Source organism: Bacillus sp. FJAT-27445, from assembly GCF_001510665.1.
Taxonomy (GTDB): domain Bacteria; phylum Bacillota; class Bacilli; order Bacillales; family Cytobacillaceae; genus Bacillus_D.
The window spans coordinates 687,572-744,995 of the sequence record NZ_LMTI01000001.1; the positions used below are offsets into that span (position 1 = coordinate 687,572).

At 44.6% G+C, this 57,424-nt stretch carries 59 protein-coding genes, 2 pseudogenes and 1 riboswitch; of the genes and pseudogenes, 45 read left to right on the forward strand and 16 right to left on the reverse strand.

The window, feature by feature from the left end; all coding sequences use genetic code 11:
• Positions 1–534 precede the first annotated feature (534 nt).
• The 26 genes from paaA to AR337_RS03540 all read left to right on the forward strand — a co-directional run bounded on the left by paaA (position 535) and on the right by AR337_RS03540 (position 25,800).
• Complete coding sequence (gene paaA, locus AR337_RS03415) at positions 535–1,443, forward strand: 1,2-phenylacetyl-CoA epoxidase subunit PaaA (RefSeq protein ID WP_059170838.1); 909 nt, start codon at positions 535–537, stop codon at positions 1,441–1,443.
• Positions 1,444–1,481: 38 nt separating this feature from the next.
• Positions 1,482–1,856, forward strand: coding sequence for a 1,2-phenylacetyl-CoA epoxidase subunit PaaB (gene paaB / locus AR337_RS03420; protein ID WP_059170596.1), 375 nt, complete (start codon positions 1,482–1,484; stop codon positions 1,854–1,856).
• Positions 1,825–2,646, forward strand: a complete 822-nt coding sequence (gene paaC, locus AR337_RS03425; RefSeq protein ID WP_059170597.1) for a 1,2-phenylacetyl-CoA epoxidase subunit PaaC — start codon at positions 1,825–1,827, stop codon at positions 2,644–2,646. Before paaB ends, paaC begins: the two co-directional genes overlap by 32 nt.
• A gap of 31 nt (positions 2,647–2,677) precedes the next feature.
• On the forward strand, positions 2,678–3,184 hold the full coding sequence (paaD, locus tag AR337_RS03430; RefSeq protein ID WP_253701457.1) for a 1,2-phenylacetyl-CoA epoxidase subunit PaaD: 507 nt from the start codon (positions 2,678–2,680) through the stop codon (positions 3,182–3,184).
• A 69-nt stretch (positions 3,185–3,253) separates the two neighbouring features.
• Positions 3,254–3,562, forward strand: a complete 309-nt coding sequence (locus AR337_RS03435) for an EthD family reductase (RefSeq protein ID WP_059170598.1) — start codon at positions 3,254–3,256, stop codon at positions 3,560–3,562.
• Positions 3,555–4,334 (forward strand): enoyl-CoA hydratase/isomerase family protein, encoded by a 780-nt coding sequence (locus AR337_RS03440; RefSeq protein ID WP_059170599.1) that lies wholly within the window; start codon positions 3,555–3,557, stop codon positions 4,332–4,334. The genes AR337_RS03435 and AR337_RS03440 overlap by 8 nt, the downstream gene beginning before the upstream one ends.
• 14 nt (positions 4,335–4,348) lie before the next feature.
• Positions 4,349–5,122 (forward strand): enoyl-CoA hydratase-related protein, encoded by a 774-nt coding sequence (locus AR337_RS03445; RefSeq protein WP_059170600.1) that lies wholly within the window; start codon positions 4,349–4,351, stop codon positions 5,120–5,122.
• 66 nt (positions 5,123–5,188) lie between these two features.
• Positions 5,189–6,706, forward strand: a complete 1,518-nt coding sequence (locus AR337_RS03450; RefSeq protein WP_059170601.1) for an aldehyde dehydrogenase — start codon at positions 5,189–5,191, stop codon at positions 6,704–6,706.
• Between the two features lie 98 nt (positions 6,707–6,804).
• Positions 6,805–7,665, forward strand: a complete 861-nt coding sequence (locus tag AR337_RS03455) for a 3-hydroxyacyl-CoA dehydrogenase (RefSeq protein WP_059170602.1) — start codon at positions 6,805–6,807, stop codon at positions 7,663–7,665.
• A 21-nt stretch (positions 7,666–7,686) separates the two neighbouring features.
• Positions 7,687–8,904 carry an acetyl-CoA C-acyltransferase gene (locus AR337_RS03460; RefSeq protein WP_059170603.1) on the forward strand — a complete coding sequence of 406 codons (1,218 nt, stop codon included), beginning with the start codon at positions 7,687–7,689 and terminating at the stop codon, positions 8,902–8,904.
• Positions 8,905–9,193: 289 nt separating this feature from the next.
• On the forward strand, positions 9,194–10,069 hold the full coding sequence (gene paaX, locus AR337_RS03465) for a phenylacetic acid degradation operon negative regulatory protein PaaX (RefSeq protein WP_059170604.1): 876 nt from the start codon (positions 9,194–9,196) through the stop codon (positions 10,067–10,069).
• A 44-nt stretch (positions 10,070–10,113) separates the two neighbouring features.
• On the forward strand, positions 10,114–11,067 hold the full coding sequence (locus AR337_RS03470) for a nitronate monooxygenase family protein (RefSeq protein ID WP_059170605.1): 954 nt from the start codon (positions 10,114–10,116) through the stop codon (positions 11,065–11,067).
• Positions 11,068–11,340: 273 nt separating this feature from the next.
• The gene (locus tag AR337_RS03475; protein WP_059170606.1) at positions 11,341–12,345 is read left to right on the forward strand and encodes an ABC transporter substrate-binding protein; all 1,005 of its coding nucleotides are present in this window, start codon (positions 11,341–11,343) and stop codon (positions 12,343–12,345) included.
• A 93-nt stretch (positions 12,346–12,438) separates the two neighbouring features.
• Positions 12,439–13,467: an ABC transporter permease gene (locus AR337_RS03480; RefSeq protein ID WP_059170840.1), complete on the forward strand. Its 1,029-nt coding sequence runs from the start codon at positions 12,439–12,441 to the stop codon at positions 13,465–13,467.
• Positions 13,445–14,239: an ABC transporter ATP-binding protein gene (locus AR337_RS03485; RefSeq protein ID WP_059170607.1), complete on the forward strand. Its 795-nt coding sequence runs from the start codon at positions 13,445–13,447 to the stop codon at positions 14,237–14,239. Before AR337_RS03480 ends, AR337_RS03485 begins: the two co-directional genes overlap by 23 nt.
• Before the next feature lie 49 nt (positions 14,240–14,288).
• Complete coding sequence (locus tag AR337_RS03490) at positions 14,289–14,675, forward strand: thioesterase family protein (protein ID WP_059170608.1); 387 nt, start codon at positions 14,289–14,291, stop codon at positions 14,673–14,675.
• Between the two features lie 218 nt (positions 14,676–14,893).
• On the forward strand, positions 14,894–16,000 hold the full coding sequence (locus AR337_RS03495; protein WP_156424310.1) for an amino acid dehydrogenase: 1,107 nt from the start codon (positions 14,894–14,896) through the stop codon (positions 15,998–16,000).
• 26 nt (positions 16,001–16,026) lie between these two features.
• Entirely contained in the window at positions 16,027–17,094 is a 1,068-nt protein-coding gene (pdhA, locus tag AR337_RS03500) for a pyruvate dehydrogenase (acetyl-transferring) E1 component subunit alpha (protein ID WP_059170610.1), read from the forward strand.
• 32 nt (positions 17,095–17,126) lie between these two features.
• Positions 17,127–18,089 carry an alpha-ketoacid dehydrogenase subunit beta gene (locus tag AR337_RS03505; RefSeq protein WP_059170841.1) on the forward strand — a complete coding sequence of 321 codons (963 nt, stop codon included), beginning with the start codon at positions 17,127–17,129 and terminating at the stop codon, positions 18,087–18,089.
• Between the two features lie 13 nt (positions 18,090–18,102).
• Entirely contained in the window at positions 18,103–19,338 is a 1,236-nt protein-coding gene (locus tag AR337_RS03510; RefSeq protein WP_059170611.1) for a dihydrolipoamide acetyltransferase family protein, read from the forward strand.
• Positions 19,339–20,775: an NAD(P)/FAD-dependent oxidoreductase gene (locus AR337_RS03515; RefSeq protein ID WP_059170612.1), complete on the forward strand. Its 1,437-nt coding sequence runs from the start codon at positions 19,339–19,341 to the stop codon at positions 20,773–20,775.
• 55 nt (positions 20,776–20,830) lie between these two features.
• Positions 20,831–21,946, forward strand: coding sequence for a 4-hydroxyphenylpyruvate dioxygenase (gene hppD / locus AR337_RS03520; protein WP_059170613.1), 1,116 nt, complete (start codon positions 20,831–20,833; stop codon positions 21,944–21,946).
• Positions 21,947–21,985: 39 nt separating this feature from the next.
• A complete protein-coding gene (gene hisC, locus AR337_RS03525; protein WP_059170614.1) occupies positions 21,986–23,116 on the forward strand; it encodes a histidinol-phosphate transaminase in 1,131 nt (376 codons plus the stop codon).
• Positions 23,092–23,721 carry a flavin reductase family protein gene (locus tag AR337_RS03530; RefSeq protein ID WP_059170615.1) on the forward strand — a complete coding sequence of 210 codons (630 nt, stop codon included), beginning with the start codon at positions 23,092–23,094 and terminating at the stop codon, positions 23,719–23,721. The genes hisC and AR337_RS03530 overlap by 25 nt, the downstream gene beginning before the upstream one ends.
• Positions 23,718–24,644 (forward strand): fumarylacetoacetate hydrolase family protein, encoded by a 927-nt coding sequence (locus AR337_RS03535; protein ID WP_059170616.1) that lies wholly within the window; start codon positions 23,718–23,720, stop codon positions 24,642–24,644. Before AR337_RS03530 ends, AR337_RS03535 begins: the two co-directional genes overlap by 4 nt.
• 4 nt (positions 24,645–24,648) lie before the next feature.
• A complete protein-coding gene (locus tag AR337_RS03540; RefSeq protein ID WP_059170617.1) occupies positions 24,649–25,800 on the forward strand; it encodes a homogentisate 1,2-dioxygenase in 1,152 nt (383 codons plus the stop codon).
• An 87-nt stretch (positions 25,801–25,887) separates the two neighbouring features.
• Here the strand turns inward: AR337_RS03540 and AR337_RS03545 are convergent, their stop codons facing one another.
• Entirely contained in the window at positions 25,888–26,745 is an 858-nt protein-coding gene (locus AR337_RS03545; RefSeq protein ID WP_059170618.1) for a DegV family protein, read from the reverse strand.
• A 225-nt stretch (positions 26,746–26,970) separates the two neighbouring features.
• On the opposite strand from AR337_RS03545, the gene AR337_RS03550 reads away from it, so the two are divergent.
• Positions 26,971–27,369: a hypothetical protein gene (locus AR337_RS03550; RefSeq protein ID WP_059170619.1), complete on the forward strand. Its 399-nt coding sequence runs from the start codon at positions 26,971–26,973 to the stop codon at positions 27,367–27,369.
• A gap of 182 nt (positions 27,370–27,551) precedes the next feature.
• Positions 27,552–28,199, forward strand: a complete 648-nt coding sequence (locus tag AR337_RS03555) for a phosphatase PAP2 family protein (protein WP_059170620.1) — start codon at positions 27,552–27,554, stop codon at positions 28,197–28,199.
• Positions 28,200–28,238: 39 nt separating this feature from the next.
• On the opposite strand, the gene AR337_RS23435 is transcribed toward AR337_RS03555, so the two are convergent.
• The gene (locus AR337_RS23435) at positions 28,239–28,433 is read right to left on the reverse strand and encodes a hypothetical protein (protein ID WP_059170621.1); all 195 of its coding nucleotides are present in this window, start codon (positions 28,431–28,433) and stop codon (positions 28,239–28,241) included.
• Here AR337_RS23435 and AR337_RS23695 point away from each other — a divergent pair.
• From AR337_RS23695 to AR337_RS03575, 5 genes and pseudogenes are all read left to right on the forward strand, one after another.
• Positions 28,405–28,526: pseudogene (locus AR337_RS23695) on the forward strand (glutathione-dependent formaldehyde dehydrogenase); the annotation flags it as partial. The gene AR337_RS23435 and the pseudogene AR337_RS23695 sit on opposite strands and share 29 nt — an antisense overlap.
• 118 nt (positions 28,527–28,644) lie before the next feature.
• Positions 28,645–29,397 carry a mechanosensitive ion channel family protein gene (locus tag AR337_RS23995; protein ID WP_367576242.1) on the forward strand — a complete coding sequence of 251 codons (753 nt, stop codon included), beginning with the start codon at positions 28,645–28,647 and terminating at the stop codon, positions 29,395–29,397.
• On the forward strand, positions 29,394–29,699 hold the full coding sequence (locus AR337_RS24000; protein WP_367576243.1) for a hypothetical protein: 306 nt from the start codon (positions 29,394–29,396) through the stop codon (positions 29,697–29,699). The genes AR337_RS23995 and AR337_RS24000 overlap by 4 nt, the downstream gene beginning before the upstream one ends.
• 160 nt (positions 29,700–29,859) lie before the next feature.
• The gene (locus AR337_RS03570) at positions 29,860–30,405 is read left to right on the forward strand and encodes a sigma-70 family RNA polymerase sigma factor (protein ID WP_059170842.1); all 546 of its coding nucleotides are present in this window, start codon (positions 29,860–29,862) and stop codon (positions 30,403–30,405) included.
• Positions 30,395–31,348: a hypothetical protein gene (locus AR337_RS03575; RefSeq protein ID WP_059170622.1), complete on the forward strand. Its 954-nt coding sequence runs from the start codon at positions 30,395–30,397 to the stop codon at positions 31,346–31,348. The genes AR337_RS03570 and AR337_RS03575 overlap by 11 nt, the downstream gene beginning before the upstream one ends.
• A 396-nt stretch (positions 31,349–31,744) precedes the next feature.
• Here AR337_RS03575 and AR337_RS23035 read toward each other — a convergent pair whose 3' ends face one another.
• On the reverse strand, positions 31,745–32,080 hold the full coding sequence (locus AR337_RS23035) for a hypothetical protein (RefSeq protein WP_156424297.1): 336 nt from the start codon (positions 32,078–32,080) through the stop codon (positions 31,745–31,747).
• Positions 32,081–32,197: 117 nt separating this feature from the next.
• Positions 32,198–32,533, reverse strand: coding sequence for a hypothetical protein (locus tag AR337_RS03590; RefSeq protein ID WP_059170625.1), 336 nt, complete (start codon positions 32,531–32,533; stop codon positions 32,198–32,200).
• A 247-nt stretch (positions 32,534–32,780) separates the two neighbouring features.
• Here AR337_RS03590 and AR337_RS03595 point away from each other — a divergent pair, with 247 nt between their 5' ends.
• The gene (locus AR337_RS03595; RefSeq protein ID WP_253701460.1) at positions 32,781–33,179 is read left to right on the forward strand and encodes a VOC family protein; all 399 of its coding nucleotides are present in this window, start codon (positions 32,781–32,783) and stop codon (positions 33,177–33,179) included.
• A gap of 105 nt (positions 33,180–33,284) precedes the next feature.
• On the opposite strand, the gene AR337_RS03600 is transcribed toward AR337_RS03595, so the two are convergent.
• Together AR337_RS03600 and AR337_RS03605 are read right to left on the reverse strand one after the other, a co-directional pair.
• Complete coding sequence (locus AR337_RS03600) at positions 33,285–34,454, reverse strand: MFS transporter (protein WP_059170627.1); 1,170 nt, start codon at positions 34,452–34,454, stop codon at positions 33,285–33,287.
• A 254-nt stretch (positions 34,455–34,708) separates the two neighbouring features.
• Entirely contained in the window at positions 34,709–35,509 is an 801-nt protein-coding gene (locus AR337_RS03605; RefSeq protein WP_059170628.1) for an SGNH/GDSL hydrolase family protein, read from the reverse strand.
• A 152-nt stretch (positions 35,510–35,661) separates the two neighbouring features.
• Here AR337_RS03605 and AR337_RS03610 point away from each other — a divergent pair, with 152 nt between their 5' ends.
• The 3 genes from AR337_RS03610 (at position 35,662) to AR337_RS03620 (ending at position 38,095) form a co-directional block, all read left to right on the forward strand.
• Positions 35,662–36,540, forward strand: coding sequence for an arginase family protein (locus AR337_RS03610; RefSeq protein WP_059170629.1), 879 nt, complete (start codon positions 35,662–35,664; stop codon positions 36,538–36,540).
• A complete protein-coding gene (locus tag AR337_RS03615; RefSeq protein ID WP_059170630.1) occupies positions 36,537–37,085 on the forward strand; it encodes a GNAT family N-acetyltransferase in 549 nt (182 codons plus the stop codon). Before AR337_RS03610 ends, AR337_RS03615 begins: the two co-directional genes overlap by 4 nt.
• A gap of 242 nt (positions 37,086–37,327) precedes the next feature.
• Positions 37,328–38,095: a GNAT family N-acetyltransferase gene (locus tag AR337_RS03620; RefSeq protein ID WP_059170631.1), complete on the forward strand. Its 768-nt coding sequence runs from the start codon at positions 37,328–37,330 to the stop codon at positions 38,093–38,095.
• 594 nt (positions 38,096–38,689) lie between these two features.
• Here the strand turns inward: AR337_RS03620 and AR337_RS03625 are convergent.
• The 6 genes from AR337_RS03625 to AR337_RS03650 form a co-directional block, all read right to left on the reverse strand.
• Positions 38,690–38,893 (reverse strand): hypothetical protein, encoded by a 204-nt coding sequence (locus AR337_RS03625; protein ID WP_156424298.1) that lies wholly within the window; start codon positions 38,891–38,893, stop codon positions 38,690–38,692.
• Between the two features lie 309 nt (positions 38,894–39,202).
• On the reverse strand, positions 39,203–40,843 hold the full coding sequence (locus tag AR337_RS03630) for an ABC transporter permease (RefSeq protein ID WP_059170633.1): 1,641 nt from the start codon (positions 40,841–40,843) through the stop codon (positions 39,203–39,205).
• Positions 40,836–41,597 (reverse strand): phosphonate ABC transporter ATP-binding protein, encoded by a 762-nt coding sequence (locus AR337_RS03635; RefSeq protein WP_059170634.1) that lies wholly within the window; start codon positions 41,595–41,597, stop codon positions 40,836–40,838. The genes AR337_RS03630 and AR337_RS03635 overlap by 8 nt, the downstream gene beginning before the upstream one ends.
• A gap of 14 nt (positions 41,598–41,611) precedes the next feature.
• Positions 41,612–42,502 (reverse strand): putative selenate ABC transporter substrate-binding protein, encoded by an 891-nt coding sequence (locus AR337_RS03640; protein WP_059170635.1) that lies wholly within the window; start codon positions 42,500–42,502, stop codon positions 41,612–41,614.
• A 478-nt stretch (positions 42,503–42,980) separates the two neighbouring features.
• The gene (locus AR337_RS03645; protein ID WP_059170636.1) at positions 42,981–44,534 is read right to left on the reverse strand and encodes an ABC-F family ATP-binding cassette domain-containing protein; all 1,554 of its coding nucleotides are present in this window, start codon (positions 44,532–44,534) and stop codon (positions 42,981–42,983) included.
• A gap of 517 nt (positions 44,535–45,051) precedes the next feature.
• Entirely contained in the window at positions 45,052–45,648 is a 597-nt protein-coding gene (locus AR337_RS03650; protein WP_059170637.1) for a xanthine phosphoribosyltransferase, read from the reverse strand.
• 115 nt (positions 45,649–45,763) lie between these two features.
• Positions 45,764–45,865, reverse strand: a riboswitch (purine riboswitch).
• A 290-nt stretch (positions 45,866–46,155) separates the two neighbouring features.
• Between AR337_RS03650 and AR337_RS03655 the strand changes: the two genes are divergently transcribed.
• Positions 46,156–47,349 carry a glycine C-acetyltransferase gene (locus AR337_RS03655; RefSeq protein WP_059170638.1) on the forward strand — a complete coding sequence of 398 codons (1,194 nt, stop codon included), beginning with the start codon at positions 46,156–46,158 and terminating at the stop codon, positions 47,347–47,349.
• A 54-nt stretch (positions 47,350–47,403) separates the two neighbouring features.
• Positions 47,404–48,351, forward strand: coding sequence for an L-threonine 3-dehydrogenase (locus AR337_RS03660; protein WP_059170639.1), 948 nt, complete (start codon positions 47,404–47,406; stop codon positions 48,349–48,351).
• Between the two features lie 41 nt (positions 48,352–48,392).
• Here AR337_RS03660 and selD read toward each other — a convergent pair whose 3' ends face one another.
• The gene (selD, locus tag AR337_RS03665; protein WP_253701498.1) at positions 48,393–49,454 is read right to left on the reverse strand and encodes a selenide, water dikinase SelD; all 1,062 of its coding nucleotides are present in this window, start codon (positions 49,452–49,454) and stop codon (positions 48,393–48,395) included.
• Positions 49,455–49,630: 176 nt separating this feature from the next.
• On the opposite strand from selD, the pseudogene AR337_RS24005 reads away from it, so the two are divergent.
• Positions 49,631–49,816, forward strand: a pseudogene (locus AR337_RS24005) (Rdx family protein); the annotation flags it as partial.
• 126 nt (positions 49,817–49,942) lie between these two features.
• Positions 49,943–51,349 carry an L-seryl-tRNA(Sec) selenium transferase gene (gene selA / locus AR337_RS03670; RefSeq protein ID WP_059170641.1) on the forward strand — a complete coding sequence of 469 codons (1,407 nt, stop codon included), beginning with the start codon at positions 49,943–49,945 and terminating at the stop codon, positions 51,347–51,349.
• 74 nt (positions 51,350–51,423) lie between these two features.
• Here the strand turns inward: selA and AR337_RS22565 are convergent, their stop codons facing one another.
• Positions 51,424–51,558 (reverse strand): small acid-soluble spore protein P, encoded by a 135-nt coding sequence (locus AR337_RS22565; RefSeq protein ID WP_082686818.1) that lies wholly within the window; start codon positions 51,556–51,558, stop codon positions 51,424–51,426.
• A gap of 146 nt (positions 51,559–51,704) precedes the next feature.
• Between AR337_RS22565 and AR337_RS03675 the strand changes: the two genes are divergently transcribed.
• Positions 51,705–51,965, forward strand: a complete 261-nt coding sequence (locus AR337_RS03675) for a hypothetical protein (RefSeq protein WP_059170642.1) — start codon at positions 51,705–51,707, stop codon at positions 51,963–51,965.
• A gap of 136 nt (positions 51,966–52,101) precedes the next feature.
• Here the strand turns inward: AR337_RS03675 and sspO are convergent, their stop codons facing one another.
• Complete coding sequence (sspO, locus tag AR337_RS03680) at positions 52,102–52,251, reverse strand: small acid-soluble spore protein O (RefSeq protein WP_059170643.1); 150 nt, start codon at positions 52,249–52,251, stop codon at positions 52,102–52,104.
• 293 nt (positions 52,252–52,544) lie between these two features.
• Between sspO and acnA the strand changes: the two genes are divergently transcribed.
• Positions 52,545–55,271 (forward strand): aconitate hydratase AcnA, encoded by a 2,727-nt coding sequence (gene acnA / locus AR337_RS03685; protein ID WP_172797494.1) that lies wholly within the window; start codon positions 52,545–52,547, stop codon positions 55,269–55,271.
• A gap of 53 nt (positions 55,272–55,324) precedes the next feature.
• Here the strand turns inward: acnA and AR337_RS03690 are convergent, their stop codons facing one another.
• Complete coding sequence (locus tag AR337_RS03690) at positions 55,325–56,350, reverse strand: NAD-dependent epimerase/dehydratase family protein (RefSeq protein WP_059170645.1); 1,026 nt, start codon at positions 56,348–56,350, stop codon at positions 55,325–55,327.
• Between the two features lie 212 nt (positions 56,351–56,562).
• On the opposite strand from AR337_RS03690, the gene AR337_RS03695 reads away from it, so the two are divergent.
• Positions 56,563–57,090, forward strand: a complete 528-nt coding sequence (locus tag AR337_RS03695; RefSeq protein ID WP_059170646.1) for a redoxin domain-containing protein — start codon at positions 56,563–56,565, stop codon at positions 57,088–57,090.
• A gap of 143 nt (positions 57,091–57,233) precedes the next feature.
• On the forward strand, positions 57,234–57,365 hold the full coding sequence (locus AR337_RS03700; protein WP_059170647.1) for an FbpB family small basic protein: 132 nt from the start codon (positions 57,234–57,236) through the stop codon (positions 57,363–57,365).
• Positions 57,366–57,424 lie beyond the last annotated feature (59 nt).

Genomic DNA, 57,424 nt, shown 5'->3' on the forward strand with positions numbered 1-57,424 from the left:
AGCACTGTCTTTTGAATTAGGCAATATAGCGATTTAATAAATTTTAAAAAATTTAAATATTTTTTCCACCACCCCCACAAAAGTTGTCCATGGGTACGTATCCTATTGCAAAACCCACAGGGAGGTGCGACATGGAACTTGTCTCTATTGATATTGACCAATTGCTTGAATCAAATCCTAGCCCATGCGGCAGTGAGTTGGAAATTGTCCATGTTGAACTCGATGCCTTCCTCGAAAAGAATTGAAGTTTTAATTTAATTTGTTTCTCACCCTCTTTCTATATATTGACGCCCTTCGCATTTCGCGAAGGGTATTTTTTTTGGGGATCTAATGAAGAAACGCCCTTTTTAAGGAAATTAACCAATATTCAGAATAATTATTTGACTTTTCACTACCAAGAAGTTATTTTTGAAATAAATATATAACACAATATAACATCTGCGGTAAAAACCCGTTATATAATATTTGAAGACTGGAGGGTATAAATTGGCAAACCAAAATCACTTGTCTGATGATGTTAAACTAAAACGCTTTATGGAACGAATTCAAAATGGTGAAAAAATTGAGGCGGACGACTGGATGCCGGAAGAATACAGGAAGACCCTCATTAAGCTGATTTCAATGCATGGAATTAGCGAAATCATGGGTGCGCTGCCTGAGAAGGAATGGGTTCCAAAGGCCCCATCCTTGAAAAGGAAGCTAGGCATCATGGCCAAGGTACAGGACGAAATGGGGCACGGCCAGCTCCTGCTTCGGGTTGCAGAGGATTTGATGAAGCCTTATGGGAAGAATAGGGAGTCGATCATGGAAGACCTCTTCAGCGGTGACCTTAAATTCCATAATGTTTTTCATATGGAAGCTCCAACATGGGCGGATGCGGGGCTGATCGGATGGCTTGTTGACGGAGCAGCGATCATCACCCAAACAAATATGCTTGATGCCTCGTATGGCCCATATGCCAGGGCGCTGAAACGAATATGCGCCGAAGAAGTTTTCCATGCACAACACGGCGAGTCCATCATCATCGCGCTCGCGGAGGGAACAGAAGCCCAGAAGGCGATGATCCAGGATTCCCTCGACCGCTGGTGGGATTCACTTCTCATGTTCTTCGGGCCGGGAGATTCCTCGACTACAGGGACATCCAAGCAGGATATCACGATTAAATACAAAATCCGTACGAAAACAAATGAGCAATTGCGCCAGGATTTCTTTACAAAATATATCCCGAGGGTGCTGTCGCTCGGACTCAAGCTCCCTGACGAAACGATGAATTTTGATGAAGCTTCCGGCCAGTGGATATACCGTCAGCCAGACTGGAGCAAATTCAAAGAAATAATTAAAAATAAAGGGCCGAAATCAGAAGAGCGGCTGCGCCTAAGAAAAATCTCATACGAAACGAACGCTTGGGTCCGCGAAGCACTGGGAGCTCCGGTCGTTTCGTAAAATTGCTCTACTAATGGAGGAAGGAAGGAGGGGCGCTTTTGGCGGAGAATAATTTTTACCAGGAATTTGAAGTGTTCAGTAAACGATCAGACACCTCGCCGATACAATACCAATTTTCGCTTTTGGCTCCAAACGAGGAGCTTGCGCTGGTGATGGCCCAGGAAAACTTTATGCGCCGCGAGCCTGTGGCGGATATATGGGTCGTGAAACGCTCAGCCATCCGTAAAATGACTTCTGAGGAAAAGGAAACATTGAAACGGCTTGATAACAAGGATTACAGGAATACAAAGGGATACGGCTATTTGAAAAAGAAATGGCGCCAGTATGAACAGGAAATGCTCGACGAAAAGGAAATTATGTCATGGGGAGGCGGAGGTGCGAATGCCAATCAAGACACCAGTAATGGCGGCTGAAAGGGAAGGGTACAGGGAAGCGCTTATTGAACTGCTTTTCCAGCTGGCCGACGATGACTTTATGGTCGCCTACAGGGGCTCCGAGTGGCTTGGCCTTGCCCCTCATATAGAAGAAGACGTTGCCTTTGCTTCAATTAGCCAGGATACAATGGGCCATGCGGCTATTTTTTACAAGCTGCTTGAGGATTTGGGAGCAGGGGATATCGACGAATTGGCCCATGGGAGGCCTGCAGATGAGCGCAGAAATGCGGTTTTGCTTGAATTGGTTAATGGGCCAGGAACTTATTTGATGGAACCGCACTATGACTGGGCTTTTGCGGTAGTCCGCCATTATTTCTATACCGTTGCCAAGAGAATCAAAATGGCTTCTTTAATGAAATCCACCTATATCCCGCTGGCAGAAGCGGCAGCACGGGTGAATGTAGAATTGTACTATCACCAGCTCCATTGGAAAACTTGGTTCACCCAGCTGATGTCAGTTGGCGGTGAGGCAAGGGAGCGGATGGAAGGCGCAATAGCCAAGACGTTTAGCTGTTTTGGCGATGTTTTTTACCAAGGACTCAAGGAGATTGACATTGTCTCTCATGGAATAATTGCCGGAAGCCTTGATCTCCGGGAACAATGGGTCGCAGCGATTACGCCTGTTTTTTCCGATTTGGGAGCGTCGGTGCCCGAGCAATTTAGCATGCCGGAAGGAAGCGGCCGTAACGGAGAGCATACGAAGGACTTGGACGATGCACTTTCAGTCCTTGGCGAAGTATACAGATTTGATCCTGCGGCAGGCTGGTAGCATTAAAAATCAGGCAAAAGGAATGACTGCTGTGGAAGCATATAAACCTCAGGATGAACTGCCGAGGGAAGTTGTTTTGAAAGCGCTTTATTCAGTGATAGATCCGGAAATTCCCTCGGTATCCATTGTCGACCTTGGCATGTTGCAGGGAATTGAGTTCGAAGGCACAAGGGTGGAGGTTTCGCTAATGCCAACTTTCCTTGGGTGCCCGGCACTCGACATAATAAAATCAAATACGATAAAAGCCCTTGAGGAACTCGGCGCCTTTACGGAAATTAGCGTGACATTCGTGTATAGCCAGGTTTGGACGACCGACCGGATTTCCGAGGAGGGTCGCCGCCGGCTGAAGGAATACGGGATTGCCCCGCCGCCCAAACAAAAGGAAGAGGGAGGCTGGGAAGTGGACTGCCCGTTTTGCGGTTCGGCTTATACAACGTTGGACAATATTTTCGGCCCAACCGCCTGCAGAAGCATCCTTTACTGCCGGTCGTGCAAAAACCCGTTTGAGGCGATGAAGCCGATTTCGACCTTGATGTAATAGCTATTAATTGAATAGGGGGCACAAACCACTTGGATTTGCCCTATTAAAAATAAGGGAGAGAAGAAAATGATAAAAATGATCGCGCTTTACAAGCATCCGGAGAACAAGGAAGCATTTGATGAGCATTATTTTAAAACACACGGCCCTCTTACCGCGAAAATCCCTGGCCTTCGGAAAATGGAAGTTACCCGTATTACAGGCAGCCCAATGGGCGGGGAGGGTAAATATTATTTAATGTGTGAAATGTATTACGATGACATGGCTTCTTTTAAAGCCGCTATGAAGAGCGATGAAGCAAGGGCTTCCGGAAAGGATGTCATGAGCTTTGCAGGCGACCTAGTCACGATGATGATCGGCGAGGAAGTTAATGAGTAACGAAAGGCGTTTTATTGAAACGAGAACCGATGGCCCAGTTGCTTTTATCGAGCTAAATCGGCCTGAAGTCCTTAATGCCTTAAACCGTGGGATGGTGGCTGAAATCCTTGAAGCCATGGAGGATTTCGACAGGGCGGAAGATATCAGGGTGATTGTACTAAGCGGCAAAGGCCGTTGTTTTGCTGCTGGAGCAGATATTGATGAGATGGCAGAGGTGGAATCAATCGATATGGAGCTCCTCAATCAATTCACCGACTGGGACCGCCTATCGTGGATTAAAAAACCTATTATTGGCGCGGTACACGGCTTCGCACTTGGCGGAGCATTCGAGCTTGCCCTCTGCTGCGACCTACTTTTTGCAGCCGAGGATGCAGAATTTGGATTTCCAGAAGTCCTTCTTGGCGTCATGCCTGGCGCGGGTGGGACCGTACGACTAACGAAGCTGGCCGGGAAAACAAAAGCAATGGAATGGCTATTTACTGGCAAGCGAATTCCAGCAAAAGAAGCCCGCGATTTCGGAATTGTGAACCAGGTTTTTGCAAGAGAAACGCTTATGGAAGAAACGAATAGATATGCGCGTGAGCTGGCAACGATGCCGCCGCTTTCAGTTCGCTTCATTAAAGAATCCGTATTGAAAGCAATTGATGCATCCATTTATGAGGGCATGCAGTTCGAACGGAAAAACTTCTCCCTTTTGTTTTCATCCATGGACCAAAAAGAAGGCATGAAGGCGTTTATTGAAAAAAGGAAAGCCCAATTTAAAGGCAGGTAGGGAGGTTACATAGCTTGTTTGAAACCGTCATTTATGAAGTGCGCGGCCATACAGCCTGGATTACCCTGAACCGGCCCGAAAAACTGAATGCATTCACCGCCCGGCTGAACAAGGATGTCGCCGCGGCCGTCCGTACCGCTTCAAAGGGTGGTTCTGTTCGGGCAATTGTCATTACTGGAGCAGGCAGGGCGTTTTGTTCGGGGCAGGATCTAGGGGACGTAGAAGAAACAACGGATTACGGGGATGTACTCAGAAATCGGTATAACCCGATGGTGATGGAAATAGAAAAATGTGAAAAACCAATTGTTGCTGCTGTTAACGGGGTAGCCGCCGGAGCCGGGATGAGCCTTGCATTAGCGTGTGATTTCAGGATACTTTCCGAAAAAGCGAGCTTTATTCAGGCGTTTATTCACGTCGGGCTCGTACCGGATGCTGGAAATCTGTACTACTTGCCGCGCCTGGTCGGCCATGCAAAAGCGCTGGAATTGGCAGTGCTCGGAGAAAAAGTCAGCGCCGAAGAAGCTTTGAGACTTGGCCTTGCCACAAAAGTTGTCCCGGAAAATCAATTTTCAAATGAAACGAACGCATTTGCGGATCGGCTTTCAGCCATGCCGACAAAAGCGATTGGCCTGATCAAAAGAAACCTGAAGGCCAGTTGGGAAGCTGGGATTGAACAGTTCCTTGACAGGGATGCCCAAAGCCAGCGAATCGCAAGCCTGACAGAGGACCATCAGGAAGGTGTCAAGTCTTTCCTGGAAAAAAGAAAGCCCGTCTTTAAAGGAAAATAACATGGTTTGTGTTTTCTATTCGAATTGAATCTATTATTCTACTGAAACTGTAAAGGAGCTGGAAGAATGTCGACAGTGAAAGAGCAAAAGCTAGAGCCACTTTCAATGAAACGTGAACTCTACCACTTGATTATCAATGGCGAGCGGGCTGACAGCCAATCCGGTGAGACATACGCGACGGCCAATCCCGCGACAGGAGAGGAAATTGCCCGAATTGCAAAAGCATCGATTGAAGATGCGGAGCGCGCAATCCAAGCAGCCCGGAGTGCCTTTGATAACGGTAAGTGGCGCCGTTCCCCGGTGAACAAACGATCCAGGACCCTTAACAAAATCGCCTCGATTATGCGGGCAAGATTTAATGAATTGGTAGAGTTGGAGATTCTCGATACAGGGAAATCGCTATCGGCTGCCCAAGGCCAGGTTATGCAGGCAATCGAGGATTTTGAATTTTATGCAGGTGCGATTATCAGCCACCGAGGGTCAGTCAATAGCATGCCGGGTGCATTCCAAAATATTACTGAAAAGGAACCAGTCGGCGTCTGCGCGCAAATCATCCCCTGGAATTACCCGTTAATGATGGCAGCCTGGAAAATCGCACCAGCGATTGCAGTAGGATGTTCAGTAATCTTAAAGCCAGCTTCCCTAACGCCATTAACGGCGATTGTGCTTGGGGAAATCTGTATAGAAGCGGGCGTGCCAGCGGGCGTCGTGAATATTATTCCTGGGGCAGGCTCGGAGGTCGGTAATTATCTCGTTGAGCACCCAAAGGTCGACAAGGTTGCCTTTACGGGCTCGACTCCGATTGGCAAGGATATTATGGCCAAGGCTTCCCAAACGTTAAAACGTGTGACTCTTGAACTTGGCGGAAAATCCCCAAACATCGTATTCGATGATGCAGACATTGACGCTGCGGTCGATGGGTCGCTCTTTGGTATTTTCTACAATAGCGGCCAATCATGCGAAGCCCGTTCGCGCCTGTATGTCCATGAAAATATTTACGATGAGTTCATGGAAAAATTCATCGCAAAAACGAAAAAGCTTAAGCTTGGAAATCCTTTTGAAAGCGAGACCCATGTCGGTGCGATCATCAGCCGTTCCCAGCTCGAGGTGATTGACGGCTATGTGAAGTCTGCTCTTGATGAGGGGGCTGTTGCTGAAACGGGAGGAAAGGAAGCTGTAGTTGAAGGATATGAACAGGGCTACTGGTATGAGCCAACCATTCTCACAAATGTCAATCATGGCATGAAAGCTGTACAGGAAGAAATTTTCGGACCCGTCGTTGTAGCCATGAAATTTTCCGATGAAAAAGAGGCAATCAGGCTGGCAAACGATAGCGATTATGGCCTAGGCTCTGCAATTTGGACGAAGGATTATGGAAGGGCAACCAGGGTATCCAAGCAAATTCAGGCGGGAATCGTCATGGTCAACTGCCCGTTCTCGGCATTCCCTGGTACTCCGTTCGGCGGCTATAAACAGTCGGGCTTTGGAAGGGAACTCTGTATTGAAACACTGGATTTGTATACTGAAACCAAGAGCATAATTTCCTACTACGGTCCAAAGCCGTTAAACCCGCTGGGCGTTTAAGGCTGATGAACCAATGTGGTAAAAGATAAAGCCGGGCACCTTGAAAAAGGTGCTTATCACTATTTTATTAGAACACGAGTGGGAGGCAGGCGGTGCGTATGGAAAATATTGTCGTAATAGGTTCAGGGGTAATGGGCCGGGGAATTGCATATGTAAGCGCGGCTGGAGGATTCAAAGTAACACTTATCGATATCAGGCAGGAACAGCTTGATACCGCGAGAGCCGAAATCCTCTCTATTTTCGAAGGAGCCAAAAGCCGCGGCAAGCTTACCGAAACAGAAATGAGGGAAGGAATCGGCAAGCTTTCCTATTCAACTGAACTGGAAGAAGCCGCCAAGTCCGCAGACCTTATTATTGAGGCTGTCCCCGAGGTTTTGGCAATTAAAAAGGACATTTTTGAAAGAATCGACAGGTATGCACCAGCAGGATGTTATTTTGCGACGAATACTTCAACAATGAGCCCGACTGAAATAGGTTCTTTTACAAAAAGGCCCGATAAAGTCATTGCCATGCATTTTTTTAATCCAGTCCACAAAATGAAACTTGTTGAAATTGTCCGCGGGCTTGAGACAAGTGATGATACGGCGGAGCAAATTAGGCAATCTGCCGAAAGGATGGGAAAAGAAACCGTTGTCGTAAATGAATTTCCAGGCTTTGTAACAAGCAGGATTAGCGCGCTGGTTGGAAATGAAGCCTTTTATATGCTTCAGGAAGGTGTCGGCACTCCGGAAGAAATCGATAAGGCCATCCGGCTTGGCCTGAATTATCCGATGGGTCCGTTCGAGCTTGGGGATCTCGTTGGCCTCGATACGAGATTGAACAACTTGAAATACCTTCACGAAAAGCTTGGCGAAAAATATCGTCCCGCCCCGCTTCTCGAGCAATATGTTAAGGCGGGCCGCCTTGGACGGAAGAGTGGCAGGGGCGTATATGACTATACCAAGAGGACGGAGTCTTAATTTAGTTGGAGGTTATCGGTTTTGAAAAAAAGGGAAGCAGTTATTGTTGATGCGGTTAGGACCCCAATTGGAAAGTATAACGGGGCATTGAAGCATGTGAGGCCAGATGATCTTGGCGCAATTGCCATAAAGGCTCTTATGGATAGGAATCCGGCAGTAAATGCACAGGATATTGAAGAAGTCGTTTTTGGAAATGCCAACCAGGCTGGTGAAGACAACCGCAATGTTGCCAGGATGTCGGCATTATTGGCAGGGCTTCCGGTAGAAGTGGGTGGTACAACTATCAATAGGCTGTGCGGGTCTGGCCTGGATGCTGTCAATTATGCAGCGAGGGCCATTTTGGTGGGTGAGGGGGATATTTTCATAGCGGGCGGTACGGAAAGCATGACCCGCGCTCCACTCGTGATGGCAAAACCGGCGGCCGGATTCCCAAGGGGAAATATGGAGCTTTTTGATACAACGATTGGATGGCGATTTATTAACAAGAAGCTTGAGGAAAAATACGGGACGGACTCCATGCCGGAAACAGCGGAAAATGTGGCCCAAGACTATTCAATCACCAGGCAGGACCAGGATGAGTTTGCCTTCAACAGCCAAATGAAGGCAATGGAAGCAATGGAAAAAGGGCTTTTTTCGGATGAGCTTGTACCTGTCCGTTACCTTGACAAAAAAGGGAATGAAATCATTGTTGACCGGGATGAACATCCAAGGAGCGATACGACAATCGAAAAGCTCGGCAAGTTGAAACCCTTGTTTCCAAATGGAACTGTAACCGCTGGGAACGCATCGGGAGTGAACGATGGCGCTGCCGCCCTTTTGCTGATGAGCGCGGAAAAGGCGGAATCCCTCGGTTTAAAGCCCCTCGCAAAATATGTCGTCTCCGCAACAGCAGGCCTTGAGCCAAGGGTGATGGGGCTTGGGCCAATCGAAGCTTCAAGGAAGACGCTGCTAAGAGCAGGGCTTCATCCTGAAGATATCGGTCTTTGCGAACTGAACGAAGCCTTTGCTTCACAATCGCTTGCCTGTATAAAAGAGATGGGCATCGCCCCAGAGAAAATCAATGTAAACGGAGGAGCAATCGCATTCGGGCATCCTCTTGGAGCAAGCGGCGCAAGAATCCTGACAACACTTGTTCATGAAATGAAACGGCGCGGAACACGTTACGGCCTGGCAACAATGTGCGTGGGGGTAGGCCAGGGGATTGCGACAATTGTCGAATCCACCGAACACGAAAATTGACTTGTAAGTAAAAATCGGAAACAATCGTAGTGGGAAAGTATAAAGTGGAAGCGCCTCGTTTAGCCCCGACCAGATTAAGACGGAGCCCGAAGGACGGGCCTGCCCTCCGGAGGGAACCGGCTTAAGACCTCGAGGGGCTAGGCGCTCCTCGAAAAAGCTACCGCTTTTTCTTCGTGCGAGGATTATGCTTCCGAAGCTTACTCTTGTGGAGCTAGATTGAAAATATCTACTTGTTTTAGAATAGTAATAATTTTAACTTCCTAAGCATCGTGAGAAGGTGAGCAGAACTGTGAATACGAGATCAATGATTTTTACATTGTACGGTGATTACATTTCCCACTACGGGAACAAAATTTGGGTTGGTAGCCTCATTAGGCTTCTCGAGGAGTTTGGCCATAATAGCCAGTCTGTCCGGGCCGCCATTTCAAGAATGAATAAACAGGGCTGGGTCCAGGCGGAAAAAGCAGGGAACAAAAGCTATTATTCACTAACGCCGCGTGGGATCAAGCGGATAGAAGAAGCGGCCAGAAGGATTTTTAAATTGAAGCCCGAGGCCTGGGACGGCAAATGGCGGATTCTCATGTACTCGATTCCTGAGGAAATCCGCAACGTTCGCGATGAGCTTCGTAAAGAGCTGGTTTGGAGCGGATTTGGCACTCTTTCCAACAGTTCATGGATTTCCGCCAATCCACTGGAAAATGAAGTATATGACCTGATCGATAAATACAAGATAGAGGATTATGTGGATTTTTTTGTAGCCGAGTATAACGGGCCGAAGGAAAATATCCGGCTCGTTGAAAAATGCTGGGACCTTGAAGAAATCAATCACAGGTATCAGGAATTCATCCAGGATTACAGCCAGAAGTACATTATTGGCAAAAATAAAATTCTGAAGGGCCAGATGACAGACGCGGATTGCTTTGTGGAGAGGACAAGGCTAGTGCACGAATACCGCAAATTCCTGTTCATTGACCCTGGCCTGCCTGAGGAACTGCTTCCCGATAAATGGCTGGGCAGCCATGCTGCTTCCCTATTCGCAGATTATTACAAGGAGCTTGCAGAGCCTGCATCACGCTTTTTTGAAGATGTTTTTAAAGAGGGGAACCAACTTGAAGAACGCGAAAAAGATTATGATGTACTGGAGCATCCGTATATCATCGAATAGAACGCAAAATGCTATAACGCTTTCTTCACGGAAGGATGGAATTTGTGAATAAGCTTACAAAAATGCTGAATATCAAGTATCCAATTATCCAGGGAGGCATGGGCAATATAAGCAATGCCCCATTGGCAGCAGCGGTGTCGGAAGCGGGTGGCCTAGGAACAATTGGCGCCGGTACGATGGATCCAGAAGAAGTGGAAAGGATCATCGTTGAAACAAAATTAAGGACGAGACAACCATTCGCTGTCAATGTTCCCTTGGGAGTTTCACCTTATAGCAAGGAAATCCTCTCCCTTATCATTAAACATAAAGTTCCTGTTGCATCTTTATCCGCCGGCAATCCAGCACCGTTTATTCCGAAGCTTCACATGGAAGGAGTCAAGGTACTTGCGGTAGTAGCGTCCGTAAAGCATGCAAAAAAAGCGGAAGAAGCGGGTGCGGATGCTTTGGTAGCGGAAGGCTATGAAGCTGCGGGAATCAATTCCCCCTATGAAACCACAACGATGGCGCTTATTCCTCAGGTAACTGGGGCTGTGGCAATCCCTGTTATTGCAGCAGGCGGAATTGCGGACGGGAAGGGCCTTGCGGCGGCTCTATCGCTAGGGGCAAGCGGTGTGCAGATGGGGACACGATTTATTGCTGTAAAAGAAGCGCCTTTCCATGCTTTATACAAACAATTGGTCACGAAAGCGGATGACACTTCAACCGTAATCGTTGGAAGGGCTTTAGGTAGAATTCGGAGGCTTTTGGACACTCCGTATGCCCAAAAACTACTGGATGCCGAACAAAAAGGAATCAGCCTTGAAGAATTTATGGAGAAGACAACAGAATACTATCATAAAACGGGTGCAATGGATGGAAATATTCAAGAAGGATTTTTGAATGCCGGGCAAATCGCAGGTTTAATCACGGATATCCCATCCACATCGGACCTTTTAGTAAATATGATGGAAGAAGCTAAAGTGGCACTAGAAGCAGCCAAAACAAGACTTTTCAGCTAAAAAACATGATAGATATATTTCAACACTTTACCGGGTTGAAGCGTTAATTTTGCAAGAGACTAAAATTGTCTCTTGCTTTTTTTATTTTATAGCAATATAATTTTCAATAATATTCAATTTTTAGAATATTGTTTGACTTAGAAAGATTTAGAATGTTAGTATAACGGTATAAATACGGTGGTGATAGTAATTATCATATAAACATCACAAGAACGTTTACATACAGATTTTCATCCAGTTATGGGTGGTAATTAAAAAATAGGGGGAATTTTTATGAAAAAGCACGTAAAAACCATTTCGATCGCCCTTGCCGCGATGATGATGCTCGCGGCATGCGGTAGCAAGGAAGAAACAGGCGGCAAGACAGGTAATGGAGGAGAAAAAGAAAAAGAGTACAAAGTGGGAATTTCCCAATTTGCTCCCCATCCATCGCTTGACGCTGCAACGGAAGGTTTCAAAAAAGCATTAGAAGACAAAGGGCTGAAGGTAAGCTTTTCTGAGAAGAACGCACAAGGTGATCAAAACAATACCCGCACAATCGCGGAAAACTTTGTTGGCGACAAGGTTGACATGATTTTTGCAAACGCAACTCCAAGCGCTATGGCAGCTCTTAGTGTAACAAAAGATATTCCAATCCTTTTTACATCTGTAACAGACCCTGTTGGCGCAGGCCTTGTAAAATCATTTGATGAGCCTGGCGATAATATTACAGGCACGACTGACAACCATCCGGATGCCACAAAGAAAACAATCGATTTCATTACCACTGAAGTTGGTGCAAAGAAAATCGGTATTGTCTACAATTCCGGTGAACAGAACTCTGTCGTACAGGTAGATGCTGTCGAAAAACTCGCTAAAGACAATGGCGGTTCATTGGTAAAGGTTTCTGTTTCGACAACCGCAGAAGTAAAGCAGGCGGCTGAATCCCTTGTTGGGCGGGTGGACGCTATTTACATCCCAACAGACAATACCGTTGTTTCCGCGCTTGACTCTGTCATTTCTGTCGCCAACAGCAAAAAAATCCCTCTTTTCGTTGGGGAGCTTGATTCAATGAAAAAAGGCGCTGTTGCCGCAAGCGGATTCAGCTATTATGACCTTGGCTATGAAACTGGCCTTATGGCTGTCGAAATTTTGACTGGCGCAAAAAAAGCTTCTGAAATCCCAGTCGCTTTGCCGCAAAGCCTTGCCCTTATGATTAATAAGAAGGCCGCTGAGGCACAAGGCCTTGAAGTGAAGGAAGAATGGAAAGAAAATGGGGAGTTCTACGAAGGAGAATAATCCGTGATATGACCAGTTTAAGCTAGAGCCGAATATGGCGGGTGCTGTTTATGTGCTGCCCCGCCAGCCGGCTGGACAGGAAGGATGATGTATGTGTTTACGGCAATATTCGGATCATTTGAATCAGGTATCATTTACGCAATTATGGCGCTTGGTGTCTATTTATCCTTCAGGATCCTTGATTTTCCCGACTTGACGGTTGATGGAAGCTTTGTAACAGGCGCAGCAATTGCGGCAACAATGATTGTGAATGGCTACAATCCGTTCATTGCAACTGTTGCAGCCCTAATTGCGGGTTTTGCCGCGGGCTGTTTAACAGGCATCCTCCATACAGCCGGGAAAATAAACGCGCTGCTTTCAGGGATTCTTGTCATGATTGCCCTGTATTCTATTAATCTGCGAATTATGGGCAGGTCAAATGTGACCCTCCTTAACCAGGAAACTTCGCTTTCCACAGTCAGCAGTTTGTCGGAAAAGCTCGGCATCGATTCCTTTTTTAACAATCTTCTCGTTTCAATAGGCCTCGGGGACAGCCTTCCATCAACTTGGGGCATCCTTTTGTTCATGATTGTTGTGACCTTGATAATCAAAGTGTTTACAGACTGGTTCCTGAAAACGGAAATAGGCCTCGCGGTTCGCGCAACCGGAGACAACAAACGGATGATTAGTAGCTTTTCAGCAAATACAAACCTGCTTATTATCCTGGCACTAGGAATCTCAAATTCCATGGTCGCCTTTTCCGGGGCGATGATTGCCCAGCAGTCGGGATTCGCCGATGTGGGAATGGGAATCGGGATGATCATTATCGGTCTGGCCTCGGTCATTATTGGAGAAGCGCTCTTTGGAGCCAAAACAATTGTCCGTGCAACACTTGCGGTTGTCGGCGGGGCAATTATTTACAGGATTGTCGTTACACTCGCATTGCGGGTTGATTTCCTCGATCCGGGTGACATGAAACTGATTACCGCCCTGATTGTCATTATTTCACTCATTACCCCTAAGCTATTGGGAGGGGCAAAGGAAAAAAAACGGAAAGCAAAAAAGAGAGCGGAAAGGCAAACGCTCATGAAAACAATCCAGGCAAGAAAGGGGGATGCCCATGCTTCGCTTAAATCAGATTAACAAAGTATTCAACGAAGGGACCCCCGATGAAAAAATCGCTATCGACCATATCAATCTTGAGCTTAAAAGAGGGGACTTCGTCACAGTCATCGGCAGTAACGGAGCTGGGAAATCTACCCTAATGAATATCATTTCCGGGGCGTTGACGCCTGATATCGGGGAAATTTACCTGGATGAGAAAAATGTCACCTCTATGACGGAATATAATCGTTCAAAGCTCATCGGCCGTGTTTTTCAGGACCCAATGGCCGGTACGGCGCCAAGCATGACGATTGAAGAAAATCTGGCAATGGCCTATTCACGGAATAAGACCAGGACATTCAGGCAAGGGGTTACGAGAAAACGAAGGGAATTGTTCAAAGAAGTGCTTGAGTCCCTTCATCTAGGGCTTGAAAACAGGCTGACCGCAAAAGTCGGGCTGCTTTCAGGAGGGGAAAGGCAGGCACTTTCCCTTTTAATGGCCACCTTTACAGAGCCTTGCGTCCTTCTTCTTGATGAACATACTGCCGCGCTTGACCCTTCGAGAGCAGAACTGATTACAAACCTGACAAAACAAATTATCAATCAATATGGATTGACCACTCTGATGGTCACGCATAATATGCAGCAGGCGATTGACCTTGGCAATAGGCTGATTATGATGGATAAAGGCCAGATTATCCTTGAAGTAAATGAGGAGGATAAGGAAAAGCTTACGATTGAAGCCCTTCTTGAGGAATTCCAGCGGATCCGCGGCACCCAGATGGCTAGCGACCGCGCATTGTTGTCATAAGCACGTATATCATTCTTTTTTTAAAATAAAGAATTAGGGAGAGCTAAACATGAAGCCCGGCATGCGGATTGGACAGCAGGAAACCATTCAGCTGGTGGTGACGAAGGAAATGTTCGCGGAGTTTGGCGGCCAGGTTGTCCATCCCGCCTATTCGACCGCCTGGATGGTCTACCATATGGAGTGGGCTTCAAGGAAGATCATCCTGCCGTTTCTTGAGGAAAATGAAGAGGGCATGGGTGCCTCGGTCAATGTAAAACATATTGCTCCCGCCCTTGAAGGCGAAAAGATTACTGTTACAGCTTCGCTCGCATCAATTAACGGAAAGGACATTATTACAAGTGTTGAAGCGCACGGGCCTGACGGGATTGTTGGTACCGGGGAAGTAAAACAGGTAATTTTGCCAAAAATGAAAATAAGCAGTATTCTAAAATCATAGACTATTAGCGCAACATCGGCTTGACGAAGAAACAGCCTGGGTACAGGTTTGTTTCTTTCTTGCTTTTTAGGGATTTCGTTTGCTTTAAAGCGGTGAAGCGGTTCGTCTACACAACAAAACCGGCGTTTTGAAACACTACCTATGTTAACTTTTCCTAAGAACCGAAAGGGGAGCTAAAAATGAAAGCGTTGCCATTTGCGGGAGGAGACACAAATTCCATGGACATTTTTACAAAAATCGGTGAACACGAGCAAATTGTCTTTTGCAATGATGAATCTACCGGCTTAAAAGCCATTATCGCGATTCATAGCACCAAGCTGGGCCCAGCTTTGGGAGGCTGCAGGATGAGGCCTTACTCCAGTACGGAGGAAGCACTCGAGGATGTTCTTCGCCTGTCAAAAGGTATGACCTATAAGTGCGCGGCTGCGGATGTTGATTTTGGAGGGGGCAAGGCAGTCATTATTGGTGACCCAATGAAGGATAAAAGCCCGGAATTATTCAGGGCATTCGGCCAATTCGTGGATTCGCTGAATGGGCGTTTTTATACCGGAACGGATATGGGAACGACCCCCGAGGATTTTGTCCATGCGATGAAGGAAACGAACTGTATCGTCGGCGTTGGAGAGGCTTACGGAGGAAGCGGCGATTCTTCCATTCCGACCGCCCAGGGAGTGCTTTATGGAATTCAGGCGACAAATAAAGTCATTTGGGGTACAGATCAGCTTTCAGGAAAAAGCTATGCAATCCAGGGGTTGGGGAAAGTCGGATATAAGGTTGCCGAACGCCTCCTTGAAGAAGGGGCAGATCTTTATGTAACCGATATTAATGAGGAAGCTGTAAACCGCCTGTCCGAATATGCAAAGTCGCTTGGCTGCGCCATCAAGGCAGTAGGCAGCGATGAAATTTACTCCCAGGAAGCAGATGTATTCGTACCGTGCGCGCTCGGAGGAATCATAAATGATGAAACCATTCCCGAGCTCAAGTGCCTGGCTGTCGCCGGATCCGCGAACAACCAATTGGCTGAGATGCGGCATGGACAAATGCTTCAGGCAAAAGGAATTGTTTACGCGCCGGATTATATCGTTAACGCAGGCGGGCTAATCCAGGTTGCCGATGAATTGTATACCCCGAACAAAGAGCGGGTCATGCAAAAAACGAAAGCAATCTATGACTCCCTGCTGGATATTTATCGGCATGCCACGGAAGACGGGGTTACAACAGTCGAAGCGGCGAACCGATTCTGTGAATCTAGAATTGAAGCAAGGGTAAGGAGAAACAGCTTTTTCTCCCATCATAAGCGCCCGAAGTGGGCTGTTCGTTCCTAAATTTCCTGACAGGGAGGGCGATAGCAGTGAAAACTAAATTTCCATTGATTCAAATCATGGACGAACAAGGCAATGTGGCAGAGCCTTCCGAGAGGGAAAAAATTAGCCAGGACCTTGCCTTAACGTTCTATAAACAAATGATCCGGATTCGGCTGTTCGACAGGAAGGCAGTGAGCCTGCAGCGCCAAGGAAGAATTGGTACTTATGCTCCTTTCGAGGGCCAGGAAGCAGCCCAGGTTGGGAGCGCGCTTGCCTTGAAGGAGGATGATTGGCTTTTTCCTACATACCGGGACCATGGAGCCGCTTTTGTTTTTGGACACTCACTCCGCAATATCCTTTTATTTTGGAACGGCAGGAACGAGGGCTGTGTACCTCCGGACGGCAAAAAAATATTTCCGCCGGGCATTCCAATCGCAACCCAAATCCCTCATGCCGCAGGTGCCGCGCTTGCGGAAAAAATGAAAGGCTCTTCGTGCGCAGCCATTGCTTACTTTGGAGATGGGGCCACGTCAGAAGGAGATTTCCACGAGGGTTTAAATTTTGCCAGTGTCATGAAAGCGCCTGTCGTGTTTTTTAATCAAAATAATGGCTATGCGATTTCCGTCCCTATTGAAAAGCAAATGAATTCTGAAACAATAGCGCAAAAGGCGATAGCCTATGGTATCCCGGGTGTCCGAGTGGATGGGAACGATGTGTTCGCTGTTTATTCTGAAACTTTGAAAGCGCTTGCGCGGGCAAGAAAAGGCGAAGGACCGACTTTGATTGAAGCGGTTACGTGGAGGTATGGCGCACATACAACAGCTGATGACCCTACAAAATACAGGGACCAGTCCGAAAGCCATGCAAAACGGGAAACAATCGACCCAATCCTCCGTCTGGAGCGTTTTCTTAAAAATGAAGGTGTTTTCAATGATAAACTGATGAAGGCTTTTGAAGAAGATGCAGCCGCGGAAATTGACAAAGCGGTCGAGGAAATGGAACATTATCCTCCCGCAAACCCGGCGGATATTTTCGATTACGTTTTCGAAAAATCCGTCTGGCCAATCGAAAAACAAAAACGTGACTATCTTCAGCTGATCGGTGGTGGAATGTAGTGGATATTGCAACGAAAACAAGGACGTTGACGATGGTCCAGGCCATTAATGAAGCCCTTTCCGTCATGCTTGAAAACCATAGCGAGGTCATCCTTCTCGGGGAGGACATCGGGAAGAATGGCGGGGTTTTCCGTGTAACGGACGGCCTTCAGGAAAAATTTGGCGACATGAGGGTAATGGATACGCCCCTTGCGGAAGCTGGGTTCATTGGTGCGGCGATCGGCATGGCCGCGGCAGGTTTTAGGCCAGTCGCTGAAATCCAATTTCTTGGATTCATTTATCCCGCATATGAACAAATTATGACCCATGCGTCCAGGCTTAGAATGAGGACATTCGGCCACTTCACCGTTCCGATGGTCATTCGCGCCCCTTATGGAGCCGGAGTGCGTGCGCCGGAAATCCATTGCGACAGTACAGAAGCACTGTTCACCCATATGCCAGGCATCAAGGTCGTCTGCCCATCTTCGGCTCATGACGCAAAAGGCCTGCTGATCGCATCAATCCTCGATCCCGACCCGGTCCTTTTCCTTGAGCCGATGCATCTGTACCGCTCGGTGAAGGATGAAGTTCCCGAGGGAGTATACGAAATTGAACTTGGGAAAGGAAAACGGCTCATGGACGGCGGAGATGTAAGCGTCCTAACGTGGGGAGCGATGGTGCCTGTTGCCATGAAGGCTGCCCGGGCCATGGCTGAAAAAGGAATCTCCTGCGATGTAATCGATATGAGGACCTTGTATCCGCTTGATAAGGATATCATTGCGGAATCGGTCCAGAAAACCGGCAGAACTGTCATCGTCCATGAGGCACACGAGACAGGGGGAGTCGGAAACGATATCCTGGCTATTATTAATGATACTTCTTTTCTTTATCAAAAGGCGCCTGCAGAAAGGGTAACGGGCTTTGACACACCGGTCCCATACTTTGGATTTGAAAACCACTACCTGCCAACACCTAAACGGGTTGAAGCTGCAATAGAAAAAGTGATGGGATTTTAGGGAGGTGAAAAGTATGGAGGTAAAGCTCCATGATATAGGGGAAGGCATGGCAGAAGCAGGCATTAATTGCTTTCTCGTAAAGCCAGGTGATTTTGTGAAGGCGGATGACCCACTCATCGAGGTTCAGACAGATAAAATGGTTGCCGAGATTCCTTCACCGGCCTCTGGTATTGTAAAGGAGTTCCGGGTAGCTCCCGGGGAAACAGTCCCCGTTGGCACGACATTGCTCATCCTGGAATCGGCGGGAAAAACGACCCCGATAGAACCGACTCGAGAAGATAAAAGGGAGTCAAAATCTCCTTCTGATGAACCAGCTTCGCTCATAAGCGGGATTTACAGGCAGGTTCACAAAAGAATTTTGGCTTCGCCTTATACGAGGAAATTAGCAAGGGACAATTCCGTCAACATTGAAGACATTGCCGGGTCAGGGCCTGCCGGACGGATTCTAGATGAAGATGTATTCCGGTACATTGAACAAAGTAAATCTGATTCCTCACAAGGTATACAGGCAGAAACCCAGCATCAGGCGAAAATTGAACCACGTTCTCCTGAACAGAACATTACGATACCGTTCAGGGGCAGGCGAAAACAAATTGCAAAAAACCTTCTTTATTCCATCCAGACTATACCTCATTGCACCCATTTTGAAGAAATTGATGTGACCAGCCTTATTGAATTCCGGAATGAATTAAAAGCTGCAGGTAAGCCAATTTCAGCAACTGCATTCTTCATTAAGGCACTCTCCGTTTGCTTAAAGGAATATCCTATTTTCAACGCTGTGCTCGATGAGCAAAAAGAAGAAATCCGGCTTTTGGAAGGCCATCACGTTGGAATCGCGGTCGATACAGAGGATGGCCTAATTGTTCCGGTCATCAGAAATATCCAGCATAAATCACTTCCGACTATAAACCGTGAAATGAAAGAATTGACTGAAAAAGCACTGAATAACAAACTTACTGTTGCTGACATCCAGGGGGGAACCTTCACTATTAGCAATGTTGGGCCACTTGGCGGAAGCATTGGCGCTACGCCGATCATCCAGCATCCGCAGGTGGCGCTCGTTTCCTTCCATAAAACAAAAAAAATGCCTGTCGTGAACGACAAGGATGAAATCGTCATCCGTTCAATGATGAATCTATCGATGTCTTTTGACCATAGGGTGGCAGATGGCGCAACCGCAGTCAAATTTACGAACCGCTTTTCCGACTATATCCAAAATCCAAAAATGCTTCTATTGGAGCTGATTTAGATGGTCGTAGGCGAAATGGCGATTCAGGCCGACTTGATTGTCATCGGCGGGGGTCCAGGCGGCTACCATGCTGCAATACGGGCTGCCCAGCTAGGCAGACAGGTCTTACTTATTGAAAAAGCGGATTTGGGCGGGATTTGCCTAAATAAAGGCTGCATTCCATCCAAAGTTTTATCGGAAGCGGCGGCAAGGCTGGAGGATTGCCGTAAAAACAGCCTTTTTGGAATAGGCACTGGCGAGGCGGACCTGCAGTTTTCCAAATTAATAGAACATCAGAAGAAGACCATTGATGGTCTTCGGGCGGGGATTGAAGCGCTCTGCAAAACTAATAAGGTCCAAATTATTACGGGTAAAGCGTTTTTCCTCTCAGACACAAGGATTGGCGTGGAGGATGGCGATAAATATGAAATCTATGAATTTAAGCATGCCATACTTGCAGCGGGGGCAAAGCCCGTTAAAAATAGCAATTATCAGGAGGGGGGAAGGATTCTCAATCAATTGGCGATTTCATTTCTGAATGAGGTTCCTAGGCATCTGGTGATTGAGGGTTCAAATTCCATCCAGCTTGAAATGGCGATGGCTTATAAGTCGCTGGGAGCTGACATTACTATCCTTTTGCCAGGGGAATCACTGTCGTTTGATTCTGCAATCTCCAAAGAACTGGCCAGGATTTTAAAGAAAGAAAAAATAACGGCCATAAAAGCTTGCCAAGTTCGGGAGGTTGTTGAATCAAAAGAAGGAGTGTCTATCGCAATTACAACAACAGGCGAAGAAAAGATGCTTCAGGCAACGCATTTCTTTTACGAAGGAAAACAGCGACCAGAATCAGCAGGGCTTGGGATAGATCGGATTGGCGTTAAGCTTGATAAGGAAGGATTCATCCTGACGGACAGCCAATGCCAAACTTCGGTTACGGGCATTTATGCAATAGGTGATATTACGGGAGGGCCATTCCTTGCTTCCAAAGCAATTAAACAGGGAAAAGCCGCTGCTGAAGCTGCATGCGGGCTGAAAGCTTTCACTGATTTTCGCTTTCTACCATCCGTTACATTTACAAGGCCGCCGATTGCAACTGCAGGATTGACCGAGGAGCAGGCCCTTGCTGAAAAGTTCGATATAAAAACAAGCCAATTCCCATTTGCCTCCAACGGTTTTTCTAGTATTACAGGTAAAAGGGACGGTTTTGCAAAAATTGTATCGGAACGGGAAAGTGACGTGATACTCGGGGTGCATATCATCGGTGAAGGTGCCCACGAACTAATAGTTGGCGGGGTTCTTGGTCTCGAATTGGGGGCGCGTGAGGAGGATATCCATTTTCCAGCCTATCCGCATCCAGGATTTGGCGAGGCCTTGCTTGAGGCTGCGGAAGGGCTTGGCGGGAAAGCTGTCCATATGAAACCGCAAAAGGAAAAGAAAAACCAAGTACTTAATGCTTAGCAGCCGGATTACATTTCTGGCAAAACAATATCAATTTATAATAGGAGGGTTATTCATGCAAGATCAAACATTAAAGGTAAATGAGTTGACAGAAGACTTTTTTCCAGTAAGGGATGTTGACTATCTTGAAATCTATACCGGTAACGCAAAGCAGGCATCCTACTTTTTCTGCCATGCATTCGGTTTTAGGACAGTAGCCTACTCCGGCCTTGAAACCGGGAACCGGGAAACTGTTTCCTACGTACTTCAGCAACGGAATATCAGGCTGGTGCTTACCAGTTCGCTTGTTGAAAACAGTGAAGTTTCTTCTTTTATAAAAAAGCATGGGGACGGCGTAAAAGATGTAGCGCTCCTTGTTGACGATGTTGAAAAAGCATTCTCAGCCGCGGTGGACCGTGGTGCAATTGCATTGATGGCTCCGACCGATTACAGCGATGAACAAGGAACCGTCAAAAAAGCAATCATTGGCACGTATGGGGATACAATCCATACACTTGTGGAGAGACAGGGATATAAGGGGCCATTCATGCCGGGCTACGAAGCCTATACATTGTTCGATCAAGTGCCGGATACAGGATTGATTGGCATTGACCATGTTGTCGGCAACGTAGAAAGCATGAATGAGTGGGTGGAGTATTATGAAAAGGTAATGGGGTTCAAGGAAATGAAGCATTTCTCCGATGAGGACATTTCAACGGAGTATTCCGCGCTCATGTCAAAGGTCATGCATAACGGAGGAAGGATTAAGTTCCCGATCAACGAACCAGCTGAAGGGAAGCGAAAGTCCCAAATCCAGGAATACCTTGATTTTTACAACGGGCCGGGAGTCCAGCATCTGGCCATCCTAACAGAGGACATTATCTCTACAGTCACCGCCCTGAAAGACAATGGTGTGGAATTCCTGTCCACTCCAGATACGTATTATGAAGAACTTTCCGCAAGGGTCGGGCAAATCGATGAGGAAATTTCCAAGCTAAAAGAATTGAGCATTTTGGTCGACCGTGACGATGAGGGCTATCTGCTACAGATTTTCACAAAGCCAATTGTTGACAGGCCTACCTTGTTCATTGAAGTTATCCAGCGAAAAGGGGCAAGGGGATTCGGTGAAGGTAATTTCAAGGCCCTCTTTGAATCAATTGAGCGCGAGCAGGCACGGCGCGGAAACCTATAATGACAAACAAATAGACACAACACGAAAGTGGGAATGGGTATGGCAACAATCAAAGCAAGGGATGAACTGGCTTCAGTCATCCCTTACCCACTGGGACCTCCTCCAGAAAATTTACAAGAGGAGCTGGGGTTTCCCAGGATTATCAGAATGGGAGATAACGAGAATCCATATGGGGCATCGCCGTTTGCCCTTGAAGCCGTGAAAAAAGAACTTGATTCTATCAACCGCTACCCTGATGGGACATATTCAAGGCTGTATAAGTCGCTAAGTAGCTTCCACGGGCTATCCGAAGGCTATTTCACAGTGGGCAATGGCTCTGATGAAGTTATTCGCCTTATTACAAGGGCTTTTATTAGCCGCGGTGATGAGGCTGTCATGGCATCCTGTACATTTCCACGCTACAAGACGAATGTTCTGATTGAAGGCGGGATACCGGTTGAAGTGCCGCTTGTTGACGGAATTCACGATCTTGATGGTATGCTGTCCAGTGTTTCGGCACGGACGAAAATGGTATTTGTCTGCAATCCAAACAACCCGACCGGGACAATTGTTGACAAGGACGCCTTAGCGCAATTTATCTCGGCTGTTCCAGAAAATGTCCTTATCGTGGTTGATGAGGCATATGTCGAATATGTCCGTCCTGGCGCAATGAATGATGCCAAGTCAATTCTTGAAAAACACCGGAATGTCGTAATTTTGAGGACTTTTTCAAAAATCCACGGGTTGGCAGGTCTTCGGATCGGTTATGGGATGATGTGCCCCGGCATATCCGAAAACTTGGCCAAAGTCAGGGACGTTTTCAACGTAAATAGGGCGGGAGCGGCCGCGGCTGCTGCCTCGCTTGGAGATGTTTGCTTTATTGCGGAATCAGCTGAAAAAAATAAACTAGAGCGTGAGTATGTAACCAAGAGGTTAGAGGAAATAGGCTACCAATCCCTTCCTTCAGAAGCTAACTTCCTATTTGTCCCTTTAAATGAGCCCGGTGGATTAATAGAGTTAACTTTAGCGGGGCAGGGAATTTTCGTAAAAGCCATATCGGCACCCGGATATCCAGGCGCGTTTCGGGCCGCTCTTGGAACGAGGGAAGAAAACGACCGATTCCTTGGGGCCATCCGGTCTTTCCAGACGGAAGGGGTGATGAAAATATGGACTTTACTCCGGGAAACATGAACTGGCGTGATGGATACAAGCTTTTGATTGGTTCGATTTTGCCAAGGCCGATCGCATTTGTCTCTACTTTAAGCAAGGATGGCATCGCAAATGCAGCTCCTTTCAGTTTCTTTACTGTTGTCAGCGCCGATCCGATGCTGGTTTGCTTTTCGCCGATGAGGCGAGGGAGCGATGGGGCCAAGAAGGATACACTTAGGAATATAGAGGATACTGGACAATTTGTCATCAATATAGTCAGCGAAGGAATAGCGAGCCAAATGAACCAATGCGCCACGGAGTTTCCACCGGATGTTGATGAGTTCGAGGTATCAGGGCTTTCGAGGATGCCTTCCGCGAAAGTTAAGCCGCCGAGGATAAAGGAATCAAAGGTCCATTTGGAATGCGAGCTGCACGAGGTCCACCATTATGGGGACCAGCCGGGTTCTGGGAGCCTAGTCATCGGAAAAGTGATCCATATCCATGCAGAAGACACTTTGATTGAAAATGGCAGGGTACTTGCGGAAGAACTGCTCCCAATCGGCCGGATGGCTGGGAATCTCTATACAAGGCCGCTTGCTTCCACTTTCGAAATTAAAAGGATAACAAAGCCTGGTGATCAGCAATGAAGTTCATTACTTTTCAAAAGGAAAATGGCAGGGCAGCCGCAGGGTGGATTATGGATGGCACATATGCTGTCGATATGAACGAAGCTTCAAGAGGGGCTCTGCCAGCTTCAATCCTGGAATTCCTGCTGGACACGGAAACACATCTTGAAAAAGCAGCATCTCTTGTTCTAGGCACGTCATCATTTGGCGTTTATCCACTGGACACGGTCAAGCTGCTGCCACCGCTTCCGCTGCCAAAAAGCTTCCGTGATTTTTATGCCTTCGAGCAGCACGTTAAAACGGCAAGAAGGAACAGGGGCCTGGATATGATACAAGAATGGTATGAGTTTCCCGTTTTCTATTTTTCGAACCACCTGGCAATCAGAGGAACGGAAGCGGAAATTGAGAGGCCCCCCGGGTGCATGAAACTGGATTATGAGCTTGAAATCGCCTGCATTATTGGCAAGGAAGGCAGCAACATCAAAGCGGAGGATGCGGAAGATATTATTTTCGGCTACTGCATTCTTAACGACTGGAGCGCGCGCGATTTTCAGCAAAAGGAAATGAAGGTTGGCCTTGGCCCGGCAAAGGGGAAGGATTTTGCGACTTCGATAGGGCCGTGGATCTTAACAGCTGATGAACTCGATGGGTTAAGGTCTGAGAAAGGCTTTAATCTTACGATGACCGCGAAAGTAAATGGCGAGACCTTATCCAGAGGAAACGTTAGGGACATTTATTATTCCTTCGGTGAGATGATTGAACGGGCATCGTCGGGAACAACCCTCTATCCAGGCGAATTGATTGGATCGGGCACTGTTGGCACTGGGTGCATTCTTGAGCTTGGGGAAGAGTGCCACCGCTGGCTTGAACCAGGAGATGTCGTTGAACTTGAAATAGAAAAGCTTGGTGTTTTGAAAAATACGATTGTTGGGGAAGAGGGGTGAGCAAATGTTTTACCGGCAGATGGGGAGAATTCCACCCAAAAGGCATACTGTTTTCAGAAAAGAAGACGGTTCTTTATACAGGGAGCAAGTAATGGGTACAAAAGGGTTCTCAGGTACCCAGTCGATCCTTTACCATGAACATATGCCGACAGAGGTTGTCAGGGCGGAAAAAATCATTCCATTCCTTCCTGAATATGAAGAACAAGGTTCTCTTCGGCACAGGCATTTTTATACGCCGGAAATAAAAAGGGCCGGCAATGCCCTCGACGCTAGGGAATATTTAATGGGGAACAGCGATTTACTAATTGGGACGGCAAACGTGGATAAGGCGATGGACAGCTATTACCGCAATGGCGACGGTGATGAAATGCTGTTTATCCACCACGGAACAGGAAAGCTTGAAACAATGTTCGGATCACTTTCCTACCGGGAAGGGGACTATCTGGTCATTCCAATCGGCACGATTTACCGGCTTACGCCAGACTCGGAAACAAAAATCCTGTTCATTGAATCGTTTTCACAATTGACGACACCTAGGCGTTACCGGAATGAATACGGCCAGTTGCTGGAACACAGCCCGTTTTGCGAGCGTGATTTAAGAGGACCCGAGAAACTGGAAACCTTTTCGGAAAAAGGGGAATTTGAGGTCCTGACCAAAACGATAGGCTACATCCATCAGCATATCCTTGGCCATCATCCGTTCGATGTCGTTGGCTGGGATGGATATTTGTATCCTTGGGCTTTCAATATTGAGGATTTCGAACCAATTACCGGACGGATTCATCAGCCGCCGCCCGTCCACCAGACTTTCGAAGGGCACAATTTCGTTGTCTGCTCATTCGTTCCAAGGCTTTATGATTACCATCCGGAAGCAATTCCGGCACCATACTTCCACAGCAACGTCAACAGCGACGAAATGCTGTATTACGTCGAAGGCAATTTCATGAGCCGGAAAGGGATAAAGGAAGGGTCAATAAGCCTGCATCCAAGCGGAATCCCGCACGGACCGCATCCTGGCAAGACGGAAGCAAGCATCGGCAAAAAAGAAACGCTTGAGCTTGCCGTGATGATCGACACATTCCGCCCGCTAAAGATTTTCAAGCCGGCAGTGGAGATTGAAGACAAGGCATACATGTATTCGTGGACAGGAGGATGATTTCACAATCACAAAAAGGAGGACCGGCATATCCAGCCGATTCCTCCTTTTTTATCTTTAGCTTTATTTTTCAAAAAATTAAACCTTTTATTGCTGCTCATTATGCCAAATGATCGCGACGGTTCCTTCACCAGCATGGACGGCGATTGTCGAACTGATTTCTCCAATCGATGTTTTCAAGCCAGGATAGGCGGCTTTCAGCAGTGTTTCCATTTCTCTTGCTCTTTCGGGAACATTCCCATGCATGATCCAAACTTCCTCGACCCTGTTTTCATTAAATACGTCACCGAAAAGCTCAACAAGCCTGGCAGAGGCTTTCTTTTCGGAACGGACTTTTTCAAATAGCTCGAACTCCCCGTTTCCATTAATCCGGATAATTGGTTTGATTTTCAAGATACTCCCAAGCAAGTATTGGGTGCCGGACATTCTGCCGCCTTTGAAAAATTGCTCAAGGCTTCCAAGCAGAATATAGTTCTGCGAATTATTAGCCTCTTCGGCTAAAACCGCCGCTATGTCGGCCGCTCCCAAACCGGAACTGTCAAGCTCAATTCCTTTTTCGATTAACGCTGTAATCGCGTAGGACATTGATTTAGAATCAATTGCCTCAACAGGAAATCCTGCCAGCCTCGCTCCTGCTATGCAACTGGAGAGTGTCCCGCTAAGCTTCGACGAAACGTGGACGGCAATTGCTCCTTCATATTCCTCTTTTAGTTTCTCGAAAAGCTGCGCAAACTTTCCGGGTGAAGGCTGTGAAGTTTTTGGGACTGTCTTTTCATTATTAATGCGCTGGTATAATTGTTCAGTATCAAGCCCTATTCCATCTTCAAATGCCTCGCTGCCAAAAATGATTTCAAGTGGAACGACATAGACATCCGGATTCGACTTTAAACCCTCTGTCAAAAAAGCGGTACTATCTGTTACCCATGCAAGCTTCTTTTTTTTCATATTATAGTGATTTCCTTTGCGGGTTTAGTTTTTTAACCTTAAATATAATATTACCATTTAAACAATAATAAGGTAATAAGTATATTATTCTATGAATACTATTTTTGATAGAGAAGAGCCTATGTTCCGCCATAAATTACGTTGTTGTCTTTAAAGTGGATAATAAGAGAGAATATAGGGTATATTGATTCGGGAGCAAGTTTGTTAAAAAGGAGGATATTTGGGATGCAATCATTTGTTGTAAGTTTCCATCAAGAGGATAAGGTTGACTCAATGCAAATTCAGAAACTGAATGAAGAGGATTATACAAGGGCGACAGTGGGCGGTACCCGCCATTTGTTTGAAGTGGATACAAACATCGGTTTTTTTATATTTTTTGATGCCGAGGATAAGGACGGCACTGTGTCCCATCTTATCCTTCACTATGAAGAGGAAAATGAGGATCCAAGCGCATGTTACTCATTCGCAATGAAGGATTTTTATGAATTCATGGCACTTTATCTGAATGACCTGGAATTCAATGAAGAAACGGATGATGATGAAGAGGAGGCGTATGGTCCAATTCATCATTTGGCCCATCTGCTTTACCATATTGTTGAAGAAGGGCAATCGCTGGAGGGGTAAAGCAGATTAAAGGAAAGCAGCCAGTTGTGCTGCTTTTCTACGTTTCAAGGTAACATTTCTTATTAAAAAGTGGAAAATTACAACATTCGAGGATAAAATATGTTATAATTAAGTGGCATTATTTACATCTTTTTAGGGTAAAAAGGCATAAATATCAACGTGGGGGGAGCCTTGCAATTTCAATGAACACATATTTAAAGAAAACTCCATATTTGTTATTCTTGCTTGTTATGCCCTTGTTAGGTATCGTTTACCAGTTCTTAAACAACAATCCACAAGAGGCAGTCCATATTTCCACTGCTGCCGATGGCCTTATTCCATTTTTGCCAATCTTCATAATTCCGTACATCTTTTGGTATATTTATGTTTTTATGTATCTCGTCTATTTCTGTTTCAAGGATACGAAAGTATATTTAAAAACGCTAATCTTGATTGTGGTTGGGGAAGTCATTTGTTTTTTGATTTATTTCTTTTTCCAGACAGTCGTCCCTAGGCCGCAGCTCCAGGGAGATGGGCTACTCATCCAAATGGTTGGATTCATCTATGCAAATGACCAGCCATATAATTGTTTCCCTAGCATACATGTGCTGACAACGTTTGCGGTTATGCTGGGTTCCCGCCATATTCGGAACAAGCATCCACTTAATACAATGTTTATCCATATTGCGGGTTCGCTTATCATTATTTCGACCCTATTTGTTAAACAGCATGTGGTACCGGATATGATTGCTTCAATGTTTCTAGTTTCGTTTCTCTACGGCATCCTATTCGAGCTATACAGTGTACCGGTTACCGAAAAGCAAAATACAGTATTTGTGAAAAATAAATAGAATAAGTAAGGAAGGCAGCAATTCTGCAGCCTTTCTTTTTTATTGTCTTTGAGCTAGCTCTTCAGCTGTTTGAGCAGCAGTAAGGTCTACCTCGAATTGCCTGCCAAGGTCATCCAGATGATAATAGCCCTTTGCAACCATATACAATGTAATCTCTGTGTGGGTCTTTATTGCATCCGCAAGCTGGACTTTAAGGGCGGCCGATGGCAAGGTAGATCCAGGCGATGTTGTCACGCACATATCCCGCTCGATGAGGCAAAAAGAGGCTACGAAGTATTTGATACCAAAACCGACAATTGCATTAAAGTTGTTTTAAAGCCACATTAAGAGGACAGCGGCCTGGTTTTCAGGCCGCTTTTTTTATGGCCACCGATCCAGGTTTATTTAAGCGTGTCGACAGGTATATTCCACTATAAGGCGCCTTTTATGTAATCGGGTGGGATCAATGGATGAACTATTAAATTTTTTTAATGAAATAACAGCTAAACGCGCTGTAACTTTTTTAATCGATACAGCATTTATTTTAGGCGGGAGTTGGCTGTTAAAAGGTTTGGCCAGGCTGGTTGCATTGAATAAACCGGAACTGAAAAAGCGTTTCCTGCCTGCTGCCAGTTCACTGTTGAATTGGATTACCTTTTACGGCATCATTCTCTTATTTTTGTTCCGTTTTTCAAAAACGAAATGGCTTTTTAGCCCCCTTTATTCAAAGGATGGAGTAAAGGTCACATTTTTCCTCATCATTGTCGCGTTTATTATTGTGACACTGGCCAGCAGGATCATTAAACTTCTCACAAAATATGTACTTACAAATGTGTATGAGCATTACAATGTTGACAAGGGCCTTGGCTATACGATCAATCAAATTATTTATTATACGGTGATGATTTCCGCACTTGCTTTTAGCTTCACGATTGTTGGACTTAATCTGACAGCTCTTGGTGCCATTTTCGGAGTACTCGGAATTGGAATCGGGTTTGGCATGCGTAACGTTGCGGGTAACTTTGTCTCGGGGATTATCATTCTGTTTGAACGGCCAATTGAAGTAGGAGAAATCATTGAGGTTAATGGAAAAGTTGGCAGTGTAGAGAAAATAAGCCTTAGGTCAACTCTTGTCCGGACTGCGAAGGAAGGAACATTAATCATTCCAAATCAATATTTTATCGAACAAATATTAAAAACCGTACAGGTGCCGAAATGAGAGCGGAAGTTAAAGTTAGTGTGAGTTATGGAGCAGATTCTAAAATGGTGCATCGCCTCCTTGAAGAAGCTGTTGATCAAATAAAGGAAGAGTGCGAAGGAATTCTGCAGTCTCCTAAGATGGAAATCCGTTTTATCGATTTCAGGAATAATGCAATGGAATTCTTTGTCGAGTTGCCAGTTACCAATTTTGAAATAAAAGAAAAGGTTGAAAGTGAATTGCGCCATTCAATTGCACGCCTCTTTAACAAGCATGAAATAAAAATGCCTGCGATTGTCACTGAGGCCGAGAAGAAAAACTAATTTTGTTGGTAAATCCACGAATTACAGAAAGGGGTTTTAAATAAACGATATACTTTATATAAGGTAAGTCATCCTGTTGAATAGACAGGATGTTTTTTTTATGAAAAAATGGAAAAGTTTAAAGCCAAATGATTGTATTGTCCGTCTAATAGATGAAAGAATGTTGAAGGAGGTGGCTCGGTTGTTAAATTTAATTAAGAAAGCACAAAAAGGAAATGAGAAAGCATTTTTAAAATTATTCCAGCAATATGAACAAGACATTTATAGAACAGCATTTGTATATGTAAAAAATAAAAGTGATGCTCTTGATGTTGTTCAAGAGACAGCATTTCGTTCTTTTAAAGCAATTAAAAATCTTAAAGAACCTACATACTTTAAAACCTGGTTGATAAGAATTTCCATTAGTTGTGCTATTGATTTACTTCGAAAGCAAAAAAATGTAGTTCAAATGAAGCCGGAATATGAGAAATTCATATTTGTAGATGTTAATGAAGATATTGATTTGGAAATGACAGTTCAAGACCTAATCGAACGATTAAACGCAGATGAGAAAAGTGTTATCATTTTAAGATTTTATGAAGATTTGACTATTAAAGAGGTTTCAGAATCCCTTGATATACCTTTGGGTACTGCAAAGACAGTTTTATACAGGGCTTTAAATAAGCTCCGAAAAGAATTGAAAGGGGATGGTGTATATGGGCAATAAGATTAAGCAAGAAATGAATAAAATTGAAATACCTAAAGAGTTGAGTGAAAGAAGTAAAATGGGAATTTCTCAAGCAAAAAATGAATCACAAAATAATAGGAAAAGATATAATGCAAAAGGAATTGCTATTGCTGTTGCTTTACTTGTATCTATTTATTTATTCACATTAATTAAGTACGATTTTGCTCCAAATAATACTGTTAACAGTCAAAATACACCCGTTGTTATGGAGGATGGTGGAGTTAAAATCCCTGCCATTCAATTACCTAAAGAAAATGTGAAAGCTGATATGATCGGTTTAATTGTTTACAACGGAAAGATTTATACTCAAACAAGGACAGAAATAGATGCGGAAAATGCAAAATCTATTGTTGGAGAGAAACTTGGAACTACGAAAGGGAATATTGATGAATGGAGCAAGCAAGAGGCCTATGATGAAGAATTTGCGTCAACAATAGGAATAGTAGATGTTTATTCTGTCGAAGGTTACGATCGTGATTTTAGAATAATGACTTATGGAGAGTGGGATGGAAAGCCTTACGCTGAGTTTTATGAGAACCTTAATGGAATAACGATAAATAGTGGTAATGATGTATTTGGTAAGTTAAAAATGGTAGGGAACGCAACCACTGCAAAATATAGGACATTCAGCGATTGGGATAATAACGTTGATAATTTTTACATTATTGCGGATATGAAAGCATTAAATGATTTTGTTGAAGAACTCAATAAAACAAAACCTTTCCCTCGTGAAGGAAATTCAGACCCAATTAGCAATTCTCGAAACAACGAAGAATTCAAGGAGTTAACCATTCAGTTAAATGATGGAACTAAAGTTAGTCTGACTCTTCTTAAAGAGAATTATATCTATTACGGATATATGGGTGCATATTTCAAAATGGATGATGACGTGTTTTCAACAATATGGAGTCAACTTCAGTAATAAAATTTGTATTAAAACGCTCAATTTTGTGAGCGTTTTTTACATGCGATTTTAATGCTAAATTTGATGTTGGTTTATGGTGTTATTTTATGAGCAAATTTCTATCCCAAAACGGAACCCGTGAGTGCAATCTTGCCGGTTTTTTATATTAATATAGTTTCTTAAGAGGAGTAGGAAATGGAAGAATTTGAAGAGGCTTTGTAAAGTTGCGCGGCTTCGGAAAGCGTCTGCAGCTTGGGATTTTATCATAGAATCACCTTTTGCCAGCAACTATACCGAATAGCTTAGGGAAACCGCTCTTCCCAAATAGAAAGCACTATGGGAATCTACATATTCCAGCTGGTGCCGGCAGCATACTACTCATACCTTGCATCCAGATTTGAAAAGGAAGGAAGTTTAACTAGAACTATGACGTTCATGGCTGTTCTTGGCTTTTGGGCTAAGTTCCCTATGACGATTAAAATAGAAGGCAAGGTGCATGCATGCCAGAGTAGTCCCACCTAGAAAAACACCGTTTCCTAATACGCCGAATGCCCGGCTCATTTCACTTGGGGCTGTCAAAATCCACCAAAGGCTTGAAGCGCCAATAATTGCGAAGCTCAAGAAGAATGTTTCAAGCACAATTTTTCCTGGCGATGCTTCCGCTTTAGACCTCATAACTACGTGAATAAGTGAGCAAATTAATGCGGCCGCCAATAAGCTGAAATAGGCGATCAATCTCATTTTGTCCATTACCTCCTTTATCTTCTAACATGTTAATTATACCAGTATAATCCTGTTCAAGAATATATTTTTTATTAAGAAAACCTTGCAGCAAGATTGACTTGAAGCTATCCAGATGAGGGGAAATCATGGCGCCTGCCTGAATGAGTAGTCACGGTATCTAATCTCTTCAATCCTCGTTCCCGGAATCCGTTCAACAACCTTTCCATTCATATCCTTCCTAACTTCATATTCTTTGTAAGTTTCAATGATATAACCATTGCTTTTCCGTTTTCCGACAAGTTCCATTTCATATTCAACCAAATTGCGGGATACTGGTTGGGTAAATACGGGGGCTTGGAGCGGCCCATCTGTTTCATAATAATAGGCATTATTCATTATTGAAAAAGGCGAGTCAAGATAGGCGGCCGATGCAATTAGAATTCCCAAACATAAAATATGGAAACGATTCACTTTATCCATTTCATACACCTCGATCAATTTAGGGTTGTACCAATATATGCATTTGGTGATGATTTATCCCTTAAAAAATAAGCGGAAGGCCATCAATTTCTGCGCTTTAAACAAGTTGACAATATACTAAGTTTGCGAAACGGATTTTATTTTTAGCCAAGAAGGAAAGATTATTAATAGCATTGAATTTATATAAAGATGGGTGATTACTGTATCTCTTATAAAGAGGGGGTTAGATATGTCGAGAGAAATATGGTTGAACCTTCCAGTGCGAGAGCCAGAACGTGCTAAGGCGTTTTATACGCAGCTCGGTTTTCGATTAAATGAGCGATATACGAGTCAAGACGGTTCATTTAGCTTAATCGTCGGGGAGAATGAGGTTGTTTTGATGATTTTCCCGGAATCCACGTTCAGCGGTTTTGTCGGCAATCCGGTTGGGTATGCATGGCAGGGCACTGAAGTGTTATTCTCTCTGGGGGCGAATTCCAGGGAAGATGTTGATGCGCTTGCCTTAAAAGCGGAACATGCAGGCGGCACTGTGTTCAGCAAGCCGGGTGAAAAGGACGGCTGGATGTACGGCTTTGGTTTTGCAGATCCAGACGGCCACCGATGGAACGCGTTGTATATGGATTATACTAAAATCCCACAAGGCTGAAACGAACAGGTGATGACCTAAAATAAAGTATAAGAAAAAATGCTCAGACCATTTATTTAGGTTCTGAGCATCTTGGGTTGTTGTTACGGTTGTAGCATTGCTAATTTATGAAAGGGAGACATGCTTAATCCGCCCATGATAAACACGGTAAAGGCCAAGAGCGACCAACGATAGAATTGCGCCAGAAATGTATGGAAGGCCGGCGGCGACTGAAAATAACAGGCCTCCTAGCGGCGGGCCTACAATCCTTCCAAGTGAATCAAAGGATGAAAGGAGTCCGGTAACATTTCCATGACCGGTTTTTACTGTTTTGGTTAAAATCGATGAAACACTTGGCCTGATAACCCCGTTCCCAATCCCAAAAATCGTCAAGAAAATTGCGGCGGTGGCAAAACTATTTATGAAGAGTATGAGGGAAAAACCGATTGCGGAAACAATGATACCTCCCTGGATGACCTTTCCTTCACCGAACTTTTTGGTAAGCTTTCCAATTAGGCCGCCTTGCACAAAAGCGCCAGCCAGACCCATGATCATAAAAATATACCCCAGGCTCGTTGAATCCAGTCCCGCCCTTTTGGCCGCAAAATAGGCGAAGGTCGCTTCTAGCCCAGCAAGAGATAAAGAAATGAAAAATTGCAAGAAGAATAGAATACCTGATGTGCCGCGTAACGCGACATGGAAGGGAGCTTTTTGTTCCTTATTCGCTTTCCTGCTTTCCTTCGTCGATGATTCCTTAAGTAATAGTGCTACAAGTATCAATGTTACTATGGAAGAACTGCCTGCAAGTACAAACGGAAGACTAAGGCTGTTCTGGGAAAATACCCCCCCAATGGCCGGTCCAAATACAAATCCCAGACCTACAGCAGCACCAATGACTCCCATACCTTTGCTCCTGTTTTCAGGAGTTGTTATATCGGCAACATAAGCCATGACAGTCGGCATATTAGCCGCGGACAAGAGGCCGCCGATAATCCTTGCAGCGAAAAGCATCCATAGTGATCCGGCAAACGCCATAAGAAAAAAGGAGATCGCGAGTCCGGTAATCCCTGCGAGCATGACTGGCTTTCTTCCTATTTTGTCTGAAATCCTTCCCCAAACAGGGGCGAAAATGAGCTGCATAACAGAATAGACGGCCATTAGTAGGCCAAGCTCCGCCGGGCTGGCACCGAGCTTTTCCGCATAGAAGGGCATTACCGGGATGATGATCCCAAAACCCACCATTACTAGAAACATGACAAGAAATAATATCGGCAATGCCTTTTTTGTTTCAACCATCGTGTTCACTCCTAGACCAATTCCAACTCTAACTACCATGTCAAAATCCATTCAATGGGATAAGATAATCTTATATTTTATAGGGAAAATGTCAACTTTAAGGTTTTCAGCCCGTATAGGGAAGAATAAAATGTCTTTTCAACTGGATACAGGAATCTGCAAGTAATTGATAGCAGTTTAATAGCAATCGCTAGCACTAAAAAAGGCTATCTGCTTTACGATTGCAGACAGCCTCTTGTTATTGGCTTTTCGGGTTATTTTGATTCCTTTAACTTTATTCTTTTGTCATCCATTTTGACAATTTGTTCTTCCGCCAATTTGGCCAGTACTTCCTGCCCCTTTATCGTTGGGTGAATATCCCCTGGCAGTATGTACTCTGCCTGTTTTCCATTAAATGCTTCAAAGGAATCGGCTATTAAAATAGAAGAGTCGGCTTTTGCTTGCGGAAGAATAACCTTTTGGTTTACTGGCCCCAAAAGAGTATTACCTGCAACATAGAATGAATCAAACAAAGGAATACCAGTATACCCAAACGGATTATAAAGTGTATACAAAATTACCGGCGCATCTGTCTTTGCCCTGATATTTGCCAAAATGCTGTTCATGTTAATCGCAAGCTTGGCAGTTTCAATTTCAATCTTTTGGATTAATTCAGAGGTGATAAATATCGGCTGGCCGGACCTGGCAAGCGCTGCAATACCTGTAGCCTGAAGAAGATCGTTGCTACCAATATTAAGCGTAATAACATCGGCTTTTCGAATTGCGTCTCCAAAAGCAGGATCCCTTTCCATTTCAGCAAGCAACTGGGAGGACGTCCAGCCTGACTGGCTAAGGTTTGTCACCTTATGGTCCCGTTCACCGATCAGATTAGGGAAAGCATAATCGGATGGTTTAGATCTGTCAGTGTCAAGGTTCAATCCAAACGTGATTGAATCACCTAATGAAACGATTTTTAACTTCTTCCCGCCTACATTTTTAGCCGAAACAGCTGGCGCAAAAAGAGCGCCAATTAGGAGAATGAATACCAACATACTCTTGAATTTTGCCTGCTTCATCGTTTTCCTCCTTTATAATAGAATTCAACCCTAATTTTATTCCGACTATTCTGAAAATAACAGAATTTTCATCCGTCATTAAATGCAAAAAATTTGTTTGAATTTGGAACTTTCATCTATTATCTTTTATGATGATAAAAGGGGGGATAACTGTGAAAATAATTGTTTCCGGCATTCCGAGTTCTGCTGGGGCTTTAATAAAAGGAACAGAGCTTGCACCAGTGGCAATTCGCCAGGGAAGTGTAGTGAGAACACTGCGCGAACAGGGATATTTGGTTGAAGATAGAGGAGATTTGTTAAAAGATAAGGAATTGCCTAGGCATAATATTGCACCTGTCCGCAACTGGCCCGCCCCCAGGCTTGTATGGGAAGAAATTGTCGAGGAAACGGAAAGCCTTTTTAACAAAGATGCTTTTTCACTTATCCTAGGCGGGGATTGCAGCCTTGTAGTTGGAACCTTCACAGCATTCCGGAAAATATTTGGTGATAATACATACCTGGTCGTCATCGATGGACATCTTGATACAGTCGCGCCGGATGGAAACAGCTGCATTGGCGCGGCAGGTATGGGTCTTTGGTTTCTCACACAGGACAAAAAAATATGGTGGACAGAGGATCCAATTGCGCCAGGCCGGATCAAAGCGATAGGCACCCATTCAGCGGGAGAACCCCTTGGAATCGAAATAACGCCCTATGAAGACCTGCAAACTGGATCGGTTAATGAAAAACTAGCTCTTTTATTAGAAGATATTCCTATAGATGCAAGCATCCTTGTACATTTTGATGTCGATGTCCTCCATGAGCGCATTATGCCTGCAGCCTATTCGCCAAGCCAAATAGGATTGGATTTGCCTATGGCGTTCGAGTTGTTCTCTTTCATATTGAAGGATCAGCGGGTGAAAGGGATAGAGATAACAGAATTCGCTGCTAATAAGGAAGGGGCATCCATAAGCACAGAAACAATTACTAATTTAATTGTTGCGGGATTAAAGGTTAAGGCGCAACTATCTGTAAATGGGGAACAGCCATGATAAGCGGGGGAAAAGTTACAATAAAACCACTTTCAGAATACGACCTGCCTATTTTATGGGATTGCATTTACGGGGAAGAGGATCCTGAATGGAAGAAATGGGATGCCCCATACTATCCGTTGAAAAAAAGGGATAAAGACGAATACATTATCAGTATGAAAATCCTGCTTCAGGAAGGGTTAGATACAAGATGGGCCATTTGGGCGGAGGAAAAGCTAATCGGCTGCGTCTCCTGTTACTGGGAGCATAAGCCATCAAACTGGCTTGAAGCGGGCATCGTCATTTATGATCCTGCGTTCTGGAACGGCGGATATGGAACTGAAGCATTTAAGCTGTGGATTGAACATCTATTTACCCACTATCCCATCCACAGAATCGGCTTTACAACCTGGTCCGGGAACGAAAGGATGGTCAGGGTTGGCGAAAAGCTCGGAATGAAGATGGAGGCGTGTGTAAGGAAATGCAGGCTTTATAACGGTACATACTATGACTCCATCAAAATGGGAATGCTGAAGGAAGAATTGGAACTAGATAAAATGAAATAAAAAAGCCATTGATATCAAAAAACGGGTTCGGTTTTCAAGTACAAAAACTAAATTCGCACATAAATTAGCAGTCCAATTCGCAACTGAATTGGACTGTATTTTTTTGTTGATAGTTCATGGTTTTCTGTGCATTTAATGGTGTTTTAGCACTCGAATTCGCACCCGTTTTATCAAGCTGCCAAAAGTTATGTTAACGAGTGTGAATTCGTTTGCTAATTGCTATGCGAATTGGTGTGCTGAAAATGATAAGCAGGTTTTTGGATATTTATGTTAAAGTGATAATAGAGCTTATTCAACATAAGGTGCAGTTTCAACAAGGAATTTTAGAAAAAGGGGAAATTGTTATGGAAATCATTGATTATCAGAAAGAATATGAAGAGGGTTGGTTGCGTTGCAGAGTGTTAGCTTACTTACATACATCAATGTATGAAGATGTGGTAACACAAAAGCCCACTTTTGGGGATCGGCCATCGATTGAACTATTAGCGATTGAAAATAATGAGGTAATTGGCATATTAGATATGGTGTTAGATAGTACACAGCAAAAAACAACAATATTAGGAAACGACTTAGGTGCATTTTTACAAGTAATTGCTGTTCATCCAGATTATCAATCTAAAAAAATTGGACAGAGACTATTTAACACTGCTTTAGAACGACTTAGTAAAACCAATATTTCCTTTATAGAGTTATATACACGGGACGATGTACAAGCGAACAATTTTTATCAAAAACTTGGGTTTGAAAAACGATTAGAATACTATGACGTATTTGGCGTTGAAAATGGCCTACGTCGCCCCGTTTCCTCGATGGAATACATAAATGGTAGGGTGAAAGCGAAATATGAGAACGGTGATGATTGTGATTATGTACTAATAGATGGTGTATATGAAGTCTATAATTTGGAGTCTCTAAAAAACTTTGATTATGATAGGTGTTATCCAGCAAGAGGATATTATAAAAAGATAAAAACGAAAATCAAGCACTCTTATTCAACTTTAGGATGCTAATTTACTTACCAAAACACCTACTATTTCTTTTGGGAATTAATACGTGAATATCACTGTTTGTACTTCAAAACCGAACCCGTTATTTCGCAATTCAGCTGCTTTTTTTTGAAGATTTTTATTCAGTAATTAATAAACCATTCCTTTTATAGTAAGTAGTTGTAACCGTCAGATAACTTTGAACACTTTTTGCTAATTTAAAGTGAACACTTTGCTGGAAATTAGAACATGCACCTTGTCACTTTACATGGAGCCTCTGCGGGGAGGATTATGAGCCACAATGCCAGCTACATTCATGAATCTGGCTCAGCCGAAGTAGGCTATCATGCCCGCCTCTCCAAATAAAGTGCACGTCTCTACTGGAAAATAGTGTTCAGTCTTATTCAGCATTTTGTGGTAAGAAAGTGTTCATTTCTACTCAGCGGTTACAGTAGTTCCGATAATATGGAGAAAAACTGAAAAATCATAACAAATAAATCCCTAATTCACAGGGGAATTATACACCAAATAACAAATAAAAACGCTCAGAGTTATAGCCCTCAGACCGTTTTTATTGTTACATTCTTTCTGTTAAAGCTTCCGTTTCCTGTTATGTCATTATTTATTAAATTTTTTGTACTCATCAATATAGAAAGCTACATTACCACAATTTGGACATACAGCTGCTTTGGTCTTTGCAGAAACACTATTGAAAAATCCTTTAAGCTTTTGACTAATCGTAATTCCAGATAAGTCATATTCAACATTTACTTTACAATCTTTTATCATTTCAGTTTGGCATTGATGGCAATTTCTTTCCATTATAAAATCCCCATTTCGCTTCATAATCTATATTCCTATTTTAACATATAGTTAAAATTTTCCCTTTGCCCTATGATGTTTAAAGTCAATTAACAATATGTGTTAATTAGCAATAACGCATAAATTTATACGGTCATTCCAATTCATATGCGAATTCAAATGTTAATTCGAGTGTAAAATGGATAAAACCCTGATATATCAAAAAAAAGAGACACCAATTCAGTTACGAATTGTGTCTCCAACTATATTGTTTTTAGTGTTTTTGTACCTCTGAACCGAACCCGTCAATATCAAATCAACGGCTTTTTATTATTTTACTGATTTTCTAGCTGTTTCCGAAACAAGGTCGGCAAGAACGACCAGAAGCATGTAGCATAAAAGCAGTAGTGTAAGATCTGAGTAATGGAAAAAGCTCATGCTCAGTTTGAATTGCTGTCCAAGCCCACCTGCACCAACAAAGCCTACAACAATCGTTGTTCTCATAATAACTTCCCAACGGTACAGGATATAGGTCAGGAACTTGGGCATAACGGAAGGGAGAACCCCGTAAAACAGGCATTGCCATTTCGTAGCGCCGGCACTAGCAAGATTCCTGACTGGCCTGGCGTCCATATCTTCTATTACCTCAGCCCAAAGCTTCCCGAGGATGCCAAAATTGTGCAATGCGAGTGCGATTGCGCCTGGCAGGAGGCCCGGTTTTAATATAAACACAATTAACATGGCCCAGACAAGCTCCGGTACAGCCCTCGAAAAAATATACGAGAGGCGGACAAGTCCAAATAGAATCCAATTATACCAGTTCTTTGATGCTGTAAGGCTTCCATCAGCTATATTCCTTGCAGCGGGAATCACCGTTAGAAAAGCTGCGATTGTAGCGAAGCCGATTGCCATAATGCTCATTTCCAGCGTTTCGAGTGTGAGCTTGAGTGCATTGTCCCAGCTTGAAGCCTGTGCAAATGCAGGTGCTTCTTCGCCAACACCGAGCATCCCTCCGAAAAATTTCACCGCATACTCTGCATTCTCATTAGTTAAAAGGGAGGACAAGCTTGCTCCTTCCCAGGCATATATATAGCCCCAGGAAATGAAAATGAGCAGGAGGGCAAACAGGGCAGAGGACCTGCCGCTTACCAAAATTCGTTTTTTTCCTTTTTCAAGCAAAGCCCCGCGTACAAGGCTGCTCCAGCCATCAACAAAAATGACCAGCACGATTAAAAAGAACACATATGTCCATACTTCATTGTATTTAAGGTCCGCTAGGGATAATTGTATCTGGTAACCGAGTCCGCCTAGCCCGACAAAGCTCATGATGGCCGAGGAGCGGATTGCACATTCATACCTATACATCGTATAGCTGACAAAATCCGCCCGAACAAGGGGGAGATACCCATAAAACAAAACCTGCAGCCTTGAAGCCCCGGTGGTTTTTAGAGCAACAATCGGCTGTTCAGGGACATCATTGAGCATATCCGCAAATATCCTGCCCAGGATGCCGCCATATGGAATGGCGAGGGCAAAAATAGCTGCAAAAGGGGACAGCCCTATTGCGGCAACAAAAAGCCATGCCCAAACTAGCTCATGTATCGAACGGGTAAACCCAAGGATTCCCCTAAAAAACAGCTTTGAAAAGAATTTTGATCCTCTTCCATTCAACAAAACCCCGGAAGCAAGTATTCCTGCGACAAAAGCATATATGAAAGCGAGAGCCATGCCTGCGGTAGCATAGGCGAGAGTCAGCCATGATGCTTTAAGTCCAATCGCAAGTATATCCGGCGAAAGGGAGGGGGAAACGAGCCCTTTCAGAATCTCGATGATCATAACCCCGCCGCCTGCATGGATTAGTTCAGGGCTCCACTTAACTGAAAAAAGGCTCCAGGCAAACACTATGAATAAAATGGCTGTCAGTGTAAGGCGTTTATGCCTGGCAAACGGGCTTTTAATTCCCTTACTCATTTTCAGGCAGCCCCTTTAGCTTATATAAATCACGTAAGAGGGAATCCGTTACTTGATCAGTCGGGAGGTCGAAAAAAACGAGGCCATCCTTTATAGCGATAATACGGGTAAAATACTTCCGCGCATACTCAACCGAGTGCAGGCTAGCAAGCAGTGTCTGGTTTTCTTCGGTAACGATTGAAGAAAGGATTGCCAATACATCCTCCGCGCGGGCAGGGTCAAGAGAGGCTACTGGTTCATCCGCTAGGACGATTTCGGGCTTCTGGACCAGAAGCCGAGCCAGCGCCACCCTTTGCTGCTCACCGCCTGAAAGGCTTGATGTTTCTTCATACAGTTTATCCTCCAAACCGACTCGGCTTAAAGCGTCCAATGCCAAGGCTTTATCGCGGGGGAAAAGGAGGGACAGGAGAGATTTTACCAAACCCCAATCGGACAGTCTGCCAGCAAGAACATTATGGATAACCGGCAATTGTCCAACGAGATCGAACTGTTGGCGGATGACGCCTACCTTCTTGGCAAAGGATTTCCCGCTTTTATACTCAGCCCTTGGTTTCCCAGAAATAATCCATTCGCCGCCATCAGGCTCGATAATACCGGCAATTGTGTTAAGAAGGGTAGTTTTGCCCGCGCCGCTTGGGCCTATTAGTGCTACTTTCTCTCCTTTTGACACAATAAAAGAAAGGGAAGAAAGTGCTGATTTCTCCCCAAAAAATTTCGTTATATTTTTTGCCTCTAAAACCTTGGTTCGCACCATTTATCTCACACCTGTTACTTAATAATCTTCAATTCTTTCGCGACTTCCTCAATCGCTTCGTAATTCTCGTTTTTCGTCTCGATAAATTTATCAGTCGCAAACATGTTCAGCCCTGACAGTTGCTCGGGCGTCATGGACAGAAGGGCCGCTTTTACCTTATCCTTCGTATCCTTGTCCACTTTGTTAATGGTCCAATGATAGTCAAAATAAGTTGGTGTTGTATAAAATACGCGAACTTTATTCGTATCAACCTTTTTCTCTTTTACGGCTGTTTCCCATACCGCTTCGTTCAGCGCTCCAGCTTTGAAAGCGCCGGATTCAACGAGTTTATAGGTTGTATCATGGGAACCCGAAAAATTCGGTTGCCCATCAAAATCCTTTACAGGATCAATACCCTCTTTTATTAAAAAGTAGCGAGGCATTAAATGCCCGGAAGTCGAGCTTTCACTCCCAAACGTGAACGATTTTCCCTTAATGTCTGCAAGTGAGTTGATACCGGAATCGGTTTGCGTGATGAATACAGAATGGAACTCAGCATCCCGCGGCCTTTGTGCAATTGCTTCGGCTTCAGGCACAAGGTTCCTTGCCTGTACTCCTGTCAAACCTCCAAAAAAGGCCAGCTTGATTTCACCGCGCTGAAATGCAGTCACAAGCGCCGCATAATCGACAGAAGGGACAAATTCGACTTTCAGACCAGTTTCTTCAGAAAGATGTTTTGCAACAGCATCCATGCTGGTTTTCATTTCAGTAGCGCTTTGGTCAGGTATCGCACCAATTTTAAAAACTTCATCGCTTTTTTTTGATTCCTTGTTATCGTCTGATTTTGACGTTCCATCTTTATTTCCGCACGCCGCCAATGCGAGAATTAGCAAGGCAGAAATGAATAGCACCAACCATTTTTTCATAAAAGTTTCCTCCAGTGTTCTCCTAGTAGTTTAACTGTTGTTAATTTTATAGGAAAAGGGGGAAATAACAATGGATTTAACAATATAGCCACGATACAAATTATAGATAGAACACTTCCTCACCTATCGAAAAAACCGATGAAGACACTTTCATACAAGTTTTGCATCTGAAACTGTCTTCATTGAAGGAATGAAGACAGTCTCAAGCAGAAATTGCCTTCAAAACTGTCTTCATTGAACGGATGAAGACACTTTCTAGCAGGTTTTTCCTTCAAAACTGTCCTCATCAACGGTATGAAGACACTTTCAAGCAGGTTTTACCTTCAATACTGTCCTCATCGAGGGTATGAAGACAGTTTCAAGCAGGTTTTGCTTTCAAAACTGTCTTCATCGATAAGAAGAATCAACTTCCATTAGAATGCCCAATAAAGTAAACAGTGCCCCGGTTCAAATAAAACCGGGGCACGATCTTTTAAAATTATTTAACCTGGGTTGACCATTCCTCAACATTCCAGACACGCGTTATCCAGCCTTCATAGAAATCTGGCTCGTGGCAAACAAGGACGATGGTTCCTTTGTAATTTTTCAGTGCGCGCTGAAGCTCTTCTTTTGCCGTTACATCAAGGTGGTTCGTCGGCTCATCGAAGAGGATCCAGTTGCTTTCGTACATCATCAATTTACACAAGCGGACCTTTGCTTGCTCTCCGCCGCTCAGTTGGCTTAACGGGCGGGAAATATGTTCATTTTTCAAACCGCAGCGAGCAAGTGCGGCCCGGACCTGATGCTGGTCGAGGCTTGGGAATTCGTTCCACACATCATCGATAGGAGTGATATCCATTGCCTTCACTTCCTGCTCAAAGTAAGAAGGGAAGAGGAAATCCCCATGTTCGACTTTGCCTCCAAGCGGCTGGATTTTTCCGAGCATCGTCTTTAAGAGTGTCGATTTACCGACGCCGTTGCAACCTATAATCGCAATTTTTTCTCCCTTTTCAATCACCATATCCATTTTAGGCAAAAGAGGGTGGGAGTAGCCGATTTCAAGGTCCTTCGCTTCGAAAACAAAGCGGCTACTGCTCCGCGATTCCTTGAATTCAAAGGTCGGCTTTATCGCCGACTCAGGGCGGTCGATCCGCTCAAGGCGGTCAAGCTGCTTCTGGCGGCTTTTAGCTCGTCCGGTCGTCGAGTAGCGCGCCTTATTTTTCGCAATGAAATCTTCCTGCTTTTTAATAAATTCCTTTTGCTTTTCATACGCATTGATATGCTGGTTTTTATTGATTTCCGCAAGCTCAAGGAATTTCTCATAAGTAGCTGTATAACGGGACAGCTTTGAAAATTCCAGATGGAAAATTGTATTTGAAACCGAGTTCATAAACTCCGTATCATGGGAAATGAGCAGGAATGCATAAGGGTATTCCTTTAAATATCCGGACAGCCAGCGGATGTGCTCAACATCAAGATAGTTTGTCGGCTCATCGAGGAGGAGGACCTTTGGCTGCTCAAGCAATAGCTTCGCTAAGAGCACTTTTGTGCGTTGTCCGCCGCTTAGCGCAGCTACGTCCCTGTCAAGGCCGATGGCATCAAGGCCAAGCCCGCGGGCTGCTTCTTCTATTTTAATATCCAGCGTATAGAAACCGCCGGCATCAAGCGCATCCTGGATTTCACCCATCCGCTCTAGAAGGGCTTCCAGCTCCTCTGGCGTCGCGTCGGCCATTTTTGCAGTTACTTCATTCAATTCCCTTTCTTTTTCAAAAAGAGGGAGGAAGGCGTCGCGCAAAACATCCCGCATCGTACGTCCAGGTGTCAGGATGGTATGCTGGTCAAGATACCCATATTGAACACCAGGCGTCCATTCAACCTTTCCACTGTCATGGATCAGCTGGTTTGTAATTATATTCATTAATGTCGATTTGCCGACTCCGTTAGCGCCTACCAGGCCGACATGGTCTTCTGCCAAAAGGCGGAAAGACACATCCTTGAAAAGGATTCGGTCCCCGAAAGTATGACTTAAATTTTCTACTGTTAAAAGTGCCATTTTTGTTCAAATTCCTCACTTTATCTTAAAAATAAACCCATTTTCCTATCATACAAGATTTTTCGGGTTACGGCTATATTTATTGAAAGCAAAAAGCTGCCAGCACAACACTTTTATCTTTTAAAAAAAGGAAAATACCATCTTCCAAAACAAACCTTAAGTAATGGAAGAGAGGTAATTGTATGAGATTAACTAGTTTAATTAACAAAGGAAAATTCGGAGGAATGTGCGGCTCTATCTGTGGCAGAAGACCAAAAGGGCATCAGCCGAGTTTGCGGATAAGGCTTAGCTCCGTGGGAAAAAAGCTATCTGGATTGTCCATAAACGAATAAAAAAAACCAATGAACAAAGTTTCTTGAACGAAAGAACTAAATTTCAGCATTCTTGAAATTACACTCACTTTATGATGAACATAAATTCACAACAGTGAACATATGTTTTCAACAGAAGGCACATAAAAAGGTGGATGCCATTTTAGCATCCACCTTTGTTCATTACTATCCTTTTGGATTTTCTGTTATTTGGCTTTAGCCTCTACAGGTTCATTCAGAAACGTTACCCTCCCATCCTGAAGGGAAACAATTCTTGCAAGAGATTCAATTCGAAAGCCTCTTTCATCAAGAAGTTTCCTGCCATCCTGGAAAGACTTTTCAATGACAATCCCAATTCCAGCAACCTTGGCACCTGCATCTTGGGCCAATTTAACAAGAGCTAAGGCAGCCTGGCCGTTTGCTAAAAAATCATCAATGATTAATACCCGATCACCGGCACAAATATATTTTGAGGAGATGGATACTTCAGAAGTTTCCTGTTTTGTGAATGAATAAACACTCGCTGTCAGAAGTCCTTCCGTCATAGTAAGCGATTTTCTTTTTCTGGCGAAAATAACCGGAACACTCATCTCCAGCCCAGCCATGACAGATGGGGCGATACCAGAAGATTCAAGAGTTAATATTTTCGTAACCTTTTCGGAAGAAAAACGGCGGGCAAACTCCTTGCCTATTTCATGCATTAAAAACGGATCAATCTGATGATTAAGAAATGCATCGACCTTTAAAACTTGGTCAGACAGCACACGGCCTTCCTCATTTATTTTCTTTTTCAAGCTTTCCATAATATACCCCCCTATAGGTAAAAATAAATAAGCCCAAAAGCCACACTCCACTAAAATGGGAGCAATAGCCTCCGGGCCTAAAACCAAAAGGTAAAGAAGGATGGGTACAATTAAGCCATCCGTCCATTGCACCCATAGTCAGACCATTTAAGGCGGTCCGGTAGAAACTTGCAAGCCATATCCTTGCGATTATACGAGTGTTTACACAAAAGTAAGGCTTATTATAACAGGAGGGGAATGAATTTCAAGAGTTTATCCCCAGAATTTTTTACAAGGAAAACGAAGATTATCAATGTAAGCGTATACAAGTATAGATAAAAAATGATAAAATCTGTTTATGAATGTCCTTGCAGTATGAACACAAGGTGAAATATGCTATAGTTAACAGGGGAATAATTGCTTGAAATCCCTGTTAAATAAAGGTTTACGAGTGTCCTTCTCAGGAATACACTTGTCTACATAAGCGCTACAAAATTAACGTCAAATACTGTAAAAGGGGAGATTTCGATGTCCAGCAAAACACTGGAGCAATTTCTGAATGCAAACCTGGAAGAGTTAAGGGAAAAAGGGTTATACAATGTCATTGACCCGCTTGAAAGTCCAAACGGCCCTGTCATTAAAATCCATGGAAGGGAGCTTATCAACCTTTCTTCAAACAACTATTTAGGACTGGCAACCGATAATCGCCTTCGTGAGGCCGCCATGAACGCCATTGAAAGATTTGGGGTAGGGGCCGGGGCGGTTAGGACAATAAATGGAACGTTGGAATTGCATGTGAAACTGGAGGAAAAATTAGCCGAATTCAAGGGGACAGAGGCAGCGATTGCCTACCAGTCTGGATTCAACTGTAATATGGCAGCGATTTCAGCCGTCATGGATAAAAACGATGCAATCCTTTCTGATGAGCTGAACCATGCATCAATCATTGATGGTTGCCGCCTATCCCGCGCGAAAATTATCCGTTATAACCATTCCGATATGGAGGATTTGCGCACGAAAGCGAAGGAAGCGAGAGAATCTGGCCTGTACAAAAAATTGATGGTTATCACGGATGGCGTTTTCTCAATGGATGGCGATATTGCGCTGCTGCCTGAAATTGTCGAAATTGCGGAAGAGTACGACTTGATGACATACGTCGATGATGCCCATGGTTCCGGAGTTCTTGGAAAAGGCGCAGGAACCGTAAAGCATTTCGGCCTGCAGGACAAAATTGATTTCCAAATTGGCACACTTTCCAAGGCAATTGGGGTAGTCGGCGGCTATGTTGCTGGAAAACAGAACCTGATTGACTGGCTGAAGGTGAGGAGCCGTCCATTCCTTTTCTCCACATCCCTGACTCCAGCGGATGTTGCAGCATCCATTAAATCAATTGAGATTTTAAGTGAAAGCACTGACCTGAATGAGCGGCTTTGGGAGAATGGCAATTATCTGAAAAAAGGCCTGAAGAATTTGGGCTTTAATATTGGAAATAGCGAAACGCCTATCACTCCTTGCATCATTGGCGAAGAAAAACTCACTCAAGAATTCAGCAAAAAGTTGAATGAGGAAGGCGTCTATGCAAAGTCAATCGTATTCCCTACCGTACCGGCCGGCACAGGGCGGGTCCGAAATATGCCTACTGCTGCTCATACAAAGGAAATGCTTGATAAAGCCATTTCCATCTATGAAAAAGTAGGGAAAGAAATGGGCGTCATCAAGTAAGATTCTTGGGGATGCGATGCAGCTTATGCACGCTGTAACAATGGGGGGAGAACCATGAAACGTATTTTAATTACCGGAGCGCTCGGCCAAATTGGCTCCGAGCTGACTATAAAGCTAAGGGAAGTATATGGCAATGACAATGTCGTTGCAACAGATATTAGAATGAATGAAGAAAATGAAGCCGCGACAGGCGGTCCTTTTGAAATCCTCGATGTTACAGACGGGAACCGGATGGTTGAGATTGCCAAGAAGTACAATGTTGATTCCATCATGCACCTGGCAGCTTTATTGTCCGCGACCGCGGAAGCGAAACCGGTGTTCGCCTGGAACCTGAATATGGGCGGACTGATGAATGCTCTAGAAACAGCTAGGGAAGTGGGTGCCCAATTCTTCACTCCCAGCTCCATTGGCGCTTTTGGCCCGTCGACACCAAAGGATTCAACTCCGCAAGATACGATCATGCGCCCGACGACCATGTATGGGGTAAATAAAGTTGCGGGAGAACTATTATCGGATTATTATCATCAAAAGTTTGGCGTGGATACTCGCGGCGTACGGTTCCCAGGGCTTATTTCATATGTGGCTCCTCCTGGTGGCGGAACGACAGATTATGCTGTTGAAATCTACTACGAAGCGGTTAAAAACAAGAAATATGCTTCCTTTATCGACAAGGGTACCTATATGGATATGATGTATATGCCCGATGCTCTCAATGCGATTGTCAACCTGATGGAAGCCGACCCGGCAAAGCTTATTCACAGGAACTCTTTCAATGTCACCGCGATGAGTTTTGATCCGGAGGAACTGGCTACTGAAATTAAAAAGCATATTCCTGAATTCGAAATTTCCTATGCTGTAGACCCGATCCGCCAAAGGATTGCCGATAGCTGGCCAAATTCAATTGATGCTTCAGCAGCAGCCGAGGAATGGGGCTTTAAGGCGGAGTATGACATAGCCCGTATGACAGCCGACATGCTAGATAAACTAAGCGAAAAATCATAGGATTTATAAAGTAAAAACGGCAAGCCTGAGGCTTGCCGTTTTTACTTGGAGATATAAATCAGTTTTTCTTTTTTTTCAGTTACCGCGCCAACAATGGAGGCTTCCACGAGCCCTAAACCATGGAGGTCAGCAACATAACTCTTTGCCTCGTCTGTAGGCATGGAAACGAGCAATCCCCCAGAAGTAATCGCATCACAGGCAACCAGCTGCTCTTCGAGTGAAAGGCCGTTGTATTCAATGTCTTCCTTTAGCCATGAGTGATTTGATTTGGTCCCGCCGGGTACTACGCCATCCCTTGCAAGTTCAATTGAACCTTCCAAATAAGGAACGCTTCCAAAATCGAACTCCAGGCTCACGAGGCTTCCTCGGGCCATTTCACTGCCATGGCCGAGCAACCCAAAACCGGTCACATCTGTCACCGCATGCGGGTGATAGTCCATAAGTGCCTCGGCAGCTGTTTTGTTCAGCATTGCCATCGTTGCTGTAACCTTTTCTTCCTGTTCCGCCGAAACAGCGCCGCGCTTAATCCCGGTTGTTATAATGCCTACTCCGATTGGTTTTGTTAAAACAAGCGCATCACCAGGAAGAGCACCGACGTTTCTCCATACTTTCTCCGGATGGACTATCCCGGTGACGGAAAGGCCAAACTTTGGTTCCTGATCATCTATAGAATGGCCGCCAACGGTAATAGCCCCTGCTTCTTTCACTTTATCACCGGCGCCGCGGAGAATTTCCGAAAGCATTTCCGCACCAAGCTTCTTGATCGGGTACCCAACAATATTCAGCACCGTTTTTGGGTGGCCTCCCATGGCGTATACGTCGCTCAGGGAATTTGCAGCCGCAATTTGCCCAAACATGTAAGGGTCATCAACTACCGGGGTAAAATAATCAACAGTCTGAATCAATGCGATTGATTCTGTTAACTGGTAGACACCCGCATCATCTGATGTTTCATGCCCAACCAAAAGTTCGGGTACAGGGTCTTGCTTTGGTAATAGGCGCAAAACTTGCGCCAGGTCCTCAGGACCAATTTTGCAGCCTCAACCTGCTTTAGTCGATAAAGAGGTCAGGCGGATTTTTTCCTGTTCGCTCAATTTGTCCACCTCCATACCATAGTATACCTTTTGCTCAGGATTTCCGCACGCAAGCAGATGATTTGCGAATGTTTTTGTGGATATACTAAAATGGCTTTATCAATAATTAGACTTTCCTGGAGGTTTTTGTCATGAAAAGCTTTGAAGTTAAAATCGAATTCTGCATGATGTGAAACTACGCACCAAAAGCCGCGAGTCTCGCGGAGGAGCTTATCACACATTATCGTAGGGATATAAGTAAACTGGAACTCGTACCTGCATCTGGCGGGATTTTCGAGGTAACAGTTAACAGTGAGAAAATTTATTCGAAGGACGAAACAGGACTTTTCCCTAAGACAGATGAAATAATAGGAAAAATGGAATCCAATTGACGAATCGCTCTCTCGCTATGTGCCGGGAGAGCTTTTCTTTTGATCGAATAGTTGATATCCCGGAGCCCTGTTCCGCTAAAAATGATATAATGGAATCAATATTTTACTGTTGAAGGGGTTTTCCGATTGAAACATTTGCTTCGATCCATTCCGCCTGTCCATGAGATCCAGCAGGATAGCCGATTCTATAGCCTTTTGGAAGCAACAGCACTTGACTCCAGCCAGCTCATTAACCATGTCCGGTCTGTCATTGATGAGATCAGGGAATCAATATTATCCGGTTCCTGGAACGGCCCAAATCCTGGGACCACCGCATTTAATGATGATTTTTTTGTGCGTCTTGAAGCAAAAGTAAAAAGGGATTATTCCTATACAATTAAAAAGGTCATTAATGCAACAGGCACCATCCTGCATACAAATTTAGGGAGGGCCAGACTAAGTGAAGAAGCAATCCGCCATGCTGCCGAAGCGGCCGGGAATTATTCGAATCTTGAATATAAACTGGACGAAGGCAAAAGGGGATCAAGGCACAGCCATATTGAAAATCTGCTAAAGGAACTTACCGGAGCGGAGGCGGCAATGGTTGTCAACAACAATGCCGCGGCTGTTTATTTAATCCTTCGGGCTCTTGCCCAAAACAGGGAAGTCATTGTCTCGAGAGGCCAGCTCGTAGAAATTGGCGGTTCCTTCCGGATATCCTCCATTATGGAAGAGAGCGGTGCGAAGCTGGTTGAGATTGGCACAACAAACAAAACGCATCTTTATGATTATGAAAAAGCCTTATCTGATAATACAGCGATGATTATGAAGGTACATACAAGCAATTTTAAAACGATCGGTTTTACAAAAACAGTCGAAACCTTAGAGCTATCAGGACTTGCCGCCCTTCATGAGGATATCATCTATTATGAGGACCTGGGAAGCGGGGCTCTATATGATTTCAGGAAGCATGGGATTGGCGATGAACCCCATGTAAAAGAAGTAATTGAAATGGGTGCGGATATCGTTTCGTTTAGCGGAGATAAGCTGCTGGGCGGTCCGCAGGCAGGGATTATCGCTGGTAGGAAGCATCTGATCGACCAATTGAAAAAACATCAGCTGGCAAGGGTAGTCCGGGTTGATAAAATGACCTTGGGGGCACTTGAAGCCACGCTGCTCGATTATGCCAAGGGTGAAAAGGGAATTATGTCGATCCCGACAATAGCTAACCTGCTGGCCGGCGCAGAAGAACTAAAAGAACGGTCTGAAGCTTTCATTCGGATTCTAATTGCTAAAACACACCAATACACCGCAAAAGCAGTGGGGGCAACAAGCCAGGTAGGCGGCGGTACGATGCCTGATGTAAGCCTGCCGTCCTATGCAGTGGCACTTTCCCACAAATCGCTTACCGCGGAACAGCTTGGCACTAAATTAAGGACGGAGGCTTTGGAGCCGATTGTCGTCCGTATTCAAAATGAAGAGGTTCTCCTTGATTTACGTACCGTTACCCCGCATGAAGAGACGATAATAATTGATTCATTATTACAGTGGTGATTTCTACCTCTATTTACAGTTTTCAAATCCATTCATTTAAGGCCCCTGCATCCCGAATGCAGAGGCTTTTTGCATTACAAATCGTGGTGGGAGTTGTGCTTTTGCCGGGAGTGCTGGCGGTTTTTCACCTTATGCGAACCACTCATCGGCTCAGGCTGGCTCACATTCTGGACATTTTTCGAATTTTGCCTGTTAGGTTTTTTGGCCATTTTCATCCCTCCTTATCTTAGGATGGATTCAGCTGAAAAAACTATCCTGTTGAAGGTTGGAAGTAAGCCCAGTCTTTATCTGTATAATTCATATGAGAGTGCATATTTTAACGGTACACGCTAAACCCATTAAAGGAGTGGACAAGATGCCGTACCATAAAAATAAACAGCAGGCTTTCCAGGCAGCCCAACAGGGGGTCGAAGAGGCTAGGGAGCTTTACTCTGAAATTGTTCGCGACAGCGCAAGCTATGGCCATCAGCTTAAGCACCTGAAAAATGAAGTTAATGAAGCCTATCAGCAAATCGAAAATGCACTTGAGGTCGCTTCCGAAACCCAGAGGGCAATATTGGAAAAGTTCCAAGAGGATTTAAAGTCAATGGTTGAAGAAGTAAACAATTTTCACTGACTTTCTCCACGGGGCAAGCCCGCGTGGTTTTACGGCCAAGTTCTATAACACAAAAAAGCATGCTCGATGCCGGATTTGGGGTAATAAAAAAGTGCCAGGCACTACGGTATTACCCGTGCCTGGCACTTTTTTCGTTCTATTGATTTTTCTTCCTTTTCTTGTTGTTTTGCCTTTCCATTTCAGTCAAAGGCTCGTTGCCCGCCACTTCATTATAGCCCGCGCCCATTCCTTGCGCTTTTGCCGCATTCATCCCTGGTCGGACATGGTTTGCTCTCCGTTTAGCCATTTTTTCACCCCCATTTTATTATTTCCTTAACACTCAATAAGATGTTTTCCTTTTTTGCAATAATGTTTTTGCCGCAAATTAGGGAAGCAGCCTTGAATAAACCCCGCTATAGCAATAAAATAGCTTTCACTTTTATATACGATAAGTAAAACTTATTATATTTTATAACTTTCCGGTAATTTACTCTTTAACTTGGCTGTATTACGATAATAGTGTGAGAAGGTCTGGATGGATTAGAATAATTCAAACCTTTCGACATTTATAATTTTTTCCTATATTATTGTGTTGATGAAATGAAGGGGGTAGTACCTTTGGCGAAAAATGACGTATTCAATGCCCGTTCTTCATTTGAAGCAAACGGTAAACGTTATCATTATTACCGTCTTGCGGCACTTGAAGAAGCTGGGGCAGGCAATGTCTCTAGGCTGCCGTATTCAATTAAAGTTTTATTGGAGTCCGTCCTTAGGCAATATGATGGACGTGTAATCACAAAAGAGCATGTTGAAAACCTCTCAAAATGGGGGACTAGTGAAGTACGGGAAGTGGATGTTCCATTCAAACCGTCCCGTGTAATCCTCCAAGATTTCACAGGAGTACCAGTTGTCGTTGACCTTGCGTCACTCAGGAAAGCAGTTGCGGATCTCGGCGGCGACCCGGATACAATCAATCCGGAAAAAACCGTAGACCTAGTCATTGACCACTCCGTCCAGGTTGATCAGTACGGCAATCCAGGATCCCTTGAAGCAAACATGGTTCTCGAGTTTGAAAGGAACGCCGAACGCTATCAGTTCCTTAACTGGGCCCAGAAAGCATTCAATAACTACCGCGCGGTTCCGCCGGCAACCGGAATCGTCCACCAGGTAAACCTGGAATTCCTTGCGGATGTCGTTCATGTTGCTGAGAATGGGGAAGGGGAGCTTGAAGCATTTCCGGATACCCTTGTGGGAACCGACTCCCATACTACAATGATCAACGGCCTTGGAGTACTAGGATGGGGGGTTGGCGGTATTGAAGCCGAAGCGGGCATGCTTGGACAGCCATCTTATTTTCCAGTACCAGAGGTTGTCGGCGTAAAGCTTGTTGGCTCGCTTCCTGATGGTGCGACAGCAACAGACCTTGCCTTAAAAGTTACCCAGGTATTACGCAGCAAAGGCGTTGTTGGCAAATTTGTCGAATTCTTCGGCCCCGGGGTTTCACAGCTTCCATTGGCAGACCGGGCGACAATTGCAAACATGGCACCAGAATATGGCGCGACCTGCGGATTCTTCCCAATCGACGATGAATCCCTAGAGTACCTTCGTTTAACTGGGCGTAAAGAAGAACAGGTCCAGGTTGTTGAAGCATATTGCAAGGCAAATGGATTGTTCTTTAATCCTGATTTTGATCCAGTTTATACAGAAATCGTTGAAATCGATCTTTCCATTATCGAAGCGAACCTGTCCGGCCCTAAGCGCCCGCAGGACTTGATTCCACTTTCAAAAATGAAGGAAGAATTTGTTAAGGCTGTTAGTGCGCCTCAGGGTAACCAGGGGTTTGGCTTGAAGGAAAAAGAACTTGGCAAAGAAGTCCAGGTAACCTTCCACAACGGTGACCAAACCGCTATGAAAACTGGCGCCGTGGCCATTGCCGCTATTACGAGCTGTACAAATACTTCGAACCCTTACGTGCTAGTTGGGGCGGGGCTTGTTGCGAAGAAAGCCGTTGAACTTGGCATGGAAGTACCGAAATTCGTTAAAACATCGCTTGCGCCGGGCTCAAAGGTCGTTACTGGCTATCTGCGCGATTCCGGTTTGCTTCCGTACCTTGAACAGCTTGGTTTCAACCTGGTCGGTTACGGGTGTACGACCTGTATCGGTAACTCCGGCCCATTGCGTGAAGAAATCGAAAAAGCTGTAGCGGAAAACGATCTCCTAGTAACCTCTGTCCTTTCCGGAAACCGAAACTTTGAAGGTCGTATTCATCCACTTGTTAAAGGGAATTATCTGGCATCTCCTCCATTGGTTGTTGCCTATGCCCTTGCGGGGAATGTGAACGTTGACCTCCTAACTGAGCCGGTCGGAAAAGACAGGAATGGAAACGATGTTTTCTTCCAGGATATTTGGCCATCCACAACCGAAGTAAACGAGGTTGTCAAACGGACTGTCACTCCTGAACTATTCAGGAGGGAATACGAAAATGTCTTCAGCGACAATGAGCGCTGGAATGAAATCAAAACTAGCAACGAACCTTTGTACACATGGGATACCGACTCGACCTATATCCAGAATCCGCCTTATTTTGAAGGCCTTTCTCCGGAACCTGGCCTAGTCGAGCCGCTTAATGGGCTGAAGGTTATCGCGAAATTCGGCGACTCCGTTACAACGGATCATATTTCTCCAGCCGGCGCGATTGGAAAAGATACTCCTGCGGGCAAATACCTGCGTGAAAAAGGCGTTGAGCCACGTGACTTTAACTCTTACGGTTCGCGCCGAGGAAACCATGAAGTCATGATGCGAGGTACTTTTGCGAATATCCGCATCCGCAACCAAATCGCACCTGGTACAGAAGGCGGCTTCACAACTTTCTGGCCAACAGGGGAAGTTACAACGATTTATGATGCGTGCATGAAATACAAGGAAGAAGGCACAGGCCTTGTTGTTATTGCCGGCAAGGACTATGGAATGGGCTCTTCCCGTGACTGGGCTGCCAAAGGAACCAACCTGCTTGGCATCAAGACTGTCATTGCCGAAAGCTTCGAGCGTATCCACCGTTCAAACCTTGTCATGATGGGTGTCCTTCCATTGCAATTCAAGGAAGGCGAAAATGCTGAAACACTCGGCCTTTCAGGAAAAGAAACAATTACTGTCCATGTTGATGAGAGCGTCCGCCCAAGAGACCTTCTCAAAGTGACAGCTGTCGATGAAGGCGGCAATACAACCGAATTCGAAGTGCTTGTCCGCTTTGATTCCGAGGTAGAGATTGATTACTACCGCCATGGAGGCATCCTTCCAATGGTGCTCCGTGAAAAGCTGAAAGCATAATAGCCGGAAAATAAAACACCATGTGGCCATTTCGCCGCATGGTGTTTTTTAATCTATCGTTTGTTATTCCATTCATTGATTAGCTGTTGTTCTTTTTCAAAAGAGAGGCCAGCTTTCAAATTCTCCCCATTTCTTGATTGGTCCCACAGATAAGTATCTTCAATGGTTTTTTCAAGAGGGCTGAAAGAAAGACCCGCTTTCAAAGCCCTCTCAATATTAAAAGAAAAAGCGCCTTTCAGCGGTTTGTCCCCGGCTGCTGGTTCTTCCGGCAGCCAAAGTGGCATTTCCGTCCAGGGAGCTATCTTTCGTTCCAATAGGAAGGACTCATCAACCCAATCGAATTCAGCATCACTGCCTGTAACTTTTTTAATAGCCTGCAAAAAAGCTCCCATTTCCAACGGTTGTTTGGGGCCTGTTGCATTATAAGTACCGCTTTGATTCTGCTCGATCATGAAGAGAATCCATTTCGCAAGATCCCTTGAATCAATAAACTGAATTCGCCTTTTTGGATTTCCAGGCGCGAGTACTTTTCCACCGCGAGCCACCCGGTTCACCCAATAAGTAAACCTGTCGGAATAATCATCTGGTCCAACAAGGAGCCCAGCGCGAACATTCAGGACACGGCCGGGCATGTTTTTTTCGGCCTCATGCTCGCAAAGTGTTTTAAATTCGCCGTAGTATTCCATTAATGGGCCATTGACTCCATTGGAAAGCTCATCTGCCCGTTCTGGGTCCATTTCAAGTAATGGTCCCGATTCATCCATATTTTGAATTCCCCAGTCTTTGTAGACTGAGATACTAGAAATGAACGTGTAGTGCGCGGTATTACCGCCAAGGACCTCAGTCGACTTTCTTACCGTAGAAGGGACATATCCACTTGTATCCAGAACAGCATCCCAAACCCTGCCCTTTAGGGGATCCAATTCTCCAAACCTGTCACCAATGATAACTTCTACATTTTCAAGCGCGCCATTTTGGCTGCCTCTGTTAAAAACAGATACTTGATGATTACGTTTTAAAGCCTCTTCAACAAACGCTTTGCCTAGAAAACGGCTTCCACCGAGAACCAAAATTTTCACTCTTGAACCCCCTTTTTTTCTTGATTTTAACAGGAAAGAAACAAACAGCATATCGATTTGCCTGAAAATTTCAGCAAATTGTCAATTTACATGGTACGATTGCAATAGGAGCAACATTTGTCACATTATCGGCATTATTTTTCCATCAAGTATGTATATTTCCTCACTGTTAATAGTGTAAAATCGGAATAGAGAAAAAAGGAGGGGCGCAAATGGCAAAAAAGTGGATTGCAGGCATTTTTCTTTTAGCATTATTGGCCATTGCGATTGTCCAGGCGCTTGATACAAAAGAGGAACCAAAGGAAATAAGTGAAGCAGTGGCAAGCGGGTTAAAGGAAGGGGCTAAAGCACCCGACTTTGAGCTTAAGACTTTGTCAGGCGAAAATATACAGCTATCAAGCCTCAAGGGTAAAAAAGTTATGCTAAATTTCTGGGCAACCTGGTGCGGACCCTGTAAAGCGGAAATGCCGGCGATGCAGCAGCTTTCAACAGAAGTGGACAGTGACGTCGCCATTCTGGCTGTCAATATCGATCCTCATATGAATGTACAGGAATTTGTCGACCAAAATGGGATTACCTTTCCAATCCTTCTTGATGAGGAAGATGAAGTAAACGCAATGTATAAAATCATATCAATTCCTACTACTTTTTTTATTGACAGCGAAGGAATTATTCAGGATAAATTTATCGGTGCCATGCCGCACGATGCCATGGTCCAGTATATTGAAGATTTGAACTAACAAATTGGCCATCAGGGGAACCTGGTGGCTTTGAATTTTTACAAATCGTTAATTTTTCGATTAAATTTTCAAAAAGTTGTAATAATTGCAACCGTTTGCGGGCATACTTACTGTTAGAATAGTAACTAAGGGAAGGTGATACCATGCGAAAGCCTCGTAAACGCTCATTTGCTGAACTTGTTAACGAAAACAAAAACCAAATTTTAAAAGACGAAGCGGCAATGGAAAAAATCGAGCGGCGCCTGGAAGCAAAACGTTTAGGCAAAGCTGAATAGCACATAGTTTTCCAATCATGAAATGATGTCTCCTGGTAAAGATAAAAGCAGGAGGGATG

Coding starts and splice junctions, on each gene's coding strand:
- paaA (WP_059170838.1), top strand. CDS start 535: ATGGAACGAATTCAAAATGGTGAAAAAATTGAGGCGGACGACTGGATG.
- paaC (WP_059170597.1), top strand. CDS start 1,825: ATGCCAATCAAGACACCAGTAATGGCGGCTGAAAGGGAAGGGTACAGG.
- AR337_RS03435 (WP_059170598.1), top strand. CDS start 3,254: ATGATAAAAATGATCGCGCTTTACAAGCATCCGGAGAACAAGGAAGCA.
- AR337_RS03440 (WP_059170599.1), top strand. CDS start 3,555: ATGAGTAACGAAAGGCGTTTTATTGAAACGAGAACCGATGGCCCAGTT.
- AR337_RS03450 (WP_059170601.1), top strand. CDS start 5,189: ATGTCGACAGTGAAAGAGCAAAAGCTAGAGCCACTTTCAATGAAACGT.
- AR337_RS03455 (WP_059170602.1), top strand. CDS start 6,805: ATGGAAAATATTGTCGTAATAGGTTCAGGGGTAATGGGCCGGGGAATT.
- AR337_RS03475 (WP_059170606.1), top strand. CDS start 11,341: ATGAAAAAGCACGTAAAAACCATTTCGATCGCCCTTGCCGCGATGATG.
- AR337_RS03485 (WP_059170607.1), top strand. CDS start 13,445: ATGCTTCGCTTAAATCAGATTAACAAAGTATTCAACGAAGGGACCCCC.
- AR337_RS03490 (WP_059170608.1), top strand. CDS start 14,289: ATGAAGCCCGGCATGCGGATTGGACAGCAGGAAACCATTCAGCTGGTG.
- AR337_RS03495 (WP_156424310.1), top strand. CDS start 14,894: ATGGACATTTTTACAAAAATCGGTGAACACGAGCAAATTGTCTTTTGC.
- AR337_RS03505 (WP_059170841.1), top strand. CDS start 17,127: ATGGTCCAGGCCATTAATGAAGCCCTTTCCGTCATGCTTGAAAACCAT.
- AR337_RS03510 (WP_059170611.1), top strand. CDS start 18,103: ATGGAGGTAAAGCTCCATGATATAGGGGAAGGCATGGCAGAAGCAGGC.
- AR337_RS03515 (WP_059170612.1), top strand. CDS start 19,339: ATGGTCGTAGGCGAAATGGCGATTCAGGCCGACTTGATTGTCATCGGC.
- hppD (WP_059170613.1), top strand. CDS start 20,831: ATGCAAGATCAAACATTAAAGGTAAATGAGTTGACAGAAGACTTTTTT.
- hisC (WP_059170614.1), top strand. CDS start 21,986: ATGGCAACAATCAAAGCAAGGGATGAACTGGCTTCAGTCATCCCTTAC.
- AR337_RS03530 (WP_059170615.1), top strand. CDS start 23,092: ATGGACTTTACTCCGGGAAACATGAACTGGCGTGATGGATACAAGCTT.
- AR337_RS03535 (WP_059170616.1), top strand. CDS start 23,718: ATGAAGTTCATTACTTTTCAAAAGGAAAATGGCAGGGCAGCCGCAGGG.
- AR337_RS03540 (WP_059170617.1), top strand. CDS start 24,649: ATGTTTTACCGGCAGATGGGGAGAATTCCACCCAAAAGGCATACTGTT.
- AR337_RS03545 (WP_059170618.1), bottom strand. CDS start 26,745: ATGAAAAAAAAGAAGCTTGCATGGGTAACAGATAGTACCGCTTTTTTG.
- AR337_RS03550 (WP_059170619.1), top strand. CDS start 26,971: ATGCAATCATTTGTTGTAAGTTTCCATCAAGAGGATAAGGTTGACTCA.
- AR337_RS03555 (WP_059170620.1), top strand. CDS start 27,552: ATGAACACATATTTAAAGAAAACTCCATATTTGTTATTCTTGCTTGTT.
- AR337_RS23995 (WP_367576242.1), top strand. CDS start 28,645: ATGGATGAACTATTAAATTTTTTTAATGAAATAACAGCTAAACGCGCT.
- AR337_RS24000 (WP_367576243.1), top strand. CDS start 29,394: ATGAGAGCGGAAGTTAAAGTTAGTGTGAGTTATGGAGCAGATTCTAAA.
- AR337_RS03570 (WP_059170842.1), top strand. CDS start 29,860: ATGTTGAAGGAGGTGGCTCGGTTGTTAAATTTAATTAAGAAAGCACAA.
- AR337_RS03575 (WP_059170622.1), top strand. CDS start 30,395: ATGGGCAATAAGATTAAGCAAGAAATGAATAAAATTGAAATACCTAAA.
- AR337_RS23035 (WP_156424297.1), bottom strand. CDS start 32,080: ATGGACAAAATGAGATTGATCGCCTATTTCAGCTTATTGGCGGCCGCA.
- AR337_RS03590 (WP_059170625.1), bottom strand. CDS start 32,533: ATGGATAAAGTGAATCGTTTCCATATTTTATGTTTGGGAATTCTAATT.
- AR337_RS03600 (WP_059170627.1), bottom strand. CDS start 34,454: ATGGTTGAAACAAAAAAGGCATTGCCGATATTATTTCTTGTCATGTTT.
- AR337_RS03605 (WP_059170628.1), bottom strand. CDS start 35,509: ATGAAGCAGGCAAAATTCAAGAGTATGTTGGTATTCATTCTCCTAATT.
- AR337_RS03615 (WP_059170630.1), top strand. CDS start 36,537: ATGATAAGCGGGGGAAAAGTTACAATAAAACCACTTTCAGAATACGAC.
- AR337_RS03620 (WP_059170631.1), top strand. CDS start 37,328: ATGATAAGCAGGTTTTTGGATATTTATGTTAAAGTGATAATAGAGCTT.
- AR337_RS03625 (WP_156424298.1), bottom strand. CDS start 38,893: ATGGAAAGAAATTGCCATCAATGCCAAACTGAAATGATAAAAGATTGT.
- AR337_RS03630 (WP_059170633.1), bottom strand. CDS start 40,843: ATGAGTAAGGGAATTAAAAGCCCGTTTGCCAGGCATAAACGCCTTACA.
- AR337_RS03635 (WP_059170634.1), bottom strand. CDS start 41,597: ATGGTGCGAACCAAGGTTTTAGAGGCAAAAAATATAACGAAATTTTTT.
- AR337_RS03640 (WP_059170635.1), bottom strand. CDS start 42,502: ATGAAAAAATGGTTGGTGCTATTCATTTCTGCCTTGCTAATTCTCGCA.
- AR337_RS03645 (WP_059170636.1), bottom strand. CDS start 44,534: ATGGCACTTTTAACAGTAGAAAATTTAAGTCATACTTTCGGGGACCGA.
- AR337_RS03650 (WP_059170637.1), bottom strand. CDS start 45,648: ATGGAAAGCTTGAAAAAGAAAATAAATGAGGAAGGCCGTGTGCTGTCT.
- AR337_RS03655 (WP_059170638.1), top strand. CDS start 46,156: ATGTCCAGCAAAACACTGGAGCAATTTCTGAATGCAAACCTGGAAGAG.
- AR337_RS03660 (WP_059170639.1), top strand. CDS start 47,404: ATGAAACGTATTTTAATTACCGGAGCGCTCGGCCAAATTGGCTCCGAG.
- AR337_RS22565 (WP_082686818.1), bottom strand. CDS start 51,558: ATGGCCAAAAAACCTAACAGGCAAAATTCGAAAAATGTCCAGAATGTG.
- AR337_RS03675 (WP_059170642.1), top strand. CDS start 51,705: ATGCCGTACCATAAAAATAAACAGCAGGCTTTCCAGGCAGCCCAACAG.
- sspO (WP_059170643.1), bottom strand. CDS start 52,251: ATGGCTAAACGGAGAGCAAACCATGTCCGACCAGGGATGAATGCGGCA.
- acnA (WP_172797494.1), top strand. CDS start 52,545: ATGAAGGGGGTAGTACCTTTGGCGAAAAATGACGTATTCAATGCCCGT.
- AR337_RS03695 (WP_059170646.1), top strand. CDS start 56,563: ATGGCAAAAAAGTGGATTGCAGGCATTTTTCTTTTAGCATTATTGGCC.
- AR337_RS03700 (WP_059170647.1), top strand. CDS start 57,234: ATGCGAAAGCCTCGTAAACGCTCATTTGCTGAACTTGTTAACGAAAAC.